The organism is Adhaeribacter arboris (genome assembly GCF_003023845.1).
Lineage (GTDB): Bacteria > Bacteroidota > Bacteroidia > Cytophagales > Hymenobacteraceae > Adhaeribacter > Adhaeribacter arboris.
Genome location: NZ_PYFT01000001.1, coordinates 4,892,772 through 4,950,442 on the forward strand (window position 1 = coordinate 4,892,772; position 57,671 = coordinate 4,950,442).

Here is a 57,671-nt window from a genome sequence, read left to right on the forward strand (position 1 = left end):
CAACAGGCTTGGGATAGAGCCGGAGGCAAACACGGTAATAAAGGAGTGGAAGCTGCTGCTACTGCCATTCATATGCTTGGTATTAGTGCTTAAAAAATAAAGGCTATATCTTAAAATACAAGTTTCAATAGCTTATACTTTTTGATTTGATATAGCCTTTATTTTTATTTAGAAGCCGCTGCTTTAGGCTTATAAATAGCCCCGGTAGCAAAATCAACTGCTAAGCTTGGCCAGAAGATCAAAAGATCAGCAATGAAAGCACCTATGCGTAATTCACGCTGTGGTTCGCCTGCTGCAGGCCTGGTTTTCTGATACTCTGTAACCTTACCGCCAAAAAGCGTCGCGCAGGAAGAAAGCATGCCGCAGGCTACCAGAATGAATAAAGCTTGTCTCAATTTTTTCATAAAAATAAGTGTATGTTATCTAAATTGTTACGTACAAATTTATCTTAAAATTATACATACGCAAGTTTAGGTATATTATATTTCAAATGTTTTGAAAAACCTTTAGTAAGATACAGTAAAGGATAAAAGAAAAAAACCGCTATTGAGTAAAAGACCACAGGAATGTGATTGCTGATATACTGAAATCAACCGTTAGTATTTAGTAGCGTTTGCGTTGCGGCACCGTTTTATTACGACTTATATTTACTTGTAAGCCAAGAGAAGGTATAAAGGTCATCCCGGAGAATTTATGTGATTGGCCGCCTATAACTTTATACGTTCCATAATTTTGATAATATATAGTAAGAGCTGGCAACAGGTAAACATATCGGAATCCAATCTTGCCGTTTATAAAAGCCCCATACGAAGCAAAATTATTGCGTTCTTGTACTGCTTCTACTTTAGCTATTCTATCGCTATATTTTGTAAATAAATTTCCGGGATTAAAACCGTACTTTATAAAAGTATGATTATAAACAACTCCCCACGAAATATTGCCGATCTCCTCTTCGGGCCCAAATGATTTGCTGAATATCAACGGAATTACTAAATCTCTGCGCTTCGCATAGAAGTCCAGCACGGGCTCCAATTTATTTAAGAATGCACGACCCGGTAGATTTGCTTTTTGCCCAGTGTATTGCAAACCAATACTACCATACAAGGTACCCTCACCAGGGTTTTCGGGTGTTCCAATCGGGCCTAAAAATTGGTACATAGCATCAAAAACGTGGGCTCCGGAAGCAAATTTATACCCAACATCTACGCGCGGTGCAAGTCCATAGCGGACATAAAAATCAAAGGTAGGCCCGACCGGATCTAAAGCATATGCTGTTAAACCTTTGGCAAAAGTATCTACTTGCTCATCATAATAAACAGAATCTTTTTTGGTAATAGCATCTACGGCGGACTTGGTTATATCATCTAACTGACTAATGGGCTCGGTGGCAATGTTGCCCCCAAAGTTTATCCCGGCTTTAAACTGACCCGTAGCAGTTACTTTGCCTGAGTTAATGATAGCTCGCGGAGCAGTGCAGCCGGTAATTAGTAGAAAAGAAAGCAGAAAAATAAATAGGAAACTACGTTGCATAATATAAGAAAATATAAATGTTAACCTGATTCAGGCAAAATTATCAAAGAGTATAATGGATAACTAAAATTAATCTAAAACCAGGCCAAGCTTGTGTAAAAAATACCTGCTTCCTAATAAAAAGGATAGCAAGGCGGTGAACAATAAAAAGCAAAATTAGAAGTTAAATTTAGGTAAATGCTGTTAAATTAGATATTTACTCGTACTTTTGCGGCGCAATTAATAACGCCTGATAGAAGGTAACTTAGGTTCTTTCTATAACGGAAAGAAATTAAACTAATCTGCTTTGCTTTCTGTTACATCAAAAATAAAAGTCAGAAGATTTGATTTAACTGATTTAGATTGTCATTTTAATAAGAATTAATTCATTATTTTAAAGTATATGTCAGAAGAACCACTTCGCTATTCCAGAGAAGAATTAAACGAGTTTGAGCAAATTATCCGGGAAAAACTAACTAATGCTAAAAGAGAGGTTGCCTTTATAAAAGAAACCTTGAGCAGACGCAACGATAGTGGTACTGATAATACCGCTTCTTCGGCCAAAGTGCTTGAGGATGGTGCGGATACTGCTGAAAAAGAGAGCTTAAACCAATTAGCTTCTCGGCAATTAAAATTTATACAGCAGTTAGAAAATGCATTAATCCGGATTAAGAATGGCAGTTATGGAGTTTGTATTGCTTCCGGAAAGTTAATCCCGAAAGAGCGTTTGCGCGCCGTACCCCATACCCAGCATTCAATTGAAGCTAAGTTACAACGCAGAGATTAATTAGTTTTTGGAATTTTTACAAAATTATATCCAGGCAATTATCTTTTGTGCTTCGGCGCCGGTGGCAATTGAGGAACTGCAAAAGTGCCTTTCAGAAACGTTGCAACAAGAAATATCCATTAGCGATGTTTTAGAAAGTATAGAAGCAATGAACCAGCGTTTTGCTGAAGCTTCTTTTGCTTTTCAGATTTATGCTATTGGCGGCGGCTATCAATTTTTGACTAAACCGGATTACCAAGAGGTAATTGGGGCATTTTTAAAACAAAAGTCAAAGCGGAAGCTTTCTATGTCTGCCCTGGAAACTTTGGCTATAATAGCGTATAAACAACCTATTTCTAAGTCGGGGATTGAACAAATTCGCGGGGTAAGCTGCGATTATGCCATTCAGAAGCTTTTGGAAAAAGAATTAATTCAGATTAAAGGCAAAGCAGATACTATAGGGCGGCCAATTATTTATGGTACCACCCAAAAGTTCATGGAATATTTTGGTATTAACCATTTGAAAGATCTCCCCCAACTTAAGGATTTCGTATCCGAAGAAAATATTATTGGCGGCATTTCTGAAAATTAAACTTCTTATTATTCGTACAAGCAATAATGGCCGGTTAAGTTTCCTTATAACTTAACCGGCTTTCTCCTTATTTAAATAAAGTAATTACAGTAGCGATACTGCAAAAGGATATAACCATGGCAACTGAATCTAATTCAACCGGATCTGGTAAATTTAACTCTCGTAATAAGTTTACAAAACGCCCGTCCAGCGACTCCGATAATAATTCTTGGTCGAAAAATAAACCAGCTAAATTTAAAGACGAAGGCAAAAAAATATTTAACCGTTCGAGTCGCTTCGATCGGGACAGACCTTATGCTGGTGGAAACCGCGCAAATAACCAAAACCAAGAATCTGGTAATTCCCGGGGAGGCCGGGATAATCAGGAAAAGTCTGATTTTCGCCCAAGCCGGGATAACAAAAGGTTTGGAGGCTTTCCATCCAATAATAAATTTAAAAAACCAAGACCTTTTACGAGCAAAAATTCTTTCTCGAAAGAAGGCGATATAGCATCTAACCGTTACTCCCGTTCTAACGAAAGTGGGGAGAGTAACCGGGAAGGCGATTACAGGCCCGCGCGGCCATATAATCCGAATCGTAATTTTAATACTGAAAATCGTTATCAGAAATCTCCGTTTGGTGATGTACCCAAAGGTAAGCCCGGCGAACGTAATCGTTCTTTTAGACCCGAAAAAGAAGCTTACCGTCAAAAGTTGCAATCGGAGGGTAATAGCCAGGATGATCGGTTTGGTAACGGCCATAGGCCTTATAACCGGAATAGGGAAGAAGATGGCTCTGCTCAGACGCCATTTAAACGGTTTAACCAGGGAACGGCTAACAGCGAGCGCAAACCATTCGATCGTGATCGGAATGCCGATCGGAAACCGTATGGCAGAAGCAGGGAAGAAACCGGCGACCGTAAATCCTTTGGTCGTAATCGTGACGAAGAGGCGGGCGAACGTAAGTCTTTTAACCGAAGCCGGGATAATGATAACCAGGAACGCGCACCTTTTCAACGTTCGCGTGAAGAAAATCAGTCTGGCAGGAAAGAATTTGTAAAAAAATCATTTAACAGAAGAGATTCGGAAAGCGGAGGACAAAGACCTGCCCGGCGGAACAGCGAGGAACGATCAAACGAAGCACCTGATTATGATTTGCGTCGTTTTAGCCATCGCGAATCGAATAAAAGTGGGGAGGAGAGTCGGACGGATAACGGTATTCGCCTGAACCGATATATTGCTAATGCCGGTGTTTGCTCTCGTCGGGAGGCCGATACGTTAATTTCATCTGGCGAGATTAAAGTGAATGGCGAAGTAGTTACGGAAATGGGCTACATGGTAAAACCGGAAGATACCGTACAATACGGTAAAAAAAGGCTCAACCGCGAGAAAATGGTTTATGTATTATTAAATAAGCCAAAAGATTTTATCACCACCACCGATGATCCGGAAGGCCGCAAAACAGTAATGAACTTGGTTGCAAATGCCTCTAAAGAACGAATTTTTCCGGTTGGCCGCTTGGACCGCAATACTACTGGCTTGTTATTATTTACTAACGATGGAGAATTAGCTCAAAAATTAACGCATCCGTCGCACGAAAATTCAAAAATTTATCAGGTAGAATTAGATAAGCCTCTAACCAGAGAAGATTTTGAAAAGGTGGAGGCTGGTTTAGAGTTGGAGGATGGCAAAGCTGTTGTAGATGAACTGGCTTTAATTGGCGATACTGGTAAATTCGTAGGAATAAAAATTCATATTGGAAAGAACCGGATTGTACGTCGGATTTTTGAACACTTGGGTTATGAAGTAGTTTCCTTGGATCGCGTACAATATGCGGGGCTCACTAAAAAGGATTTACCACGGGGCAAATGGCGCTTTTTAAACGAGAAAGAAGTTATCCGCTTAAAATATTTCATGTAGAGCAGGCAACCAGTTAGCCCAAAGTTCTATCTATATAAATAAGAGGAATTAAACCGGTTAGTTGGGATAACACAAAGCGTAAATGCAGCAAGGTAGTTTCACGTGATTCAGATAGCAGTTGATATTGGAAATACCCGGATCAAATATGGTGTTTTCGATGAAAAGGGCTTGGTAAAAGCCGATCAGGTGCAGAGTTTGCAGGAATTAACAGATGTAGTAGTGCATGGCCAGGTGCAGCACGCTATAATTTCATCGGTGCGCTACTTAGAACAAGTGCTTTTTTCTGTTCCGGGTAAGATTGTATGGTTATCGCCGACTGTACCAGTACCCATAACAAATAATTATGGTACTCCAGAAACCTTAGGTATGGACCGGCTAGCAGCGGTAATAGGAGCCAACTTTCTTTACCCAAATCAGGATTGCTTAATAATAGATGCGGGTACCTGCATTACTTTTGATTTTATTGATCGCCACGCAAGCTATTACGGAGGTAGTATTTCGCCGGGATTAGACATGAAGTTTAAAGCCTTACATACTTTTACCGGTAAGTTGCCGTTAGTGGAGCAGGCTGAAAAATTTAAGGTTCCTCTTGTAGGACGTAATACCATAGAATGCTTAAAGAGCGGAGTATTAAATGGTTCCTTGGCAGAAGTAACGGGGATAATAACAGATTATAAACAACAATCGCCCGATTTAATTATAATAGTATGCGGTGGGGATGCACCGTTTTTTGAAAAGAACATAAAAGCCCCCATCTTTGTCGTACCCGATTTAGTTTTAATTGGGCTTAACCGAATTTTGAATTACAATGTATAAAGTTTACCGGTTTTTAAGTGGGTTTGCTTTTTTGGCGAGTGTAGCAACCGCCCAAGCACAAAATCTGGGCAATTCTCCTTATTCGGCTACTGGCGTTGGAGATATTAACGAAAGCACTGGTTCGGTGCGTAGTTTTGGTATGGGCAATGTAGGCGTAGGTACTCCGGCCAGCGCGTATATTAATAGCTCTAACCCGGCTTTGTTGTATTATAATAACCGGGTTACGTTTGAAATGGGAATTGGCGGACAAGCCAAGCAATTATCGGATGAGGTCGGAAAACAACGTGATGCGGATGGATCGCTAAATTATTTAGGTTTGGCCTTGCCTTTATCAAAACGTTGGAGTACTGCGATTGGCCTGCGACCTTTCTCTACGGTAAACTACGAATATGTTTCGGAAGGTGCGGTGAATGGCGATCCTTCTACTAAAATTGTAAATAGCTATACGGGTAACGGTAATTTATCTGAGGTGTTTTTTGGTCATGGAATACGAGTGGCAAAACGACTTAATATAGGCGTTTCGGCCTCTTATTTATTTGGTGCCGTGGAGCGGGAATCTACTGCTCAACTCGTAAACGAATCAGATGTTAGCCTAAGTGCGGAGCGGTTGGTTATTAGCGAACGCTCCAACTACAATGGGCTATTGTTTAAAGGGGCCTTAGCTTATCGGCAACCACTTAGCAAAAAATGGAGCCTGAATGTAGGTACGGTATATACTTTAGGTAATGATCTAACCACTAAAAGAAGAACGGTACAGGAACGTCGTCTGGCGAGCGATTTGGTATTAAGTCGTAATTACCTGGGAGATAGTATCACCACAACTACTCACCTGCCCCAGGGAATTCAGTTTGGTTTGAGCGTAGATAATGGACAATCATTAGTGGTGGGAGCAGATTTTAGTGCGCAGAAATGGTCCGATTATAAAAGTGGCTTAAGTACAGAGAAACTGGCGGATAGTTACCGGGTAGCGGTTGGAGCAGAATATATCCCGAACCCAGCTTCTATTAATTCTTATTTTCAGCGGATAGGTTATCGGGCTGGCTTTGGTATAGGTAAAACGCCGCTCGAGCTTAACGGCAAACAAGTAAACGATGTATCGCTGCATTGGGGCTTTACTTTGCCCATTGGTGGGTCACCCCGGCCACCCGAGTATACCCAATCTTTGCTTAATCTAGGTTTTGCTATAGGTCGTCGCAGCAATGGCGAAAGCAGCACTTTACAGGAAAAATACTTTCGTATACAATTAGGCTTCTCGTTAAACAGCAACTGGTTTATTAAGCCAAAAATTGATTAATAAGCAATAACCTTAAGTTAATTAAGTCTTCTAGTTACATGAATCACTTAGAGAAACTGTTAGGCTTATTATTTGCCCTGAATTTACTGGCTGCGTGTAATGCTGGAATAGAAAATCCGGTGCCAAAAATAAAATATACGGGGCCAACCATGCAGTCAGGAAATATTACAACTTTATACAGCGATTCCGCCCGGCTTAAAATAAAGCTAAACGCTAAAATGCAATGGCAATTTGAAAATGGCGATGCCGAATATCCGGAGGGCATAAATCTTACCTTCTACGACAGAAATCAGCAAGTGAGCAGTACCTTACGGGCTAACTATGCTAAATACGATAAACAGCACGATTCTTATTTTGCACGAGGTAATGTAGTGGTAAATAGCATTGAGAAGGGCGAAACCATGAAAACGGAAGAGTTACATTGGAATAAAGTTAAACGCCAGATTTATACCGATAAGTTTGTTACCGTACAGACTAAAACCGATATTATTCAGGGCAACGGATTGGTTTCAGACGATGGGTTTATCCATTGGAAAATATTAAATCCAACCGGTAGTATTATCGTAGAACAACCACAATGAGGCTTTCCGGAACTATTTATTTTTCTATTGCGGTAGTAGCTATGATTATCGGAATACACCGCACCATCGTGGAAAATAATCTGGCTGGCAACTACTGGATTTTTATGATTGCTTTGATTTGCTTGTTTTTGTACCGTTATCAGAAGAAATCAGATCAATCCGGTAAAGAATAACTTAAGAAAGCTACCTTTATTTTAACTACTTCATTCGTAACCTAATCTATTCTGCTTTTCATCCGTACTTGGTAATTATTGATTTGCAAAACTGCATGGAGCCATTAACAGCCGTTTTACTTATTCTTCTTTTGCTGTTGTTATGGGGTTTGTTTTCAGGCATTGAAATAGCCTATATTACGGCCAGCCGTTTGCAATTAGAATTACAAGAAAAGCGGAATTCTGTTTCTGGACGCATTATTGCTCATTTTCTCAAAAGACCATCCAAGCTTACGGCTACTTTACTCATTGGTCAAACTTTAACTTTAATTCTTTTTGGAATCACGCTGGCGTTTACGCTGCATCAGTCTTTGGAACCATACTGGCCAGTATTCCCATTTGCAAAAGTTTCACTAGTTCTGGCAGAAATTATAGTGGCGGCGCTAGTGGCTTTACTGATGGCAGAGTTTTTACCTCGTAGCTTGTTTCTGATAAATGCGAATCAAATGCTGAAGGTATTTGCCTTACCTATGCTAGTATTGTATTACGCCTTATACCCCATTGTTTTTGTCATTATTAGCATCACTCGTTTTATAGTAGTAAAAATATTAAGCTTAGAGTTTTCGGATCAGCAACCAGTTTTTGGCTTAACTGATGTCGAACATTATATAAAAAGACGGCTGTATCAGCCCGAAGAACAAAGTATTACTCCGGAAGTAGATACTAAAATTTTTCATAATGCCTTAGAATTCCGGACGACAAAAGTAAAAGAATGTATGGTGCATCGTACTCAGATTGAGGCAGTTGGTATTACCGATAGTATTGCCGATTTAAGACGGGCATTTGTGGAAACCGGGCATTCTAAAATTTTAATTTATAATCAATCCATCGATAATATTATTGGTTATTGTCATCAATTAGCCCTTTTTAAAAAACCAGCAGATATTGCTTCTATTTTAACGCCTATCACCATTGTGCCCGAAAGTATGTTGGCCAGCGAGTTATTCGTAAAGTTTGTGGCCGACCACCGCAGTATGGCTTTAGTAGTAGATGAGTTTGGAGGAACCTCCGGCATTGTAACGGTGGAAGATTTAATTGAAGAAATTTTTGGCGAGATAAACGACGAATACGACCTGGAAACCGAAGCATTACTGGAGCAATACTTGCCCGACGAAAATAGTTATCTTTTCAGTGCGCGACACGAAATTGACTATTTGAACGAGAAGTATGCTTTAAACCTCCCGGAAGGAGATTACGAAACTTTAGGCGGCTTTATTTTATCTGTACACGAAGATATTCCAGAGGCTAACGAAGTAATTTCCGTGGTGCCTTATGTAATTACTGTTCTATCTATGGCAGATAATAGAATTAACACCGTAAAACTGACTCTTCCAACTTCTCCTGATCCAATATCGGATGCCGCCGAAACCACTGTGTAATTCCGGAATTGTTACTATAACAACAGCTTACATTTAATTTTTGCTAAAATCCTAGTCCAGAAATAGTTTTTACAGCGAATTAATTAGGCTTCATTGTTGTTACGGAAGCAGAAAATTATTCTTGTATGTTGCTCAGCTAAAATACCGGGCAACGGCAAGAGATTAAGAATTTGAAAAGGTTAATTTTGAATTTAATCTATATTCTGGTTATTTTGCAATTCTTTTGTATCATTTAAATTTTATATGTCTTTAATTAATAAGATCAGAGAAAAATCGGGGGTAGCGGTTGGTTTAATTGCCCTGGCTATGGTGGTATTCATGGTGTTAGGCGACCTTTTAGGTCCGCAATCCCGCTTGTTCGGCAACAACAATGTTGTTGGGGAAATTGCTGGTAAAGAAATTACCATCGAAGAGTTCGACCAAGTACTGGAAGGTATCAAAAACAACTATGCCTCCCAAACCGGTAAGCAGCCCAACGAAAACGAAATGACTTCGCTGCGGGAACAAGCCTGGAACCAGTTAATTGTAAAAGTAGCTTACCAGAAAGAACTAGAGCGCTTAGGTATTTCGGTTTCAGACGATGAACTGATTGATATGGTACAGGGGAATAATATTCATCCGGCCATTAAGCAAGCTTTCACTAATCCGCAAACCCAACAGTTCGATCGTTCTTTGGTAAAAAATTATTTAAAAGAACAATTACCGAAAGCAGCTCCGGAGCAGCGTGCTGCCTGGGACAATTTTGAAAGTAACTTAGGTCCGGAGCGATCTCTTACTAAATACAATAACTTAATTCGGTTATCTAATTACGTAACAACGGTAGAGGCGAAAAGAGCTTTAGAAGAACAAAATAATAAAGTTAATATAAAGTATTTGTTAGTTCCGTTCTCTTCTATCAACGACTCCAGCATTAAAGTTACCGATGATCAGCTGAAAGCTTACTTTGATAAAAATAAAGACAAATACAAAGTAGAAGAAGGTCGTTCTGTAGAGTACATAACCATTCCGGTTCAGCCATCTAAAGAAGATAGCGTGGCATCAAAAGAAGAATTTGACCAAGTGGTAAAGCAATTTGCTACTGTTGACAATGATTCGCTTTTTGTAAGTGCCAATTCCGATGTTCCTTTTAATGGGCAGTATGTAAACCCTGGATCTGTACCGGAAAAGTTAAAAAATGCCAATTTACAGAAAGGTGCTATTTTCGGGCCGTATCTGGAAAATGGCATGTACACCATATACAAAGTTACCGGCGTAAAAGAGAATGGACCTGCTTCGGCTCGGGCAAGCCATATTTTAATTCGTTGGGATAACGAAACACCAGTTGCCAAAGCTGCCGCTAAAACTAAAGCGCAAGGTGTATTAAATCAAATTAAAGGGGGAGCTGATTTCGCTATGATGGCCCGTCAGTTTGGTACGGATGGTACGGCTTCTGTTGGCGGTGATTTAGGTTATTTCTCGACTGGCGCCATGGTAGCACCTTTTGAAAAAGCAGTATTTAATGCTAAATCAGTTGGATTAATACCCGAATTAGTAGAAACGCAATTTGGATACCATATCATAAAAGTAACGGCTCCTAAAACAAATCTTTCTTACCAGATTGCTACCGTACAACGGGCAGTTGCTCCTAGCGAAACTACCCGCGATGCAGCTTTCAAGAAAGCAGATCAGCTGCAAGGCGAAAGCAAGAATGCCGAAGCTTTCCGCAAGAATATTGCTAAAGATAAATCTTTAGTAAAAACCGAAGCTAAGTCGATTAAAGTAGGCGATCGGGCGGTGAACACGTTATCTAACGCCCGGGAACTGGTAAGATGGGCTTTTAACGATAAGACAGATGTTGGTTCCGTATCGCCGGTTTTTGAAATAGACGATCAATTTGTAGTAGCTGTTCTAACAGGTAAAAATGAAAAAGGCTATGCCGTTATAAATGATGTTAAAGAAGAATTAACGGCTGCCGTACGCAATGAATTAAAGAGCAAGCAAATTATAGATAAGCTAAAAGGCATGAATGGTAGCTTAGAGCAAATTGCGGCTAAGTATGGTGCCGGAGCCAATGTTCAATCAGCCAATGATGTAACTTTTGCTGCTGGTAATATAGATGGTTTAGGAATAGAGCCAGTAGCAGTAGGGCAGGCTTTCGGATTAAAACCAGGTAAGCGTTCTGCACCCATTGAAGGACAAAGCGGGGTGATAGTTCTGGAAGTAACTGGTATGAATAAAGCTCCTGGTACTCAGGATATAGCCGCTTCCCGGAAACAATTAGAAGCAACTCGCAGCGCGCGTATTGAAGGAGGTACTTATCAATATATCCGCGAACAAGCTAATATTAAAGATGAGCGGGTTAAATTCTTCTAATTCGAGTAGATAATATTTTTTTAATAAACAAAAAGAGCTGCTGATAAAAGGCAGCTCTTTTTGTTTTTATACTTATTACATAAAATCAGGGAATTTGCGTTATATTAATTATTGAATCTGGCAAATTATCTGTTAAACTTTGTGCCCTTACTGCTGGTTTTAAAGTATTTACAAGACAAACATTGAACAATAAAAACAGAGTAAATTTTCGGGTAAAGTATATTAATTATAGTTACCTTATCTTAATATAACTCTTTCTTGCTATCAAATTCTTACAGGCTACTTTGAAATCTATATTTATGTTAGTATATGCCCGAATTTTCCGCTTCTTTTTACTTATTAGCCTGATAATTGGGCTTAATACTTTTTCATCTCAGGCCCAGAGTGCTGCGGAGGAAGAAGCTTTAGCGAAAACTTATTTACAGAAGCAAGAATATGATAAAGCAAGTTCTATTTATAACAAGCTTGCTTCTAATAACCAACAATTCGTTACTATTTATCCGGATTATCTTAAAACCCTTATGGCACTTAAAAACTATAAGGAGGCCGAAAAATTAGTAAAAAAAGCTATTAAAAAGAATCCGGAAATACCTGCTTTTACCATTGATTTAGGGGTAGTACAATTAGCTAGCGGCGATAAAAAAGCGGCCGATAAAACTTTTGATAAGACAATTGATCAGGCTAAACCAAATACTATTTTGCCGGTAGCTCAAGCCTTTGAGCAAAATCGGCTGTATGATTATGCCGAAAAAACTTATTTACAAGGACGTAAACTCAGCAAGAAAGAAACCGATTATACGGGTCAGTTAATGCAATTGTACGCTTACCAGCGCCAATCAGAAAAATTAATCGCCGAAATATTAAATATTGTCAGAGAAAATCCGGAACAGTTGCTGTTAGCCCAAAATATGCTGCAGAACAGCTTACGCGAAGAAAAAGAGTTTGAAGCTTTAGAGAAAATTTTGTTAACCAATGTGCAGCAAAACCCGGATAAGAACGTGTATAGCGAATTGCTAATTTGGGTGTATACGCAACGGAAAGACTTTTTCAGCGCTCTGGTACAGGCCAAATCGTTGGATAAGCGTACCAAAGGTGGCGGCGAAAAAGTTATGGAATTAGGCGCTATTAGTCTAAAAAATAAAGATTACGAAAGTGCCATTGAAGCGTACAGCTACGTAATTAAAGAATACCGCAATAGTCCATATTATGGGTACGCGCGTGAACGCCTGATTAAAGCCCGCGAAGAACAAGTACGCAATACCTTCCCGGTAGACTTAGCTAAAATTCGAACACTTATTGCCGAATACCAGAGCTTATTAGATGAGATAGGAAAAAACGGCCGTACCGCAGAAGTAATGAAAAATATGGCATCGTTACATGCCTTTTATTTAGATGAGAAAGATAAAGCCATTGCCCTTTTGCAGGAAGTGATAAATACTCCCCGGGTCAATCAGGATTTAGTGGCCGAAGCAAAAATTAGTTTGGGAGATATTTATTTGTTACGCGGGGAACCTTGGGAGGCGACTTTGCTTTATTCGCAAGTCGAAAAATCGCACAAAGAAACGCCCATTGGTCATGAGGCCAAGCTGCGGAACGCTAAATTAAATTATTATAAAGGCGATTTTCAGTTAGCGCAGGAACACTTAGATATTTTAAAATTGGCCACTAGCCGCGAAATTGCCAACGATGCCATGGATTTAAGCCTGCTGATAACCGATAATACAGGTTTAGATTCTTCTACAGCCGCTTTAAAAGAATATGCTGCTACGGAGTTATTAATTTTTCAAAACAAATTACCCGAGGCCCAGCAACAGTTAGATAATATATTACGAAAATATCCGCAACACAGTCTTACGGATGATATTTTCTTCCTGAAGGCTAAAGTGCATCTGAAAACCGGTAATTACCAGGATGCCATCCAAGATTTGACTAAAATTACGGACAATCCGCAATATGATGTGCTCAGCGACGATGCTTTTTTTCTGCTGGCGACCATTTACGAAGAACAGGTAAAAGATCCGGAAAAAGCAAAGCAGCTTTATAATGATCTGATTGTAAAATATCCGGGTAGTATTTTTACGGTTGATGCCCGCAAACGCTTCCGTAAGTTGCGGGGTGATACGGTAAATTAGATGTAAGTTTTGACTTATTGCAAAGATGTAAGAACTCTGTTTTTTACGGTTTAACTTGCTCTAGCCTTGCAAAGCCGTAATGGCGGCAAAATCTTGTTTAAGCTTCGGGTACAAACCTTCGTATATAGCATATAATTGTTGGTAAACGGCGTGCTGCTCCGGGTTAGGCAAGTAAGTTCGGGCAATGGGTACTAGCTTATCTATGGTTTCGAAATCCGAAATCATTCCTAACGCCTGCATACCTAAAATAACGGCTCCTAAGGCCGAACTTTCCACACTTTCGGTTACGCGAATTTCGTGATTAAAAATGTCCGCCAGCATTTGCACCCAAATGTCACCTTTCGCGAATCCTCCATTAGCGTAAATTACGTCTATTGGACCGGTAACTTGTATTAAAGCATTAGCAACGCTATATATGCCAAATAGAATGCCTTCGAGTAAGGCACGGAGTAAGTGTTCCCGGGTATGGCTTAAGTTTAAGCCAAAGAAAACGCCCCGGGCATTCGCATCCCAAATGGGGGCCCGTTCCCCGAGCAGGTAAGGTAAAAATAATAACCCATTGGCTCCGGCTGGTATAATAGCGGCCTTTTGCAAAAGAAGTTCATAAACATCCATCGCCAGATCTTTTGCTAACTGGGTTTCGGGCATACCAAACTGGTCGCGAAACCAGCTCAGTAAAATAGCTCCATTACTCACCGGTCCGCCCAGCACATAATGTTCGGGAGTTAAAATATAACTAAATATTCGTTCCTGGGAATCGGTAGCGGGCTCAGAAGAAATAACCCGAATGGCTCCGCTGGTACCAATAGTAAGGGCGGCATTACCCGGCCGGATGGCACCACTGCCCAGGTTAGCTAAACAGCCATCGCCACCGCCCAGAATAAATGGAACCTGCGGATCAACCCCTAAATAGCTAGCTTGCTCAGCAGATAAACCACGGATAATATGGGTACAAGGTAAAGGAGTAGCTAAATGCTCGGGGGTAATACCGGCTGATTGTAGGGCGGGTGGATACCACTGCAAAGTAAAAATATCAAATAATCCCGTGGCCGAAGCAATGGAATAATCAATAACGTACTGCCCAAATAACCGGTAAAATACATATTCTTTGATGGAGATAAACTTATGCGCCTGCTTTACTAATTCGGGTTGCTCGGCTTGCAGCCATACCAATTTGCATAAAGGCGACATGGAATGAATGGGCGTACCTGTCCGGCGATAGATATTATGGCCGGCAGCACTGTTCTTTATTTGGTCGGCATATTCTTTACTACGGGTATCGGCCCAGGTAATGCTGTTGGTCAGTAAGTTCCCATTTTCATCTAAAGCAATTAAACTGTGCATGGCACTACTGAAACTAATGCCGGCTAAGCCAGCTAATGTAAAGCCAGTGGTTCGGGCCGCCGCGGTAACGGCGCTAATAGAATCTAACACCGCTTGAAATACTTCATCGGGGTTTTGTTCGCTGTAAGAAGGCTGCGGAGTAAGCAAAGGATATTCCACCGATTTTTCAGCTAGTACGTGGCCTTGCAAATTAAAGCCAACGGCTTTTGTGCTGGTAGTACCAATATCAACCCCGATCATGTAGTGCATAAGTCCGGTTTATTCAGAATAAGTAATAAGTTTTATTCACTGAGACTATAAGTTTACAAAAAATGTATCTTATTTATATGAATTTTCCTGTTAGTGTAGCTTTATTGCCGTAATAAAATAGTTTAAAGAGCCTCCGCCAAATGATTCTTTATCCCTTCTAGAAGAGTTAGAGACATTCAGCCCCATCCAGATAATTTCTGCAAGTACGTCTATTATCGACCTATATAAAACTGTATAATGTGTTTTAGCTTAAAATATTTTCCGGAAGATGAGGCTTTATAATAAAATCTAATTAGGAGCTGGCCATTTCTATTGCTCTACTCTCAACTTGGTGGAAATTAAATCAATACTGATAATTACCTTAATTGCTGCCAATAGTAAGAGTAAATACTTAGGCGAAACTACCCGTCGGCAACTTAAAACTTGATACAGGCTATTGCTTTGCTCCCATAATACTAGTATGTTACTAAGATAAATCTTAGCGCTTATGAAATCACGGGTACGCGGATTACTTTCCGCCATGATGTTTTTACAGTTTTTTATTTGGGGAGCTTGGTATGTTACCATGGGGACCTATTTGGCCAATGCCTTGCAAGCAGATGGAGTGGATATTGGCGATGCGTACAGCGCCATGTCTATTGCTACTATAATTTCGCCGTTTTTTGTGGGCATGATTGCCGACCGTTATTTTGCGGCACAACGCGTATTCGGGTTATTACATTTAGTAGGGGCGGGGGTACTGTATTACCTTACTACTATCCAAGATCCGGACATCTTTTATTGGTTTATTTTACTTTACTCTTTAATGTATGCCCCCACTTTAGCCTTAGCCAATGCCATCTCTTTTAACCAAATGGCCGAACCTGGTAAACAGTTTGCTTCCGTGCGGGTATGGGGCACCGTGGGCTGGATTGCTACCGGTTGGCTCATCGACCAGGTTTTTCATATATCTCCCACCGACTTAGGATTTACTTTCGAGATGGCCGCTATAGCCTCCGTGGTGCTGGCTATTTTAAGCATCTTTTTACCTAACACTCCACCTAAAGCAAAAAACGCGACCGTGCGTACTTCCGAAATTATTGGTTCCGAGGCGTTTGTTTTATTAAAAGACCGGTCTTTCCTTATTTTCTTTATTTCATCTATTTTAATTTGTATTCCACTGTCGTTCTACTACAGCCAAACCAATCAGTTTTTAGTAGAATCCGGAATGCAAAATGCTACCCGTAACATGACCTTCGGCCAGATTTCGGAAGCCCTGTTTATTTTAGCTATTCCGTTTTTCTTCCGGCGTTTCGGGGTAAAATACATGATTATGATTGGTATGCTTACCTGGGCAGTACGCTTTTTACTATTTGGGTTTGGTGGCCCAGATCAGATGTGGATGTTATTTGTCGGCATTATACTGCACGGCGTTTGTTTCGATTTCTTTTTTGTAACCGGTCAGATTTACACCGACCACAAAGCGGGCGAAAAAATTAAAAGCTCAGCCCAAGGTATGATTACCATGGCTACTTATGGCATTGGTATGTGGATCGGTACTAAACTTTCGGGTTACGTAGCTAAAAATTATACGATCTCGCCAACGGAACACCACTGGCAGGAAATCTGGCTGGTACCCGCCGCGATTGCAGCGGGAGTTTTAATTTTATTTGCTCTTTTATTCCGGGAGAAGCAGTTAGATCGTAAGCAAGTAGCGGCCGCTGTGCATTAAATAATAATTGCTTGGATTATTACTTCGAGCTTTTTAAATCAAAATTTGCGGGGCTGTTTAATAGCGAAGTTTAATGCCAACTATTAGCTCTCAAAAGAATAACTAATACCTGGTGGCGAAATCAAACGCGTCCTGAAACATAAAGAGTCCAGCAAAATTGTGCGGCAGATAATAGCGGTGAATAAGCTTTCTAAAACATTTGTGATAATTAATTTACTTTTAGGAAAAAATCTCTATTAACCAAGCAGTTAAAAAGATTTAAATTCTAATAAAGCATGTATTAAAATGACTTTTAAAGAAATCTATGACCGAATAATTCCTTTGTGGGGAGATAGAATAGATTTTTCTGATGGATACATAATCCAACCGGAGCGCAAGTATAAAAATCTAAGAAGTGTAACGGATTCAGAAGACTACTTTTACTCCCCAAAGCTGAGTAATCTTTGGAACTCCATCGAAGAAAATATTGAAGAGAAGGATACTTACGGTGAATTAATGGTCTGGACCATTTATCAGGTGTTTCATAAGTATGCCCGGGAAAGATTTGAACAAGATATATTTTCTTTTTCACCGGAAGAGATTGAAAATAAGATTATCGAAGAACACTACTTTAAAAATTTAAATGAAGAAGGGTGGGAAGATGAATTATTACAGTATCAACGAGGGGTGGAATAAGCCTGTTCGAAATAGCGGCATAGTATAAATTTCTTAAAGCTAACATAATTTGTTAGTACATATTAAAATTACAAACCTACTCTACATCTAAAAAACTATGCAAACTATTCGTTGGGGAATTATTGGCTGCGGCGACGTAACCGAAGTAAAAAGCGGGCCGGCTTTCCGGAAAATACCTAATTCGCAGCTCGTAGCGGTAATGCGCCGCGATGGCGCTAAAGCCCAGGATTATGCCCGGCGGCACGGTGTGCCTAAGTGGTACGATAATGCGCAAGCCTTAATTAACGACCCCGAAGTAGATGCAGTTTACATTGCTACTCCTCCCGATTCTCACCACGATTATACCTTACAAGTGGCAGCGACAGGTAAACCCGTTTACGTGGAAAAACCAATGGCGCGCACTTACGCGGAATGCCAGGAAATGATTACCGCTTGCGAAGAAGCTCAGGTTCCGCTTTTTGTAGCTTTTTACCGGCGCTGTTTACCTTCTTTCTTAAAAGTGAAAGAATTAGTTGATACTGGTGCTATTGGTGAAGTTCGGTTTGTGAATATTAATCTATATCACCCAATCCAAAGCAATTTAGAAACAAATAATTTGCCCTGGCGCGTACAACCCGACATTGCTGGCGGCGGCTTATTCTTTGATTTAGCGCCGCACCAATTGGATATTTTAGATTACATTTTAGGCCCCATTGCTTCTGCTTCGGGGCAAACTGCTAACCAAGCTGGCTTGTATCCGGCCGAAGATATTGTAACCGCACAATTTCGTTTTCAATCTGGCGTACTGGGTAGCGGTACCTGGTGTTTTACCGTGGCGGAGACCCAACGTACCGACCAAATGGAAATTATTGGTAGTAAGGGCAAAATTACGTTTGCTGCCTTTGATAAAGTAGCAATTCAACTGGAAACGGGCGATGGAAAAAAGCAATTTAACTTGCCGCCACCCGTACACATTCAGCAACCATTTATTCAAACCATTGTAGAAGAATTAACTGGTCAGGGAGAATGCCCCAGCACGGGTGTAACGGCTGCTCGTACCGCTTGGATAATGGATCAGATTGTAGGTAAGAGACATTAGTAGCAAGATATTAGATACTTGACTTTTACATAGTTGATTTAATGAAAAACTCTTTTCTACAGTAACAAAAGACGCATACGGATGCATCTTTTTTATCATGCTTCGTCCCGTTTGTCTAGCCGCTTATCAATTATAAAATAGTAAACTATCAAACTTAACCCACCGAGCATGACCCCAAGCGGCACCCCAACTGGATAACGGAATGGAATTAAATCGCCCAGGGTCATACCCAATACTACCGAGAAAATAACCATCCCGTATTTAAGGGCGGTTCGACGAGGCCGGAAAAAGTTAGGGTCAAGGCCCCGTTCTACTAAAGCTAACCGTTCACGGGTACGGGAAGTAAAGTACAGGTAACAAATGCCGAAAATGGTGCCGAAGAACAGAATAGCCACTATCACTATCAGCACTGGTCCAAAAAAGTTTTGCATATTGTTTAATGTTTCAGGTTTATGCTGCTTGGACGCCGGTATTTACTGAGTAGTTACAGTTTTTAGGAAAACAAACGCAATATTTTAGAAGAATCTTAACTCTTATTTATAGAGCTATGGTTTTTGTAAAGTACAAGTGGCCTGATGGTAATCTTCATCAAGGTTAATTAAGTGCCTAATTCTCAAATCTAACCATAACTGTATTTATCGGGTTAAGAAGTAAATTCTTTAGGATTACTCTTGATAAAAGGGTTTAAAAGTGTCAAATTCCTTCTTACTTCTTGTAACCACCTATTATGTAGCAGCGTCTAATCCGGCACATGGAAAAGCAGACCGACCTTTATTATGTACAGCAAGTGCTACGCGGTCAACCAGTAGCGTATACGGCCTTGGTTGATAAGTATAAAAGTCTGGCTACTGCGCTTGCTTTTAAAATTACGGGTAATAAGCAAGATGCCGAAGAAGTGACGCAAGATGCTTTTGTGAAAGCTTACCGGGCTTTGCCGGGTTTTAAAGGCAATGCCAAATTTTCGACCTGGTTGTACCGGATTGTGTATAACACCGCCCTTTCTAAAACCCGCCGGAAAATATCTTTCGCGGTTTCGCTGGAAGATGCCGAACTCACCGAAACCGAGTTAGAACAAGTAGGATTACAGTTACTAAACCTGCAAACAGCCGAACAAACCAAATACATCGACTTAGCTTTGGCGCAACTGCCGCCCGATGAAAATTTACTTTTGACCTTGTTTTACCTGCACGAAAATTCCGTGGAAGAAATCAGAGATATTACCGGCTTATCGAAAGCGAATATTAAAGTAAAATTATTCCGAGCTCGGCAAAAAATGTACCTGTACCTGCAAGAAGTATTAAAGCACGAATGGAAGGAAATAATAAGATGAAAAAGGAAACAGAAGTGCCACGCGATCTGCTAACCCAACAACTTTTAACGAAAGCTACTCCTATAACCGACTTAAAAGTAGATTTTACCGCCCAGGTTCTGGCGCAAATTGAAGCGAAAACCCAAGCGCAACGTGCCAAAATTTACGAACCTCTTTTGCCTAACCGGATTTGGCGCTGGATTGGCATAGGATTGAGCAGTATGGTTTTACTGGTACTGGGTTTTGGTATACTAACTTTCGGCCTAAAGTCAAATTTAGATTTAATGTCGAACTTTACAATTAACTTACAAGATGCGTTTGCCACGAGCCAGCTGAACTACTTGCCCGAGTTATTACTAGCCGGTGTAATTTGTTTTTGCTGGTTGTTTCTGGATTATCTTTGTGGTCAGCTCCGGAAGAACTAGGAAGAAAGGCGTGCATTTTTGTCTTATGGTTCTGGTTAACTTTTATTTCACTAAATATAAATGATAGATAAAAATACTGGTCAACTTACTTTTGGTACCGGCAAGACAGTTTTTCCAATAACAACTCTAAGTGAATTAAAAGCTATTAACCTAAGTGCAGTGCATGAAGAAGGTGTTTTGGGAAATGAATGGATTCATTATACTGTCAAAAATGTATTAATAGCTGGTAAATTCTTCTATTTAACATTTTTTTTTCATGAAGAGATTCTAGATTCTGTCTCTTTTATATTTAACGATTGTGAAATTGATTTAACTAGCAATTGGGATTGCTGGAGCGAAAAAAGAGAAAAAGAAAATGCCGTATTGTATAACAATTGGTTAGATAAAGAAATCGGAACTAGCAGAAATTTCTTATGGGGTACCGTATGGGCAAGCTATGACCCTAAGAGTGGTGGAAGTTCGATAGGTATAAGTTACAAATAATAAAAAACAGCTCCTATTAACGGCTATACTGCTCTTTTATTTTTTAAAATTTCACCACGTATTAAAAAGAAAAGCAACAAAAATAGCCAGCTCCCTTTTACCGGAACTGGCTGTTGCTAAATCCAAAATCCCAAATGATGGTTACTACTTCTGTAATACCATTACATCATTCATCATAAAAGTAGTACCGGCGGCAGCTTCAATGTTATATACTTTTTGAACTCCGCCAGCGTATTCGGTTTTATGTAATACCGTGAAAGGTTCGTATTTGCCGGTTTTACTGTTGTAGCACAATACTTCTTCGCCTAAGTTAACTTCCCCCATTTTGCGGTTGCCTTCGCGGGTTTGCATCGGGTGGTTAGGGGTGGCTTCCAGCACTTTGCTGCTTAAGTTTACCTCTTTCCCTGCTTGGCTCGTTTTTTCAGTGACACTAGCTACTAATAACCGGGTGATAGCATAGTTTTTAGCTTCGTGCGAAACCAACTCTTTTACGCGTACCGTAGTAGCTAATTTCGTAGCCGGATCAATGGTTAATACCTGGTCGCCGGGTTGCACTTCTTTCAGTAGCTTTTGCCGGCCATTGGCCATGGCTACCAACTGGTCGCCGGGGAAGCAGATATCATTGCCATAAGTTGCCGATTCGGCTTTTAAGTCTTTGCCTTGGTTTAAAGCTTTATACTGCTGGAAGGATAATTCTTTCGACAGCACATAAGAGAGCTTCAGCACAAAGTTTTTTTCTTCTTTATCTATGGCGTGAATGTCTTCGAAATAGCTTTCCCAAACTTTGCCATCGGTGGTAAAATTAGGCAGTACGGCTTTATATTGTTTGCCTTTTTCGTTGGTGTAAAATATCATCGTACCCAATTCCTGCATGCCCTCTTTGCTTACGAGTCTATACAGGTCCATGCGTTTTTTTAATCCATCATCGCCGGTAATAAAATAAGGTTTCCGGCCTTCGTAACGATCCAGAATATAAGCGTTCTCAATTTTTACATAGGTATCGTTATCGAGGTCTTTTACCGCAAAGGTTTTAGCTTTTTGATATTCGGCTAAAGTTAAAGGGCGGGAAGTTCCGGTGCTTTGCTGAGCCTGCGCCAGGTGCATGGAGCCAATAAATAGGAACGATAAGAAAATTCTGCGCATAGTAGTACAATTAAAATGAGTTTTTAAAGATTATTTATCGTTCCGGAAACAACTAGTGAGTTTAATTTTTTATAAAATTCTCCCGGAAAGACATTATTTGTTTTTGTTTTGATTTAGTTCGTTTTATCACTTATCACAGCTAGAATTGTAGCCGGTATACTTTAATCGGAGGAGTATTAGCTGCATTCAGAAAGAACCTTTTAAACCGGTCCCTTCTGAACAACAAGCCATTAAAATAGAAAACAGGTACAGTCTAAACCTAAGAAACTTGCCGGAAAGCCTCGGCGAATGCCTGCATCTCGTCCATGCGGCCAATACTTACGCGGCACCAGTCCTGATTATTAAATTTCCAGAAGCGTACGCCTACGCCGCGTTTCATTAATTCAGCCGTAAATTTTTCGCCTTCCATTTTTATTGGAAACATCACAAAGTTGCTCGAAGAAGGAATGTATTCGTAGCCTTCTTTCTTCAACACATCGTACAGGAAGTTTTTAGAAGCCAGGGTTTTCTTTAAAGCATCTTGCAAGAAAGCTTTATCTTGATAAGCTGCTAAAGCCGCTTGTACCGAAGGAGCGGAGATACTCATACCACCGGCGGCATACTTACTTAATTCTTTTATTACGTCGGGTTGCGCAATAATATACCCTACCCGCAGACCAGCAAAGCCGTAAAGTTTAGAGAAGGTACGGGCAATAATTACGTTTTGTCCTTTTTTCACGCACTCCATCATCGAAGCAGCTTTAGGGTCCGGTAAATAATCAATGTAGGCTTCGTCTATAAACACAGGTACTTTCTTCGATACTCTTTCGCAGAAAGCCGCTAATTTAGCGGTATCTACTACGGTGCCGGTGGGGTTATTCGGGTTACAGATGTACATTAAAGAAGTACTGCCATCCACCTTTTTTTCCATAGCGTCCAGGTCTAGCTTATACTCCGAAGTAAGCGGCACTTTGTTCCAGGTAGTATTAAAATCGGAGGCATCGCGGGGTAAGCTGGCGTAGGTCGGGTCACCGGAAACAATATTGGAACCTTCTTTTTTGCTGTAATACATGGCGGCGGCCAACAACAAAGGCCCGGAACCGGCATCCATTAAGATATTTTCCAGCTTAACACCTTCGTAGTCCGCAATCTTCTGCGCCAGTTCCCGGGTATATTTCATGGGGTATTGGTAGCTGGTGTTCAGGGCATCCATGGCCGCTTTTTTAGCCTTTTCCGAAGGTCCAAAAGGATTTTCATTGGCATTTAGCCGAGCTTTGAGTTCGGCCGGAGCCCCCAGAATAATACTTTCTTCCGTAACTTTCTTCTCGAGGGTACGGGCAGCGGGCTTAGCCACCAGCTGGTTTAGTGAGCCGGAAAAGAAGGTAAATCCTCCGGCTAAAAAAGCACTGGACTTAAGCCAGTTACGTCTGTTCATTGATTTTTCCATGAGAGTAAAAGTGCGTATAAGGGTAGTTTAAAAGTGAAAGTTTGTTTTTGATGGAAAGAAGATTATTAACCGTTGTTACTGGTAACCGGGTATTTTACTCTTTGCTCGGCAACGCGGGAATGTACCGCCGCTACTGCGCTCCTCGCCGATTCAAAGGCTCCGGCCATCCAGGCGGTTAAATAAGTGGTGTGCTCGCCGGCAAAATATACGTTCTGGTCTGGTTTCAGCAGGGCGGGGTAAAGAGTTTTGCGGGCTTCGCTGTTGTAAACGGCCCAACCGCCCATGTTGTACTTAGTCTTATGCCAGCTCACCGAAAACGAAGTTTCAAACTCTTGTTTGTACTGCGGATGAATTAAGCTGCCTTTTTCTAAAGCTAGTTTTTCCCGGTCGGCCATGGATAAGTCGCCTACCGTTTTGGCTTTTTCGTTGAAGTTGTAATAACCAATAAGTATCCCTTTTTTACTTAAGTAATCGTAAGAAGGATAAAAAATCTGGGTAAGCTCGTTGTTGGTGTGGGTAATGCCCCCGTAAATTTGCTCGTCTTCTTCCCAGAAACGGCGTTTAAACTGCAACCCCATTTTACCGGTCTGGATATACGGCACAAAATCAATGGCCCGGCTTACTTCCGAAGCAAAATTATGATTAACGTTGCTCAGTATTGGCAAAGGCAAGGTGCAGATGCAGATATCACCTTTCATTTCGTGCTCGCCTTGCTTATCTTTATACGTTATTTTTACACCGTCCGGAACATTTAAAATAGATTTTACTTCTGTACCTAATTTTAACGAACTAATAACTTTCTTTTCCAGAGCCTTGGCAATGTTATCCATACCGCCTACTGCCTGGAACATCGTCATTTGTAGTTCATAGGTGTATTCGGCTACATTATAAAAGTCCGGATCTAACAATCCTGATTGAATGATATCGGCTAATTTGTGCGGATCGGCTATTTTTCCGGATTTCTCGCCGGCACCCGGCGATTCAATATACCCGCGGCGGGCCGATGCTTTATATAACTTATCAATGTCCAAACCCCCTTCGGCGCGCAGGTATTCAATTACTTTGGCAGCATCTTCTTTATTTAAAGCTAAATCTAATTTTTCCTGGTCCAGCGCTTTGGCGAGTAATTCGCTCATATAACCGCGCATGTCGTTGTGAATTTCGCGGGCGCGTACCTTTTTATTAGATAAAGGGCCTTTGCCTTCGCTGAAGTAATAAGTGCCTTCGTTTACATTATTGTATACCTCTAGGGGTACTCCTAATTCTTTGCAATAATGCATGGTAAGTTGGTGGTGGTGCGGAATCCGGGAAGGACCGGCATTATAATACAAACCCGCATCAAAATTAGCGGTAAGCATTGGCCCATCTCCCTCCTGGTTAGTGGAGCCTTTTCGGATGCTCCAACAACGACCGCCGGAACGATTGCGGGCTTCTAAAATAGTAGTGCGGTAACCTAATTTATTTAACTCGTAAGCGGATGCCATGCCAGCTAAACCACCACCCAAAATTACTACGTGTTTGCCTTTACCATCACCGGATAAGTTAAACGCATGAGCCGGAGCACTGGGTAGTAAACCTAAAGCCATCATGGCCGGATAAGCGCTCCCGGCAAGTAAAGCACTTTTACTTAAAAAAGCTCTTCGGGATAGATGTCTCAAATTATTTCTATTTAAAATTTAACAATTTTATATGCATAAAGGTAAAAATATTACAGTATATTGCCTTATAAATTGAGTGTATTTTTAATAATACCTTAAAATTTACACTTGTTTCAAAATAATAGCAGTGTTTTTAATAAAATAAGCTTAAAATTTGAAGGGTATCTAATAATAAAAGCAATTTTACTTAATAAACTATAAAATTTGAATAGGCCTATTTGGGGTAAACTCTTTAAAAATCTGTTTTATATTATTTTTCTTCTGTTATCGTTAAATTTTAATCTCTTTTATCTATGAAAAAGTGTTTTTGCTTCTCCTGTTTAGCCGTAATACTATCTACTTCCGTAAGTTTCGGGCAGAATACCTCTCACCAGAACCAGCCTTTAAAAAAAATTATTAAAACCGAGCAGGCGCCTCAGCCCATAGGACCTTACAGCCAAGGCGTATTAGTTGATGGGTTTTTATTTGTTGCCGGCCAGGTGGGAGTTAATCCGCAAACCCGGCAGTTAACTGCCACGAGTTTTGAGGCAGAAATCACTCAGGTATTGGAAAATTTGCAGGCTATATTAAAAGGAGCCGGCATGGATTTCCGGAACGTGGTGAAGGCCACTATTTACTTAAAAGATTTAACCCATTTTGCAAAGGTAAATGAGGTTTACGGCAAATATTTTACGGTAGAGCCTCCGGCCCGCGAAACCGTGCAGGTATCTAACTTACCCAGCAATGCCAACGTGGAGATTTCGGTTATTGCGGCGATGCATTAGAAATTAGTCCATGGTCGATAGACGATAGTCGATAAGCCATATGTGATTATGGCGAGCATATTTGTTAATTTTAGATTAATCAAACTGGCACCAGTGACGCTGCGCTTAACACTGGCGCTAGTTGAGTGCTAGTTGAGTTAATTGATAATTTTGAAATAAAGACCGGCCTGCTTTACTTCGTTAACATTAGAGTTAAGAAGTGAAACAGGCCGGTCTTTTAAATTTTATCAAGGCAAGCACCGATAAATATGTTGCTGTAATTTATTTGCTATTGGTGCGGTTGGCGGCGGTTACGTTTCCTTTGGCAATGGCGTGAATCGTATTTACCAGGCGGTCTAAATCTTTTAAAGGCGTGTACAAGTGCGGGGTAATCCGTACGCCGCTAATATTTTCCCACACGGTAGCCGAGGTATGAATGCGAGACCGTTTAAATAATTCAGTGGCAACTTCGCCGGGAGCCAGCCCTTTAATCGCAAAAGTGGCAATAGCGCCGGAAAATTCGGGTTTAAGCGAAGTAATGGTAGAAAAACCCGGAATGCTCAAGCATTTTTCTACCCAGTAATTTTTTAAATAATGCAACCGTTTTTGTTTGCGCTCAATGCCAATGGTATTATGAAAATTAATGGCGTGCCCAATGGCCATTTCGGTAGGAAAGGAGCGGGTACCCAGCCTTTCAAACTTGCGGATATCGGGGCTTTGCGGATCTTCGGGAGCGAACATAGGCCAAACATCTTTAATGCGGGCTTGCTTAACGTAGAGCATGCCCGTGCCAAAGGGGCAGCAAAGCCATTTGTGCAGGCTGGTGCCGTAGTAATCGCCTTCTAAATCCGGAATTTTGTAGTTGATATGCGCAAAAGAATGGGCCCCATCAATTACTACTTGAATGGCTGGATTGTGTTTTTTAGCCGCCCGGCTGATAAGTGCCGCTGGCATAATTTGTCCCGACCAGTTAATCATGTGGGTAATCATTACGGCTTTGGTCTGAGAAGAAAACGCCTCTTTGTATTGGCGCACAATTAGCTGGTTATCTTCAATGGGCAAATCCAGGTTGATAAATTTAAGAACAATACCCTCGCGTTTTTCTCTTTGCTTCCAGGCGTTGATTACGTTTGGGTAGTCTTGCTTAGTGAGAACTACTTCATCGCCGCGCTGCAGGTTGATGCCAAAAATGATGGTTTCCAGTGCTTCGCTGGCATTGCGGTTAATAGCCAATTCTTCGGGAGAGCAGCCAGCTAAGTCGGCTAATTTCATCCGCACCGATTCGCGGGCTTCGTCTAAAGTACGCCACATATAATAACTAGGCGCTTCGTTGCTTAACCGGTTATATTGATCCAGCGCATTTTGTACCACGATGGGTTGGGGACTTACCCCGCCATTGTTCAGGTTAATTACATTAGGCGAAGCCGAATAAGCCTGCTGAATATAGCCCCAAAAATCTTCGTCTTTGGTTACGTCTTCGGTAGCAGTTACAGCGGGAATGTGTAAACCTGTTTCCTTTTGCCAGGCCGCCAAAGCGGGGCTTACCGTTAGCACACCAGCAAAACTGCCTATTGTTTTAACAAAATTCCTGCGGGAGTTAAGGTTTTCTGGCATGTTAAGGAAAAGGTTATAAGTTGTAAGTTATACGTTTTAGGTTTTAAAAAGAAGATGGACAAGTATTTATGGCCTTAATATTTATAATTCTGTCTTGTTTGGTTGTGACAATTAAAATGAAAAACTAAGTCTTTAGGTCTGATAGCCGAAAGGTGATTATTTCTTGTAGCGTAATAGAGTTTAACTTCTTTCATTAATTCGCTTTTGTAGATCATCCCTAACCTCCTTCGAAGGGGGCTTTTCTCCTCCTCATTTTTAATATTAAGCTGATTCTTTAGAATGGCTCTTTATAAGTAAAGTGAGGAAAAAATTAAAGTTATCCCAAATAGAAATTAGAAAACTGGCATTACGGATTTGATAGCTCTTTTTGTTGAATGATTTTACTAAGAAAAATGAATTCAAGTTTGGCTCTTGAGCACCTGCTAGGCTTTCGGTGCCGAGGAACGAGGCATTCCGACGTAGCAGGAAAGGAAGGATAGCCCGTGCGAAAGAGCCAAATGAGGCACGCCGGCCACGAGGCAAACGGGTTACTTTTCTAGCCGCATCAGCGCCGTTACCTTTAGTCTTGAAAAGACTCAACAGATAACCGGATATTAATATCCAAAGCTAAATAAAATCTAAGGAAAACTCACTTAACTCCGCATTCCTACTAAAGCTTCATTTATAGCCGCAATTACCGTTTTAGTTTGTTCCGGATTAGGAGTCGTGTTCCAATTATTCCGAATGGCATTACCGCCCAGCACTAAACCGTCTTTGCGGGGGATAATATACCCGTGCGGGGTGCTTAACCGGTAATTAATTTCGGGCTGCGGAATTAAAAAAGATAACTGACCTGATATCGGCATTAATTGTTCGTCGTTAAACAAAGCTTTGGCACCTAAGCCGGTACAATTCACCACGCCATCTTCCCATAAAGCATCTAGGTCTTCTAAAGTTTTAAATTCTTTTATCTGAACTTTACCGCCAAAATTTAAAAAATCGGTGGTAAGGTGGTGCAGGTACGACGGGATATTAAAAACCATGTTGGGCTGGTTCACCACATTTTTAGATTTAAACGGGTGCTCGCGCCGGGATAACTCTTTCGGTTCGGGCAGTAATCCGTCTATATGCAGTTTAGGAGTTTCGGAAGGAGCTCGGCCATTAATAATGTAATGATCCATCCAGGTAACTAAATCGCCATAGCCCAATAAGTTTTGATACGTTTGAAACGAATAGGAACAGGCTTGTTCCCACATGGTCTTAAACTCCGGGGTAATGTATTCCTCTTCGCAAAGTAAATGCGACGGCGACCAGGTGCCGGTAGCCATGCTGGAAGTAATTTTAGGAAACATTTCTTTGGCGTAGATGGTAACGGTTTTACCCATTTGCTGGAGCAAACGAGCCGTAGTTAGACCAACAATACCGCAACCTATTACCGCAATTTCCTGGTGGCCCGTAGCAGCGGCACGCGTAGCCGCAATTTGCCCGGTTCCCCACGACAACGAAAAACCACTGCCACCGTGGCCATAATTATGCACAATCGTTTTCTGGCCCAGCATTTCCACATCTAACCGTGGGCCGGAGAGCCGGTACGGACGAAGCCCAACTGTTTCTTTAATAATCCGGTCGGGAGAAAGCTTAACCCGGGGTAAACGACGAGCACCTAAAGAAGTAGAGCTGCCTCGGTAAAGATTATTGCCCGGAGAGCAGGAGCTAACGCCCATGGCAAACGCTAGCCCTAATGAAGCTCCGGATTTTAAAAGAAAAGATCGCCGATCCATTTGGTTTAATTTTTTAAATAGGCTACTTTTTTATTTGACCTGCACGCGGCCGGTTTTAGTAAAGGCTTGTCCTTTGTAGTTGCCCGACCATTCCAGCACCACTGAATTGCCTACGGCCGGAGCAGTTATACCTAAGTCAGCCCAGGTTTTATTTAAGGTAACCGTACCGGCTGCATCAGTAGTTAATTCGGCCAAAGTATTGTTATTTAATAGTACCTTAATGGGCAGGTTAGAAACCGGTAGGGTATCAATGCCTACCGAATGATCCAGAATGCCGCTTTTATTTAGCTCGGCAATGGTAGTGGTAACCATTACGGGTTCCGTGGCTAAAAAACTGTTGCCGGTAACCGTAACCAATACCGGCGATACCACTCGGTCTACTACTAATTCGTCTTCTTTTTCGCAGCTCATTAAAAAGAAACTGAACCCGAACAAAACCGCGAATAATTTATTTATAGCATTTATTTTCATAATTCTTAAAATTTAAAGTTTTAACTAGTGTTTAGTCCATAGTCGACAGTCGATAGTCCATAGTTGCAATTTTTTAAGTCAGGGTGTTTTATGCGAAGTAACCCGCTATTCTAAAATTGCCGGAGCATTAGTACTTTTCTGTTACTCTGCCCACCACATTTTGGTCTTTTTGTCGTCGGAACCGCCATTTAAGGAAATACCGGCATCTAATTGGGTTTTATTTAAGGAATACTCGGTAGAGGGATATTGCAAGCGGGTAGGTAATACACCATCGTTTAAGAAAATAGCTCTTGGATCAGGCGCTGGTAAAGCGGGGTAACCAGTGCGGCGGAATTCAGTCCAAGCCTCAATTCCTTGACCAAATAAGGCAATCCATTTTTGAGTAAGTATATTTTCTTTGGTAGCGGGGCCGGCATTAGCTAAATAATCAGCGGGCATGGTTAAACCGTATTGGCCGAAAGAGGCCGCAATGGCTTGCTCGTAATAGCTTTGGGCATCGCCGGCTATATCACCATCCAGCGCCGCTTCGGCTAAGGTAAAGAGAAGCTCCGAATAACTCATGATAACGCTGGGCGTAGTGGTTTGTAAAAAGTAAGTGCCAATTTTAGCACTGGAAGCTAAATAAGTAGTGGCAATGGCATCGGGTAAGCCGTTCGGAATGCCCATGTACTGGTTGTTTACCGGCTGTCCGTAAATTGCTAAGCGCGGGTCGTTGAGGGCTTGCAGTTTATCTACTAAAGTTTTGCTTAAATTCCAGTCGGTGCGGCTTTCCTGGACCATTACCTGGTTCCACTCGTTGTTGCTGGGTAAACCATTGGCATTTTTCAGGACGGCATAATCGGAGTTGCTGGTGAATACGGGATATTTAACGGGATCCGCCAGAATCTCCGCCATAATTGCCTGTGATTCGGCTGGTTTTTTAGCGGCTTGCCGGTTAGCTAGTTTTAAGCGCAAAGAATTTGCAAATTTCTTCCACATCTCAATATTGCCACCGAACATAATATCGCCGGAAATAGCCGGACCACCTACGGTTAACTTCTCGTTGGCTAGTTTTAAGTCGTTCAGTAAACCGGCGTAAACTTCTTCCTGCGAATCGTATTTAGGCGTGTAAATAGGAGTAGTGGCCGTTCCCTGTAAGGCTTCGGTGTAAGGAATAGCGCCGTAAATATCCGTTAACAGCGAGAACACCCAGGAGCGCATCACCAAACCTACTCCCTCATAATTAGTGTTGGGCGCGGTACCTTCCGGCCCGGATTGAACTATAATTCGTTGAAAATTTAGCAGTGCATCGTTGTAAAAGCCTTTCCAGTTATTGGTGTAATAAGCCGGGCTCATGTTGTAGTTGTCCCCTTCGTCGGAATAAATGTTCCGGGCCAAATATTGTACCCACAACATGCCGCCATCCAGGTTAATACGTTCGAACCGAGCCCGGTGACCCCAGTAACGATCGACGCTCGACTCGATGCCGTTAGGCAACAGTACGGCTGAACTTACCTCCGAAGGCTTGTTCGGGCTAACATTCATTTCTTCGAAGTTTTTGGTGCAGGCACTGGCTAAAAAAGCTCCGGCTACCAAATAAGTCGCGATTTTTATTTTAGAAGATATTTTCATGGTAATAAAGTCTGTTTTTGGAAAGTAAAGAAATACAAGTAGCTGGCTCTCCTCATCCCCAGGCTTTCCCTGGTGAGAGAAAGCCCGAATGAAAGTTTTGCAAGGATGAGGATTACACGAGAGAGACTTATAAGAGAAATTTTTAAAATTTAAGGTCCAGGTTAACTCCAAAGCTCCGGCTGTTAGGTAACTGACCGTAAGTGAAACCTTGGGCATTACCACCCTGCGAGTCTATTTCCGGGTCGATGTGCGGCGTATTTTTGAACAGGATAGCCATGTTGCGGCCTACCAGCGATATCCGGACAGATTGCGCTTTGATTTTACCGGTTAAGAAGGCTGGTAACTGATAACCTAAGCTTACTTCCCGTAATTTCACGTAACTGGCATCGAAGATTGCCGATTCATGGTAGGTACGCGGGTTGTTATAGCTATAGAAAAGCTTGGCATCGGCAATTACATCGTTAGGAACGTAAACCGGCGCATCGGCGGTGCCTATGTTTTTTACCCCTTTACCAATTACCCCTTCTTCCCGACCAACGGCAGTTTCCGCATATTGTCCGGTCCAGCGGGCTGTTCCGGTTCCTTCGTCAAAAATATCACCTCCCTTTCTGATGTCAATTAAAGCGCTTAGCGATAATCCTTTGTAAGTAAAGGTGTTCGAGATACCGCCAATCCAGTCGGGTTGAATATTGCCTAATACTTTCTGACCGGGTGCTACCAAAGGAGTTCCCAGTACTTTATCGTACACAATCTGGCCATCGGGCGAGCGTAAAAACGCCGTGCCGTAGAAAGTGCCGTAAGGCTGACCTACCCGCGCTTCGGAGGAAAGCCCCCGGGTGGTGTACAAGGTATACGTGGTTAAGCCTTCGGCTAATTCTACTACTTGGCTGCGGTTGCGCGCATAGTTAAGCGCTATTTCCCACTGGAAGCCATTGGCTAATTGCACCGGCGTACCGGTCAGCATTATTTCTACGCCTTTATTCGTAACTTCCCCGGCATTTAAAAAGCGGCGGTTGTAGCCCGTAGCTTTCGAGATTTCTACCCCCAGAATCTGATCTTTGGTGCTTTTGGTGTAATAAGTGGCATCTAAACCAATTCTTCCGGCCAGAAATCGAATATCAGCGCCCACTTCCTGACCCGTGGTAATTTCGGGTTTTAGCGCGGCATTATTAATATCGGTACTTTCGCCGAAGCTAGGAATAGCTCCGTTCCAGGGCGATTTAGCATCGTAAACTTGATAAAGTTGATACGGGTCCGCATCGTTACCAACCTGGGCCCAACTGGCTCTTACTTTGGCAAAAGATAAGACCTTGTTGCTGATGCCTAATAAATCGGTAACTACCGCACTCAAGGAAACCGATGGATAGAAGAAAGAATTCTGATTTATCGGCAAGGTGCTGGACCAGTCATTCCGGCCGGTAACATCCAAAAACAAGGAGTTCCGGAAACCAAACTGAGCCGCCGCAAAAAGGCTTTGCACGTTAAATTCCTGAATTTCGCTTTGGTTGGTATTAGGACTGGCATTATTGTTTAAGGTGTATAACCTATCGATTACTAATTGCTCTACTTGAGCAAAGTTGCGCTTGTAATAATTGTTGCGGTAAATACCACCGGCTTGGCCGCTAAAAGAAAAGTCCGGTCCAAAATCCTGCTTGTAGGTCAGCATTATATCGTGGTTCGTTTCCTGGCTGCGCAGTATTTCTTCGTTATATTGGCCGGCCCGGAAGTTACCATTCGAAATCCGTTCGAAGCGGGTTACATTTATCCGGGTATCACTCCAGAAATCGGTACCGCTTCGTACCATTAAGCTTAATTTATCATTAAAATCATAGGATAGCGACATATTGCCCCGTAAGCGGTCTTTGTCGTTGGCGTTGGTTAAAAATTCCTGTTCGTAAAAAGGATTGGTAAAAAAAGTATGTTGCCAGTTGGGCGGTAAATTATCCCCCGGTTTCTGAATGCTTACTCCCACGTAATCGCGCCAGTTTTTTAGCTGATCCCAGGATACCGAACGGTGCGACCAGATAAATTCCTGACCCGATTGGTACGAGCGGTTATCAGAACCAGATTTAATGTATTCGGCACTTACGTTCGCTTTTAATTTGGGAGTAAGATTATAAGAAGAGCTTAAGTTAACGTTGTTACGTTTAAAATCGTTATTAAACATAATACCCGTTTGGTCCATACGCCCCACTGACAGCCGGAAGCTACCTTTATCGTTGCCCCCGACCAGAGCAATGGAGTTAAAGAAAGTATGACCAGTTTCCCAGTATTCATCCCAATTGTTTGGCTGAGGGGTTAAAGGTGCTACACCGGTACCTGTCCACCATTGCCGTACCAAACGGCCATCCATGGGGGCGCCCCAGCTTTCGTCGGTTCCTTCGGTACCATTAAGGGGAGCGTTAGGCCCGTAAGCTGCCCGGTATTGCTCTATTTCCAGAGGGTCCGTTATTGCTCCGCTGCGGCCATTATTATACCAGGTACGGTAACCGTTACCGCCCCCGTAGGTGTTTTGGAAATTTGGCTTTACCAATGGTCTTTCAAAAGTAGCACTGGAACTAATCTCTACCCCAATACCTTTGGTACCAGAGCCATTTTTAGTGGTGATTAATATAACGCCGTTGGCGGCGCGGGAGCCGTAAAGAGCCGCTGCATTCGGTCCTTTCAAAACCGAAATAGACGCAATGTTATCCGGGTTTACTTCAGAAATACCTCCGCCATAACGGCTTTCGTTTTTCGTCCGCAATCCAGTAACCGGGTCTACTCCCAAGGTATTAGCCTGTTGAATAGGTACTCCATCTACGACTATCAACGGCTGATTATTCCGGCTCACCGAACCCATTCCTCGGATAACAATATTAGAACTACTGCCCGGACCACCGTTGCTATTTACTTGTACCCCGGCTACCCGGCCTGATAAATTGTTTACCACGTTAGAAGTTTTAACTTCAGCCAGTTTACTGCCGCTTACTTCTTGTATGGTATAACCTAAAGCTTTTTTCTCTCTTTCAATACCAAAAGCGGTAACTACTACCTCGCCTAGTTGTTTCGCGTCGGTGGTCATGCTCACGTTCAGACTGGTTTTTCCGGCTACCGCTAATTCCTGCGTGGCATAACCGATAAAAGAAAAAACCAAAGTACTGGTCGGAGGGCATTCTAACGTATAAACCCCGTCGGCATTGGTAACGGTACCTTGCGAAGTGCCTTTTACGAGTACGGTTACTCCTGGCAATGGAATGTCTGCTTCGGAAACCTTGCCCGAAACTTTTATCTGTTGCGCCAGGGTGGGCGAAATGGCCAGCAGCACAAGAGCGTATAAGAGTAATAATCGTTTCATAAATTTTTTAATTTTGATAAGGTGTTGTTTTTGTGTAGACAAGTAATAGACAGACAGCTATTTAATTATTTAAATAACGTGGCTTCCCTTTCCGGCGAAAGGACTTAAAACGTAGATCAGAATTCTGGTACTATTGCTAAATCACAGGCAATAGTTGTCTGGCTCCGGGCAAAAAGCGCCTGAGAATAGCAATTAACCAAGAATATAGAGTGCGAAAGAGCAAGTAGAATCAATCCATATTCTGGAATTGATTAAAACAGCAAAAAGCTCTTGCAAGCAGTACCAATAATTAGGGTTGGTATTGTTTTTAGGTGATAAATTAGTTGAGGTACAAAATTGATTTAGAAATGCTTTGGATTTCTATTTAAAAAATAGAAATCCAAACCTAATTAGCCAAGCAATTATTTAAATGGCGCATTCAATTTTTATTTTTCATCCATCTTTCCTGCCGCCAGGCACGAAGAATATTAAGTTGTACTTGTCCCTTCATCATGCAATTATTAGAGTAAACCTTCTTTAGAGTAATAAAAATGAACTACTTTTTTACTGTGATAAACTAAGCTGCATTGTCGTTGGCCAAGCGATAATGCTTCATAATCCTTACGCTTGTTAAAGAATCAATTATTTTATTGGTAATTGTGTATTTGATACCCTGCATAATTACAAATAATTAATTAAATTAGAAATAATATTAAAAAATTTACAAATTGTATAAAGAACATCATTAAAATTTAAAATGTACCAATAATATTTAACCAGATTCTAAATATTACTGCACGATGTAATCCAACTATTAGAAATAATCTAATAAAATTGAAGCTATCGTTTTTGCTTTATTTATATTTAACCTATTAAAATGAAGACATAAAATCATAAGTAGAGTGTTTTTATGTTAAAATGACTTAAACTTTAAAGGGTAATAAGTGAAGTAAAGGTTTTCTTAGTAAAATATGCTTAAAATATTAACCAGATATATATACCATCGATTCTTCTTTTTTTCTTAATTCTATCTTACCAGTTTGTCATGTGAGCTTAAATTAAGGTTTACTTAAACTTAACTTAATAGTAATAGTGCGCTAACATCTGCGGACTACCTTTAGCGTATTAACAAGCAAGAGTTAGATTATGCTTCCGAAGGAATATTTACCTGTTGCTTACTTCTTTTTCCAAGCACCCTGGATATTAACCCTCCGGTTTTGTACGTTGTGTTCCATTTAAATTCTTTTATATGAAAGCATTCGCCGTTTTATTCCGGAAACTAGTGGATACCGTAGTATTGTATCAACTGCACTCTTTTTATTCAGCGCTAAAATCCGACCATGCCGAAGGGTCAAGTTTGTAGCAATTATCTCACCTGTAACCCGTTGCGGTATTAGTAATGAGAGTTAAAAAACGTCCCGTAGAGGTAGTGGTTATCTCAGATGTGCATTTAGGTACATACGGTTGCCACGCCAAAGAACTGCTCCGCTATTTAAAAAGCATTAAGCCCAAAAAGATTATTCTTAACGGCGACATAATTGATATCTGGCAGTTCAGTAAAAGTTATTGGCCCAAGGCCCACATGCAGGTAGTAAAGTACCTTTCGGGCTTAATTGCCAAAGGCGTAAAGGTACAATACATAACCGGCAACCACGACGAAATGCTGCGCAAGTTTGTGGGTTTTAAGCTGAGCTCGTTTAGTATTCAGAATAAACTCTTGCTGGAACTGGATGGCCGCCGGGCCTGGATTTTCCACGGCGATGTGTTTGATGTTACCATGCAGCATTCTAAATGGCTGGCCAAGCTGGGAGCTGTAGGTTACGACTTACTTATCTTAATTAATCGTTTCGTTAACTTCTTTTCGGTAAAATTTAACGGTAATAAAATATCGTTTTCAAAAAGTGTAAAAAACCGGGTAAAAAGTGCGGTGGCCTTTATTAATAATTTTGAACAGACCTGTGCCGATATTGCCATTGATAACGGCTACGACTACGTGATTTGCGGGCACATTCACCAACCGGAAATAAAAAACATTACTACCCAGCACGGCTCCGTTACTTACCTGAATTCTGGCGACTGGATCGAAAATTTAACGGCGCTGGAATATTACCAGGGTGAGTGGCATCTGTACCGTTACCACGAGGATCTTACCATTACCCACCAGGAAGAGTTGCCGGATACAACCTCAGAAATTTTAAACGATCAGGAACTGATGCAAAATCTAATGCAGGAATTTAAATTGCGGAGCACTTGAAGATTTTATACGCGGTACAAGGTACGGGTAACGGTCACCTGAGCCGGGCCTTAGATATTATTCCTATTTTAAAACAGCGAGCCGAAGTAGATATTTTAGTAAGCGGTTGCCAGGCCGATGTTTCCTTACCTTATGCCGTGCAACATCAGTTTAAGGGTTTAAGCTTTATTTTTGGCAAGAAAGGCGGGGTGGATTTTGTTAAAACGTTTAGTAAGCTCAACTCCCGGGCTTTTTACCAGGAAATGCGGCAGCTTGCCATTGAATCGTACGACTTGGTATTAAATGATTTTGAGCCGATTTCGGCCTGGGCCTGTTATTTTAAAAAGAAAACCTGCATTGCCTTAAGCCATCAGAGTGCCGTTCTGGCTCCGCAAGCCCCGCGACCCAAAAAGGAAGATGCTTTCGGCAAGTTTGTTCTTAAAAATTATGCGCCGGCTACCCACCACTATGGTTTTCATTTCAACCGTTTCGGCGAGAATATTTTTACCCCCGTTATCCGATCTCAAATTCGCGAGCTTATTCCGGAGAACCAAGGCCATATAACCGTTTACCTACCCGCCTACGACGATTGGCAATTAATAGAGAAACTAAAAAGCTTTAAAGAAGTGAATTGGCAGGTATTCTCGAAGCACAACAAAATGCCTTTCCGGCACAAACACATTCAGGTAAATCCCATAAATAACGTGGCTTTCGTGCAGAGTTTAGCTACCTGTGCGGGGGTGTTATGCGGCGCCGGTTTCGAAACACCCGCCGAAGCTTTGTACCTGGGCAAAAAAGTACTGGCTATCCCTATGAAAGGCCAATATGAACAGCAGTGTAATGCGGCCGCTTTAAAAGTAATGGGCGTACCCGTTATTCCGTCGCTTAAAACCAAGCATTTACCTGTTGTTGAAGAATGGCTCGAGAATGGGGCAGTTATTCCGGTAAACTATCCCAACGAAACCGAACAGATTATTGATAAGATTTTACAGAAACATGCTGCTGGTACTTACCCGGAAAACTTTCCGATACAAACACCCAAAACCGATGTTCCTGTAGACTTTAAAGTATAAATCTGAGTAATGTAAAGCCACGGATGAATATTGAAAGAATTCAAATAATTTTATGCTGGCGCGAGGCTCTTGCCTAGTGGCTACTATCCGGTAGGCCTCTGACCGGGCAAACGAATATACTTGAATTTAAAATCTTAGCTATTTACACTAGTGCAAGAGGCCAGACGATGGTCATCACGAACGGGGACGCGCGCAATAGCAAAAATAAAAAACGTAAACGCCGGAAGCTAACTGCCAGCGTTTTGAGTAAATAACAGCATGCAACTACATTTTTCAGAAAATATTACTTCGGCTGTTGCCGGAACACCTGAACAAGCATTAAATAAGGCCGACTTCGGCGAAACGTTTAAATGGGGTGTTTCTACCGCGGCTCACCAAATAGAAGGCGCTCACACCACCGATGGAAAAGGTCCTTCTATCTGGGATACTTTCTCCGGCATAAAAGGCAAGATTCAGTCGGGGCACCACGCCAACCATTCCTGCGATTTTTATAATCGTTACGGCGAAGATATTTGCTTGATGGATCAGATGAACATTCCGAATTTTCGGTTTTCACTGGCCTGGCCGCGTATTTTCCCGCAGGGTTTTGGTCAGGTAAATCAATTAGGAATTGATTATTACAACCGCTTAATTGATGGCTGCCTGGAACGGAACATTGAACCCTGGGTAACGTTGTACCATTGGGATTTACCGCAAGAATTAGAGCGTCGCGGTGGCTGGACCAACCGCGACATGGTAGCCTGGTTTCAGGAGTATGCTCACCTGTGCGCTCAAAAATTTGGCGACCGGGTAAAATACTGGATGGTTCTGAATGAACCCATGGTTTTTGTGGGAGCGGGTTATTTTCTGGGCGTACACGCGCCGGGCCGGCGCGGCATTAAATCCTTTTTAGCAGCGACGCACCACGCCGCCTTGTGCCAGGCCGAAGGGGGGCGTATTTTGAAAGCTGACTTGCCGCACGCCGAAATTGGTACTACTTTTTCTTGCTCGCACCTGGAACCGTATCGTCCGCAACTAATCCGCGACCACGGCGCTACCCGCCGCGTAGATGCTATTTTAAATCGCTTATTCCTGGAGCCGGCTCTAGGTTTAGGTTACCCGGTAGCCGATGTGCGTCCCCTGCGCCGCATTGAAGAATTTATGCAGTCCAACGACGAAGCTTTACTGCCTTTTGCTTTTGATTTTATTGGCGTACAAAATTATACCCGCGAAATGGTAAAGTATGCCCTGTTTACTCCTTTTATTCAGGCGGCTCTGGTGCCGCCCAAAAAGCGCGGAGTAGCCTCTACCGTCATGAACTGGGAAGTATACCCGCCTGCTATCTACCACATCCTGCATAAATTTAACAGCTACCCGCAGATCAAAAAACTAATTGTTACGGAAAATGGCGCGGCTTTCCCGGACCAGGTAATAAATGGCCAGGTAAACGATACGCAGCGCCTGCACTATATTCAGGAATATTTAAAACAAGTATTAAAAGCCAAGCAAGAAGGGGTAAAAGTAGACGGTTACTTTGTTTGGTCGTTCACCGATAATTTTGAATGGGCCGAAGGCTATCATCCGCGGTTCGGGCTGGTTTACGTGGATTACGAAACCCAGCAGCGCATTGTAAAAGCTTCGGGCAAGTGGTACACAGAGTTTTTAAACCCCACTGCCTGCGGCACCTTCCCTAAAAACAAGGGAAAGGCTGGCTTCACTTTATAGTTTAGGAATGATTTCTTTTGAAATTATTAACTTATTCTTATCCCATCTTATTAAAGTGTCTAGTACTTTTTCAGAAGCTAGAAGGTAATGGATACTCAAACTAGCATCGTTGAAGCCGGTTAACTAACCATACTTTTTAAAATATCGGGTTAAGTAAGTATTGAATACTGTTCCGGGTAAGTATCTTTGGCGGCGCAAATGGATTTAAATGAGCCAAACAACCTTAACCAAGGCAGAAATTTTCATTATATACTTCGTCCTTGGCCTAATTATTTTCGGTATTGTGCTGTCGCGTACCGATCCGTACTGGTTTGAATTTACCTATGCCGTAGAAGATGGCTTTATCGAATGGATGACTATCTTGCCTTTATTGGCAGCTATGATTATATCTCTGAAAAGGCTTTTCCGGTTGTATCGCTACCGCCATTGGTTGTTTTCTTTCACTTTATTGGGAATTGCCGCTTTTTCTTTTTTTGCCGCCGGCGAAGAGTTAAGTTGGGGGCAGCGCCTCTTTCACCTGGAAAGTTCTTCTTTTTTTCAAAAGAATAATTCGCAGCACGAAACCAATATTCATAATTTAATAGTAGGCGGTCAGAGTATTAATTTGTTGATTTTTTCCCGGCTTCTGATTTTGGGGGCGGCCTTATATTTGTTCGGGTTACCAATTATCTACCAACGTTCAACTGCTATCTTTTCCTTCGTCAATCAGGCGGGTATACCCGTTGCCCGCGGATACCAGATAGTCACTTTTTTACTTGTCTTTATTCTTATTTCTCTTTGCCCTTTAGGTAAGCGGGCCGAATTGCTCGAATTCGGCGGTTGTTATTTATTCTTTCTGATTGTTCAGTTCCCTAAGAACAGAAATATTTACGCACTATCGCATTAACTGTGTATTCCCGTAAAATAATATTTTTTCCATTCCATTAAATTTATTTTAGCTTTGCACCGGTTTTGCCAACCGGTAAAAGCTATTTCTAAAAAGATAACTAATTAGTAAACAATATGGCTTATTTATTTACTTCGGAATCTGTTTCGGAAGGACATCCTGATAAAGTTGCCGATCAAATTTCCGATGCGTTGCTCGACGAATTCTTAAAACAAGACCCGCAGTCGAAAGTAGCCTGTGAAACTTTGGTAACTACTGGTTTAGTGGTGCTAAGCGGCGAGGTGAAAACCCGGGCGTACGTAGATGTGCAAAAAGTAGCCCGCGATGTTATTAAAAGTATAGGTTACACTAAATCTGAATATAAGTTTGATTCCGAAGCTTGTGGCGTTATTTCGGCGATTCACGAACAATCCGGCGATATAAACCAAGGCGTAGAACGGGCCAACCCGGAAGACCAGGGAGCCGGTGACCAAGGAATGATGTTTGGGTATGCTACCAACGAAACCGATACCTATATGCCATTGGCGTTGGAGCTATCGCATTTACTGCTGAAAGAGTTGTCGGCCATCCGGAAAGAAGGTAAACAAATGACGTACTTGCGGCCGGATGCGAAATCGCAGGTAACCATTAAATACAGCGATAACCACACGCCGGAAAAAATTGACACTATTGTTATTTCTACGCAGCACGACGATTTTGCCGATGAAGCTGAAATGCTGAAAACTATTAAAAAGGATGTGCTGACTATTTTGATTCCCCGGGTGAAATCTGTTTTACCTTCCCGTACCGCCAATTTGTTCGTGGAAGATATAACGTACCATATTAATCCTACGGGCAAATTTGTAATTGGTGGGCCACACGGCGATACCGGCTTAACTGGTCGCAAAATTATAGTGGATACCTACGGGGGCAAAGGAGCTCATGGGGGCGGCGCTTTCTCCGGTAAAGATTCGTCCAAAGTAGACCGCTCGGCAGCTTATGCTACCCGGCATATTGCGAAAAATTTAGTGGCAGCAGGCGTAGCCGATCAGGTATTGGTGCAGGTAGCGTATGCTATTGGCGTTGCCGAGCCGGTTGGCGTATACGTAACTACTTACGGCACTACTAAAGTAAAAGACGCACAGAGTAATGTTATGAGCGACGGCGAAATATCTGAAAAAGTGAGTCAGATATTTGATATGCGGCCTTATGGGATTGTAAAACGCTTTGGCTTGCAGAACCCTATTTTCTCCGAAACCGCCGCTTACGGCCACATGGGCCGGCCGGCGGGTACGAAGAGAGTAGAAGTGCAAGTAGAGGGTAAAACCGAAGTACGCGAGTACGAAACATTTACCTGGGAAAAACTAGATCACGTGGATCAAATAAAAGCGGCTTTTGGCTTATAATTGCTAAAATCAGATAAAAAAGAAAGGCCGGTTCATGAACCGGCCTTTCTTTTTTATCTGATTTTACGTTTAATGAGTTGTTATTTTATCTTTATACTTTTTTAACTGCCGGGTCATCGAGTCCAGCGCTTTATCGGTAGCCGTTTCAAAAGAATCGGCTTCTTCTTTGGTAAACAAGGTGCTGCCCGGTACAAATAATTTTATCTCTACAATCTTATTCGCTATCTGGTTGTTATTACCTAACTTCAGAAAAACTTCGCCTTCAATGATGCGGTCATAGAATGTTTCTAATTTATTAACTTTCTGCTGAATAAAGTCTTGCAGTTGCGTGCGCGCATCAAAATTGACAGCATTGATTTGTAATTTCATAGTCGATAAATAGTTAAAGTGAAACTTAAGCTTTAGGATGAGCTTTGTCGAAAATTGATTTCAGTTTTTCGATGCTAGTATGGGTGTACACCTGCGTAGCAGCTAAACTGGCATGACCTAATAAATCTTTAATGGCATTTAAATCAGCTCCTTTATTTAACAAATGCGTTGCAAACGAATGACGCAACACATGTGGATGAGTATGGCGGGAGGTAGTAATCATGCCAATATACTTTTTTACGGTTCTGTACACAAATTTCGGATAAAGCGGCAATAGTTTATTTGTAACGAGCAGCCTGTTGGTAGGGTTATCCGGGAACTCAATTTTTTTCTTTTCCAGGTAGGCATTCAGGCAGGTGAGTAAGGAGTCGTTCAGCGGTATTAACCGTTCTTTGTTGCCTTTTCCCAGCACTTTTACGGTACGACCGGGCAAGTTTATATCGGAATGAGAAATGCCAATTAATTCGGCTAAACGCATACCCGTGCCGTACAGAAATTCCAGAATTAATTTATCGCGAAAGCCCGCAAAAGAATCTTCAAAAGAAAAAGAATCTAATAAGGTGTTAAGAGCTTCTTCCGGAACAAAGGCTGGTAGCTTCTTTGCCGTTTTAGGAGGTTTAATGCGTAATGTAGGATTTTTATCGATGCGCTCTTCACGGAGTAAGAATTTGTAATAAGAACGCAGGCAAGCAATTTTACGGTTTATAGTCCGGGAGTCCAAATCTCTCTGAACTAAGCTTACTAGCCAGGAACGGATAATATGAAAGTCTGCCTCAGCCGCATCCGTAATCTGGTAAGTAGTTTGCAGATAATCCGTAAACTGACCTAAATCTGTTTTATAAGAAAGCAACGTATGCGGACTGTACCGCTTCTCGTACTGCAGGTATTTAAAAAATAATTCCATAAATTAATACTAAGTTAGCCTAAACTAACGGTAGTACTAATTTATGGAACAAATATATGGGATACGAATGTATTAGTAGTTTTCGTCAACAAAAAGTTGTTGCTTGTATACTGCTCTCTCTTTTTGTCTTTTTTTACTAACCGAAGGTTTTTCGAAATAGGTTCTGGCCCGTAATTCTTTTAATACCCCGGTTTTCTCAAATTTCTTTTTAAATCTCTTCAGAGCTCTGTCTACTGATTCGTTATCTTTTACGTTTACAATGATCATGTTTTATATTACTGATTTTAAAGGATGACAAATTTAGATACAACATTACTGAAAATCAAGAAAAAGGTTTAATTTTTAATGCAAGTTTACTATTTATACCGTATTTCTTTATGGTTGGCACAAACCAATGGAGGAACAGACAGTAAAAGAAGAAATCAGAATAGAATTAAAACCTTAAAGCTTAAATCCTTTTGTTATAGAATGCAGCTTTCTTAGGTGTAACTTTTGAGTTAATCGGTTCCTAACAAGCAAGTACGTATTAAAACTGCTTAGATTATTCTGTAATAATACCAGCTTGAAACTTATAAGCCGTGTTGGGAAAAGTAATAGTAGCTGTTTGTCTTTAGAGCTGGTTCTCGGCTCCATACTGCGGTGCTAATGCGGTTTCAAGAGTAACCACCTCGTAGCGGGTAGACCTCGTTTGGCGCTTCCAGACGGGTTTAAACTTCCTTTCCTCGTGCCTCACCATGCCTCGTTCCTCGGCACCTTAGAAGGCCCTCCCTAGCCAAACGGCTGTCAACTTTTCTTAGTTACGGCCTATTTAGCATCTAATAAAGTCGACTAAATACGGCTTATTTATTTCAAATTGGTATTAGCTAAGCCTCACTTTATAGTTTTACTGTTATTTACCGCAACACTTCCCGGGAAATAACCAGCTTTTGAATTTCGGAAGTACCTTCGCCAATCGTACATAGTTTGGCATCGCGGTAATATTTCTCAGCGGGGTAATCTTTGGTAAATCCGTAACCGCCAAATATCTGAACGGCTTCGTTCGCAATTTGAACGCAAATTTCTGAAGCATAATACTTCGCCATCGCTGATTCTTTGGTCACATTTTCGCCCCGGTCTTTCAAATCAGCGGCCCGATACATCAGCAGGGAAGCGGCCGAAATTTGAGTGGCCATATCGGCTAGTTTAAAAGAAATCGCCTGAAAACCGGTAAGTGGCTGGTTAAATTGCTGACGTTCCTGAGCGTAATTAAAAGCTGCTTCGTACGCTCCTTGCGCAATACCTAAACTAAGAGCAGCAATAGATATTCGGCCACCATCCAGCACTTTCATGGATTGAATAAATCCATCACCCACTTGGCCCAATATAGTATCTTTATGTACCCGGCAATCGGTTAAAATGAGTTCGGTCGTTTCGGAGGCGCGCATGCCTAATTTGTTTTCTTTACGACCATGGGTAAAGCCTTCGTGTGGTTTGGGGATGACAAAAGCCGTCATGCCATGAGAATCGCCGGCCGCACCGGTCCGGGCAATTACTACGGCAATATTGCTCGATTTACCGTGCGTAATAAAATTTTTCGTGCCATTCAGAATATAATAATCACCATCTTGTACGGCTACCGTGCGCATATTGCCGGCATCAGAGCCAGTATTGGGTTCGGTTAAGCCCCAGGCCCCAATCCACTCGCCACTAGCTAATTTAGGTAACCATTTTTGTTTTTGTTCTTCGTTGCCAAACTGCAGAATATGACCCGTACACAAAGAGTTATGGGCCGCTACCGATAAGCCAATAGAGCCATCTATTTTAGAAATTTCTGAAATGGCGGTAACGTATTCTTTGTAGCCAAAACCAGAACCTCCGTATGCTTCTGGCACCAAAACCCCCATTAATCCTAACTCTCCCAGTTTTTTAAATACTTCTACCGGAAATTCCTGGCTTTCGTCCCAATTCATTAGAAAGGGTTTGATATTTTTCGCCCCGAATTCTTGAATCATTTGGGCGATAAATTGTTGATTTTCAGTTAGAGTTACCTGCATTGCGTATTATGACTTATTTCCGTATTAGCTATTTGTTGAGTTAGTAAAGCTTGTTATTACCTTTCGTATATTTTGGTTTTAAAAACGTACTTAACCAGAAAATACTATTCACCCTCGATACTACCGGAACTATAACCTTTTTGAAACCTTATATAATTTAACTTACTTTGTGCGATTTAGGTTAAATAAAATAAGTTTTAGTCCGTTACTAGTAACGAAAAAGTACAGCTTTCATTATCTATAAATTAATGCAAATCAACCTTCGGTTTCGGTTTAATCTTTACATGGTTTTTGCCTGTGTCTTTTCTTTTTCTTCGTGCCGCACCTACAATCAAAACATTATGTTTAAAACCAGCGGCGACATTAATATGGAAAAGCTGAAGCAATCTTTAGCTACCGTAGAAAGGAACTATATTATTCAACCGAACGATTATATAGATGTACGAGTGTACACAAATAGAGGAGAACGGATTTTTGACCCCAACGGTGAACTGCCTTTTGGCGCGCCGGGTGTTTCGAATAACCAGGGAGGTGCTACCCGGAGTTCCTCTCGTACCCAGCGCAGTACTCAAGGAAGTCAAAGTTATTATAATACGGAGTTTTTGGTGCAGCACGACGGAACAGTAAAGCTGCCCATGGTAGACTATGTAAAAGTTACTGGCCTTACCTTGTTGCAAACAGATTCTTTGTTACAAACTTTATACGCCAAGTATTATGTAGAGCCGTTTGTATCTACGCACGTTACCAATAATCGTATTTTTGTTTTAGGAGCGAATGGGGGTAATGTAATTCAGATGACGAATGATAACATGAATCTTTTTGAAGCGCTGGCTCAATCGGGCGGAGTAACCCGCGAAGGGAAAGCACATAACATACGCATTATACGAGATTACCTAGATCATGATCCTATTGTACAGGTAGTGGATTTAAGCACTATTGATGGGATGAGAAAAGCCACTCTTTACGTAGAACCAAACGATGTTATTTACATTGAACCGAACCAACGGCTTTTTTTTGAATTACTCCGCGATATAACTCCTGTGATAAACACTTTTGTGGGTGTGGTTTCTACTTACCTATTAATCAAAAACTTATAAAATCTGAGACTAACAGAGTAATAAAAAATTAATGACCAACAAAGAAAGCATTGTGCTGGAGGAATTAGAAAATAACTATGCTGCTGCTGTAGAAGTAGAGGAGGATAGTGGCGGCAGCGATATTGATTTTATCATGCTGCTTAGCATTATCCGGAAAAGCTTAATCTGGGTAAGTTTGCTAATTGTACTAGGTTTAATTGGGGCATTTTTATTTTTGCGTTATACCAAACCCTTGTTTAAATCTTCCTCTACTTTAAAAATCGACGAGCAATCAGAAGCCGGACGTTTAGGATTAGGAGGAACTATTGAAAATCAGCAAACTTTATCTAACCTATCCGGCGAAATTGAAATTATTAAATCCAACTTTACCTTCGAAAGGCTGCAACAAAAACTGCCGCTGGATATAAATTATTACTCTATCGGAAATGTTTTAAACGAAGAGTTGTACAAAAATTCTCCCTTTAAAATTACTTATCAGCTAACCAACGAGGCTTATTACGACAGAAGATACAATGTAACGTTGCTCGACGCTACCCGCTTTAATTTGTCTTATTTGGAGGGAGATCAGGAAATAACCGAAGAACACACCATTGGTAAACCCGTAGAAAAGCCTGGTTTTTCGTTCACTTTAACGCTGCGGGTGCCTTTAAGTGCCGATGTTATTGCCCAAAAATATTATTTTATTGTTAACAGCAATGCGGCTATCCGGCAATATTTAACCTCTAACGTGGCGGTTAATATTGTTAACCTAGATGCCAGTACCGTTGAAATTTCTTTTACCGACCACAATCCATTTAAGGCGCACGAAATTGTAAACTCCATCGATTCGGTTTATTTAGAGCAAAAAATTGCTTTAAAAGATTTGGCAACTCGCCAAACGCTTTCCTTTCTCGATGAACAATTAAAAGAAACCAACGAAAATTTAGGTAATTCCGAAATTCAGATGGAAAACTTCGTGAAAGAAAATAAAACCTATGATGTGCGGGCAGATGTCAGTAAAAGCATAACCAAGCTGGAGGAATTGAATAAGGAAAGGATTAATTTGCACTTGCAAATTTCTTTATTAAACGAAGTAGATCAGCTGCTAAATAAGAGTTCTAATTTAGATCAGATGATTCCGTCGTTAAAAGAGTTAGACGATGCGCAACTTTTAAAGCAAATCGCTCAGCTAAGCGACCTGCAACTCGACCGTAATTTAATGGTGCAGTCGTATAAAACTACTACTAAAGCGTACCAATTGCTGGAAGAAGAAATTAAGTTTGTCGAGCAATCGGTACGTAAGTTATTAGCCCAGAATATTGTATTGCTACAGAAAGAAGTAGCGCTTGTTAATTCGAACATCCGCCATATTCAGCAGGAATTACTGCAAATGCCCGGTAAAGAAACCAAACGCGCCCGCTTGCAACGGCTCTTTGACCTGCACGAGAAATTTTACCTGATGTTAATGGATAAGAAGGTAGAATTTGGCATTGCCCGGGCTGGTACCGTACCGGATTTTCAAATTCTGGCACCTGCTTCCCGTCCAGGCGCACCTATTTATCCGAATAAATTGTTAGTGTATGGTATAGGTTTAGCGGGTGGTTTATTTTTAGGTTTGGGGTTAATAGCGGCCCGTTACTTATTGCATAATACTATAACCAGTTTGCCCGAATTAGAACGGAGCTCTCAGGCCGCTATATTAGGGGTCATACCTCGTTATAGAAAAGAAAAGTTACCTATTTCTAAACTAATTATAGATAAAAACCCGCGCTCGGCAATAAGTGAATCTATTCGCTCCATTAGAACCAATCTGGAGTTTATCAGTTCTTCCAAAAGTAAGCGCTTAATTTCCATTACTTCAACGGTAAGCGGGGAAGGTAAAACGTTTGTGGCGGTTAACCTAGGGGGTATTATTTCGCAATCCAATCAACGTGTCATTATTCTGGACATGGACTTGCGCAAGCCTAAAGTACACCTGGCGTTTGATGCCGAAAATACCAAAGGTATCAGTACTATTTTGATTGACCGGCACAGTGTAGCCGAATGTATCCGGCATACTGCCATGCCTAACCTGGATTTTATTTCAGCGGGCCCTACTCCGCCCAATCCTTCGGAATTAATTCTGAATACTAGTTTCGATGAGATGATTGAAGAACTGTATCATTCGTACGATGTTATAGTGGTAGATACTCCACCGGTAGGGCTTGTAACGGATGGTATTTTGGTGATGCGTAAAGCAGATATTCCTATCTATATTATTCGGGCTGGTTTTTCAAAAAAAACTTTTTTGAAGAACATGAATAAAATTATGCGCCTTAACAATTTTACTAAAATGTGCACGATTCTGAATGATGCCGATGGATTAGGCGCTTATGGCTACGGGTATGGTTATAGCTACGGCTATGGTTATGGCTATGGTTATACTAATTCTTACTACGAAGAAGAAAAACCGGATTCCTTTTTTACCAGATTCAAAAAGAAGTTTACCTAGGTTATGGCTTCTTTTTTTAAGAATTTATTTAAAAGCGATGCTCCACCAAAAGCCACTAATTTTTTAGAGTTTCTGGGGGCTGATATGCACGCGCACGTACTGCCCAGCTTAGATGATGGAGCAGATTCCATGACGCAGGCCTTAGCCATGGTTCAGGAAATGAAACAGCTAGGCTACCGCAAACTTATTCTAACGCCCCACATTATGGGCGACTTCTACAAAAATACCCCGGATGGAATTAGGGCAAAGCTAGCCGAATTAATTCAGGCGCTACAGCAACAAGAAATTGCAATAGAACTGGCATGTGCGGCCGAGTATTACCTGGATGAGTGGTTTGTGCAAAAGCTGGACGACAAGGAGCCTTTGTTAACTTTCGGCGATAATTATGTGCTCTTCGAAACTTCGTTCATAAACGAACCTATGCGGTTCCAGGATATAATTTTCAAAATAAAGAGCAACGGTTACACCCCCGTCTTAGCCCATCCGGAGCGCTATTCCTACTTATACAACCGCTGGAATAGCTTGGCAGAATGGCACGAAAACCATGTTTTATTTCAAGTAAATTTAAATTCGTTGGTGGGATATTACGGACCCGAGGCCAAACGAAGGGCGGAAAAACTGCTGCAAAATAAAATGATCGATTTTGTAGGAACCGATGCGCACAGCGAAAAACATATCCGCGTTTTGCAAAAATTAGCGGGCTCATCCACTTTTGAAAAGCTAAGGCAATTACCTTTGCGTAATCAAGCTTTATAATTTCATTCTAATTAATTTTTTACATGGTGTTTGTTACGGGTAGTAAGGGTTTGATTGGTTCTTATCTGCTCAGGCAACTATTAGCCGAAGGCCACCAGGTAAAAGCCCTAATCCGTACCGCACTTACCCCAGAAGAACTTCAGCATCCAAATCTAAAGTATATTACAGGCGATATTCTGGATGTAAGCGTATTGCAGCAGGCGATCGCAGATAACGATTACGTTTTCCATTGTGCTGGTTTGGTATCGTATGCCCCACAGGACGCTGGTTTGTTAAAGCAAATAAACGTGGAAGGTACGGCCAATATCGTAAATACTTGTTTGGCCCGGCAAAACGTAAAATTATGCCATGTGAGTTCAGTGGCTGCTATTGGTCAACAGAAAAATACGACTATCCTCGACGAAAATGCTAAGTGGGACCCACAGGCCGATGTTTCAGTATATGCCAGCTCTAAATATTTTGGGGAACTGGAAGTATGGCGGGGTATAGCCGAAGGTTTAAAAGCTATTATTGTTAACCCATCGGTCGTGCTTGGCCCCGCCGACTGGACCCGCAGCAGCACCCAGCTTTTTAAATACGTATTTAATCAAAACTCTTTTTATACCGGTGGCTACCTTAATTTTGTGGATGTCCGGGATGTCGTGAGCAGTATGCTGGCTTTAACTTTTTCGGATGTTACCGGCGAGCGGTTTATTCTGAATGCGGGTCAGGTTTTATATAAGGATTTCTTTACTAAAATAGCTCTTTACTTAAATCGTAAAGCTCCCGGAGTTAAAGTGCCGAGCGCATTAACGGAAATACTATGGCGCCTGGAAAGTTTACGCTCTTTTTTTACCGGAAAGCGGCCGCTAATTACTAAAGATACCGCGCGAATAACAAAAAGAAACTATTTATATACCAGCGAAAAATTAAAAAAACAACTACCTTTTTCCTTTAAAACCTTAGAAGAAACCTTAAATTGGAGTTGTCGGGAGTTAAGGCTGAAATACCGGTTACCCGTATAATATCTTAACTATTCTTAAACTAATTAAGTGTGTAAATTGTCGTATAAGATGCATTCTAATGCAGGTAAACCTATACTAGTAAATGAACGAAAATTCTGAAGAAAGAAACGAAGAGTTGGGTATAATAAAAAAATTTGAAGCCATGGTTTCTCGTAACGAAACCGTGTTCTTCGATTTGTCTGATTTTGAATTTATTATTGATCATTATACCACCAGCTTTAATTATAAAAAAGCCTTGCAAGCTTGTGAAGCCGCTTTAAATCAATACCCGTTTTCCACGGAATTATTAATAGATAAATCGCAGTTGTTGGCCATGTCGGGCAATTTTGCCGAAGCCATTGACATGATTGATCAGGTAGCTCTTTTAGATCCGGATAATGCGGATGTGCTGGTAACCCGGGGAGTTATTCATACCCAGAAAGGGGAGTACCAAGCCGCAGTCGACTATTTTAAGCAGGTAGTTGAACTTCATCCGGACCGCGACGATGTGTTTTTTAATATTGGTTTAACGTACCAAACCTGGGGGAAATTTAAAGCCGCCGCTAAATATTATAAAAAGTGCCTCGAAATAAATCCAGACAATGAAATGGCCATACAAGAAATTTTGTATTGCCTGGATATTGTTGGTAGTCTGGAAAGTTGCCTGCCTTTTTTGCAGGAATTTATTGATAAGGATCCGTATTCGCACACTGCCTGGTTTAATATGGGTTTGCTGCAATACAAGCTCGCCGAATACGATAAAGCCTTAGCCGCTTTTGAATACGCGACCATTATTAAACCCGAGTTTACCGAAGCGTTTGAGCATTTAGGTAATACCTATGTAGGTTTGGGCGAGTTTGCGAAAGCCATTGAAGCCTTTACGGCTGCGGCTAACCTAAATCCGCAATCGGCCGAAACCATGTGCAACATTGGAGAATGCTACGAAAAGCTGCGCCAATGGGACTTATCGCGCCGGTATTATCAAAAAGCCATTGACTTAAATCCAGAAATGGACGAAGCTTGGTTTGGCATAGGAATTATTTTAAATGCCCAGGATAAGTGGTTTGAAGCCTTACATTTTTTTAGAAAAGCAGCCACCTTGTACCCCGATAGTGCCGATTATTGGATTGCTTTAGCGGCCGCTGAGTTTAATGTGGGCAATATTGTTTCCAGTTTGGAGTGTTACGAGAAAGCCAGCATTTTATCGCCGGCTAATAAAGACATTTGGTTAAACTGGTCTATTATTTTATACGATCAAGGGAACTTTGAAGGTGCTATCGACCTCATACATAATGCGCTGGAATTACAGCCAGATGCCGCAGAACTACATTATCGCTTGTGCGCCTACCTACTTTCGGCAGGAAAATATAAAGAAGCATATAATTATTTAGAAAATGCATTAATTTTGGACTTCGATAAGCACTATTTGCTTTTTGAGTACTTCCCTGAGTTAGAATCGCAACGCGCTCTGGCCAGGTTAATTGATCAATATCGCAAATAAAAAATTAGATTGTCGAAGTATTGAATTGCTAAATTGTTGCGTGATTAGATGGCTGAATGGTTTCTTTTTAAGAAGAATTTAACAACGGTTTTGCAGGAGCATATTTGCTTATCCAGTACTTTTATGGTAGACAAACAATTTTACTACTTAGTGCTCAGGCAATCTAACCATTCCACAAATCCAACCATTCAACTTTAATGAACTATCATCTTAGTCATTTGCCCGAGAGGGATGCTAAACCCCGCGAGAAAGGCTGTACCATGGCCATGGATAAAGGCCTGAGCATCCGGGAGGTAGAAGATTTTATCGAAGTAGCCAGCGAATACGTAGATCTGGTAAAATTGGGTTGGGCTACTTCGTACGTAGTGCCTAACTTAAAACGCAAGCTGGAAGTATACCGGTCGGCGGGTTTACCGGTTTATTTTGGCGGTACGCTCTTCGAAGCTTTTATTATCCGCAACCAGTTCGATGAGTATCGCCGGCTGCTCGATTCTTTTCAGATGGAAATTGCGGAAGTATCGGATGGTTCTATTGAATTAAACCACGAACAAAAGTGCGAATATATCCGGCTTTTATCGGAGCAGGTTACCGTTTTATCGGAGGTAGGCTCTAAAGATGATCAGAAAATTATTCCGCCTTATAAATGGATTAGTCTGATGCAAGCCGAATTAGATGCGGGTTCCTGGAAAGTAATCGGGGAGGCGCGTGAAGGAGGTACAGTAGGTTTATTCCGGTCGACGGGCGAAGTGCGTAGTGGTTTGGTGGAAGAAATTTTGACCAAAATTCCATTCGAGAAAATTATCTGGGAAGCTCCTCAAAAAGAGCAGCAGGTTTGGTTTATAAAATTATTGGGAGCCAACGTAAACCTAGGCAATATTGCGCCCAACGAAGTTGTCCCTTTAGAAACCATACGATTGGGAATTCGGGGCGATACGTTTATGGATTTCTTAAACTTAGAAGAAAATAAAAAGTAATTTTAATCAAAAAGAGTTACCTAATGGGTAACTCTTTTTGATTAGGTCTTCTTCTAAAAGAAATGTATGCCATAAAGCATATCTCAATGGCTATTTTCAGGCAAGTAGTAAAAATATACTTTCATTCTGTCTGCTCGCAACTATCTCTTAATTTATACATTTTGCTTAGCAAAACTAAAGTGCAGGTAGTTGCATCAATCATCCAAAATAAACTAACTCAAAACTTTCTCCTTACTTCGTTATAGTTTTTAATCCGCGTTGCCTTACTTTGTACTTATGGAACTGTTGCATAATTTTATTGACTTCTTTTTACATCTGGATGTTCATTTATCGGAGATTATTCGGGATTACGGGGTTTGGGCGTATCTTATTTTGTTTCTGATCATATTTGTGGAAACCGGTTTGGTAGTAATGCCTTTTTTGCCCGGTGATTCTCTCTTATTTGCTGCGGGAGCTTTTGCTGCCCCTCAAATTTTAGCTAATGGTGAGTCAATAGCCGGACCATTCAATATATTTTATTTAATAGTTTTGCTTTTTATTGCTGCTTTTCTGGGCGACATGCTAAATTTTCATATCGGTGATTACCTGGGACCAAAAGTATTCCGGCGCGATTATAAATTACTAAAACGAGAGCATTTGCTTAAAACGCAAAACTTTTACGAAAAACACGGTGCCAAAACTATTATTATTGCCCGGTTTATTCCAATTATTCGCACTTTTGCGCCTTTTATAGCCGGAGTGGGTACTATGAAGTACACACGTTTTATGGCGTACAATATTGTGGGTGGATTTTTATGGGTGGCTGGCTTCTTGCTGGCTGGTTATTTATTCGGAAATATTCCGGCCGTTAAAAAGAATTTTACTTTAGTAGTTTTTGCCATTATAGCAGTTTCCATTATCCCACCAGTATACGGATTTCTGAAACAGAAATTTGCTTCTCAAAAGGTTGCTTAAGAGAAAAACAGAAAAGATAACTAGTAATTTTTAACGGGCTCAAGGTAGCATTATAATCCATGAAAGAATACGGACTTATCGGCTTTCCCTTAAGCCATTCTTTTTCACAAAAATATTTTACCGAAAAGTTTCAGTCCGAAAATATTCAGGATAGCCGCTACAACTTGTTTGAGTTAACGGATATTCAGCAATTCCCAGCGCTTATCCGCAACCAGCCCCAGCTATGCGGGCTTAACGTTACCATTCCGTATAAGCAGGTAATTATTCCTTTTTTAGATGACTTGGAACCGGTGGCTGCCCAGATTGGAGCAGTTAATGTGATTAAATTTGCCAACGGAAAATTAAAAGGCTTTAATTCGGATTACCAGGGCTTTTTGCAGTCGCTGCAGAACTTTTGCCCGGATTATGCGCAAGCACAAGCTTTAGTGCTAGGCAATGGTGGGGCAGCTAAAGCGGTAATAGCCGCACTTGATTACTTAGGCATTGCGTACAAACTGGTTTCCCGTAATCCCACAAAAGAGCAGCTAAGTTACGAGCAGCTAACGACAAGCTTGCTCAAAGACTTTTCTCTTATTATAAATACCACTCCCTTGGGCACGTATCCTAATGTAGCTACCTATCCGCCGATTTTATACGAAGCTCTTTCCTCTGATCATTATCTATACGATTTGGTTTACAATCCGGCCGAAACGGTATTTCTGAGAAAAGGCCGAGAAGCGGGCACTAAAACCAAGAACGGTTACGAAATGCTTTGCTTGCAAGCAGAGGTTGCCTGGCAAATTTGGAATAGTTAAGTTAAAATAAATTCGGCTAATTCTAGCGCATTAAGTATTAATCAATTTTCCTGTTTAAGCTTAGCTTTAGGAGAAGAGTAACATAAAATGATTGCCCGGAAAGCAATGCTTTTTATGAAGTTAAATTCAAAACTTCTGGTCAGTAGCTATTATTGAAAGTAAAATCAAGCAGTATTTTTTATCATCCTTTTTTCGAGATAATATTTAACTATTTATAAAAATATTTCTGCCCGTGCAACCAATTACAGCCGCCCGGGGTCATGACATTGTTGCAGCCTTTAGGATCCTATTTAATTTGAAACTTTTTACGCGCCATTTATCGGAAGATGATGAATTGATCGCAGGGTGTATTGCCGGCAAACGGGATATGCAGCGGCGGTTATACAACAAATACGCCGCCCGAATGATGGCGGTGTGCTTGCGGTATGCTAAAACTAGTTTCGAAGCCGAAGATGTGCTGCAGGAAGGATTTGTAAAAGTATTCGGGAATATTCAAAATTTTAAACGTGATTGCCCGATAGAGTTTTGGATTCGGAGAATTATGGTGAATACTGCCTTAAAACAGCATCGTCAAAAAATGCACGTGAGCTCGGTAGCGGAAGTAGAACAAGTAGAAAAACACCCGGAAGAAGAATTTATATTTTCGAATTATGCCTTCGAAGAATTGCTGGATATGGTGCATCAATTAGCCCCGCGTTACCAGTTGGTTTTTAACCTCTACGCCATAGAGGGTTATTCTCATAAAGAAATTGCCGCCCAATTAGATATTTCGGAAGGTACTTCTAAATCTCAATATTCGCGGGCCCGGGCAATTTTAAAAGAAATGATTGAAACAAAAGAAAAAAAATACAATGAAAGAATCATCAGATAACTCGCGCCGGCCCCGAAAGCTGGAAGAGGTTTTTCGGGATGGTTTTGAATCGGCGGAGGTAAATCCACGGGCTAGTATCTGGCACCGGATTGAGCAAGATTTGGAAGTGAAACAGGCCGGTTATTACAAACGGCGCTTGGTTTGGTACCGTAGTGTGGCTGCCGCGAGTATTACTTTGCTGATACTGGCAGTAGGTTACTTCTGGTATGATACCCAAACTAGTCACCATTTGAAGGCTACTGGCGCTACCCTGGCGGTGGAAAATAATAAAGCAACCTCCCCAGCGGTAGAAACACAAACAAATAAAGTAACTCCCGCGAACGAACCACTAGTTGCCCCTAAAGTACATTTATCTGATCAAACGGCTAGCATTACAGCAACCGAAGCTCCCTTAATTTCAGCAAATGGGCTTTCAAAAAAAGCAGAATTAGCAACTATAACGCGAAGCAGAACCAAACTAAGTGGAAAATCAGGACCCCCAATAAATAATATGCCCAGCTTGGCTCGCGAACCTGGCTTAACTAATAACCAATTTAGTTTAACTGACCAAAAAAGTAATGTTAATAATAAAAATTCTGACCTGAGTACGGGTTCTTTGCGAAGTACCCTGGCTAGGAGTGGAGCTAAGCCGACTCCGTCACTAAGTATTCAAACTGATTCGGTGCGACTGGCGGTTACCGAAAAACCATCCCTATTTAAAAAAGATAGTGCAGCATTTATGCTGGCGGCAAACTCCAATGAGGCCAAAAAAACCGCTAATATAGCGCGTTGGGAACTAGGTGGGGGTACGGGTTCGCAGTATTTCGAACAGAATATTAAATTTGCAGATGCTGGTAGTAATTCATTTTCCCTGAGCCCATTGGGTAGTTATGCCAATGCGATCGTCAGTAAGAACCAGGGAGGGAATACGATAGAAGCTGCCAGCGAAGAGTTTAACCAAAATACCCGGTCAGCTTTCTCGTATCGGGCGGTAGTAGCCGCCACTTACCGCTTGAACGATAAATGGAGTATAGAAACCGGCTTGAGCTTTGCCGAGAACAAAGCCCAGACTACCACTTCTTACATTATTTATAAGCGGCCGGTAACTTTAAATAATATTCCGGGAGTAAATACGGGAAATTCTAATTTTAACAATATTGGTAGCCCAATAGCGCAAAATGTAACCATTCCGGTAACTATATTTTTAGCCAGGTTAACGGATAATTATCTGACCAACGCCAATGTTACGGTAGAAAAGGTAGCCCCTTTTACCATGTATTATCGCTATCGCCAAATGGGTTTACCAGTAAAACTGCGGTATCAGCAGGGGCGAGGGAAGTGGTTTAACTTTGTGCAAGCCGGGGGCGCTATAAATGTATTACTACAAACCAGCGTTTTATCCGATTCACCTAAAGTGCCGGCCGCCGAGTACGGCATTGGCCAGCCTTCACCTTTCCGTAAATGGTATCTTACTGCCCTTGGGTCAGTAGGCCGAGGTTTAAGGGTTACAGAGGCCTGGCAAATACAAGGAAGCTTAGATGTAGCCCGTAGCTTTTCGGCTTTAACTTTAAGCCCCGGTCAATTACCTGATGTAAATCAGAATAAACCTTTTTATGTGGGCTTTGGCATTAGTTCCAGTTATGTAATCGGTAAAAAAAATTAAAATAAATATTGGTTAAACAAAACCACTGATGTAGTTAATTAGTATATTAGTATAATAAAATATTTAAATCTACTTATGGTAATTTAGTTCTAACTTGCTGTTGGTAGATGTGGATCTAAATCAATATCATACTATGCAACTGCCATCTGAACCAAACAACTATTTTTCTGAATTATTTGACTTTTACGTGCCTACCGTAGGTTGGCTAGTCATTAGTTTCTTGTTGATATTTTCTGTATTATTTAGTTTACAGTAGAAATTTAAGCTGTCTTGTTCAATATGAAGCAACGACGTTTCTTATGGCTGGTAATTTGGGCATTGATTAGTTTTTCTTGCGAAAGAGAAAACGATACTAACGTAGTACAGCACGACATTTCCTTTTACACTCTCGAAGATCAAAGCGTGACGGGACTTGGATGTAAATTAAATTTAAATACTGCTCAGGAAAAAGAGAAAATTATATCTAACGATGAAATTCTTTCCTATCACGTTGCC

Annotated in this window: 50 protein-coding genes (2 of these 50 cut by a window edge); 34 read left to right on the plus strand and 16 right to left on the minus strand. The window is 41.3% G+C overall.

Translation table 11 applies throughout. From position 1 onward, the window contains the following. Positions 1-93, plus strand: the 3' end of a protein-coding gene (ribH, locus tag AHMF7605_RS19880) for a 6,7-dimethyl-8-ribityllumazine synthase (RefSeq protein ID WP_106931781.1). It extends 390 nt beyond the left edge of the window; 93 of the gene's 483 nt are visible here — the last part of the coding sequence; its start codon lies beyond the left edge, outside the window; the stop codon is at positions 91-93. Positions 94-164: 71 nt separating this feature from the next. Here the strand turns inward: ribH and AHMF7605_RS19885 are convergent, their stop codons facing one another. Both AHMF7605_RS19885 and AHMF7605_RS19890 read right to left on the minus strand, forming a co-directional pair. After that, positions 165-404, minus strand: a complete 240-nt coding sequence (locus AHMF7605_RS19885) for a hypothetical protein (RefSeq protein ID WP_199200272.1) — start codon at positions 402-404, stop codon at positions 165-167. Between the two features lie 199 nt (positions 405-603). Then, entirely contained in the window at positions 604-1,530 is a 927-nt protein-coding gene (locus AHMF7605_RS19890; protein WP_106931782.1) for a hypothetical protein, read from the minus strand. Between the two features lie 382 nt (positions 1,531-1,912). On the opposite strand from AHMF7605_RS19890, the gene AHMF7605_RS19895 reads away from it, so the two are divergent. From AHMF7605_RS19895 to AHMF7605_RS19935, 10 genes are all read left to right on the plus strand, one after another. Then, on the plus strand, positions 1,913-2,296 hold the full coding sequence (locus tag AHMF7605_RS19895) for a TraR/DksA family transcriptional regulator (protein WP_106931783.1): 384 nt from the start codon (positions 1,913-1,915) through the stop codon (positions 2,294-2,296). A gap of 7 nt (positions 2,297-2,303) precedes the next feature. Continuing rightward, positions 2,304-2,867: an SMC-Scp complex subunit ScpB gene (gene scpB / locus AHMF7605_RS19900; protein ID WP_106931784.1), complete on the plus strand. Its 564-nt coding sequence runs from the start codon at positions 2,304-2,306 to the stop codon at positions 2,865-2,867. 116 nt (positions 2,868-2,983) lie between these two features. After that, positions 2,984-4,765, plus strand: a complete 1,782-nt coding sequence (locus AHMF7605_RS19905) for a pseudouridine synthase (protein ID WP_106931785.1) — start codon at positions 2,984-2,986, stop codon at positions 4,763-4,765. Positions 4,766-4,867: 102 nt separating this feature from the next. Further along, positions 4,868-5,581, plus strand: a complete 714-nt coding sequence (locus tag AHMF7605_RS19910) for a type III pantothenate kinase (protein WP_106931786.1) — start codon at positions 4,868-4,870, stop codon at positions 5,579-5,581. After that, the gene (locus AHMF7605_RS19915; RefSeq protein ID WP_106931787.1) at positions 5,574-6,875 is read left to right on the plus strand and encodes a PorV/PorQ family protein; all 1,302 of its coding nucleotides are present in this window, start codon (positions 5,574-5,576) and stop codon (positions 6,873-6,875) included. The genes AHMF7605_RS19910 and AHMF7605_RS19915 overlap by 8 nt, the downstream gene beginning before the upstream one ends. A gap of 38 nt (positions 6,876-6,913) precedes the next feature. Next, positions 6,914-7,456, plus strand: a complete 543-nt coding sequence (gene lptC, locus AHMF7605_RS19920) for an LPS export ABC transporter periplasmic protein LptC (protein WP_106931788.1) — start codon at positions 6,914-6,916, stop codon at positions 7,454-7,456. Then, complete coding sequence (locus AHMF7605_RS29850; protein WP_158267569.1) at positions 7,453-7,629, plus strand: hypothetical protein; 177 nt, start codon at positions 7,453-7,455, stop codon at positions 7,627-7,629. Before lptC ends, AHMF7605_RS29850 begins: the two co-directional genes overlap by 4 nt. A gap of 95 nt (positions 7,630-7,724) precedes the next feature. Then, on the plus strand, positions 7,725-9,047 hold the full coding sequence (locus AHMF7605_RS19925; protein ID WP_106933544.1) for a hemolysin family protein: 1,323 nt from the start codon (positions 7,725-7,727) through the stop codon (positions 9,045-9,047). 243 nt (positions 9,048-9,290) lie between these two features. Then, positions 9,291-11,399, plus strand: a complete 2,109-nt coding sequence (locus AHMF7605_RS19930; protein WP_106931789.1) for a peptidylprolyl isomerase — start codon at positions 9,291-9,293, stop codon at positions 11,397-11,399. A gap of 299 nt (positions 11,400-11,698) precedes the next feature. Beyond that, positions 11,699-13,531, plus strand: a complete 1,833-nt coding sequence (locus tag AHMF7605_RS19935; RefSeq protein WP_106931790.1) for a tetratricopeptide repeat protein — start codon at positions 11,699-11,701, stop codon at positions 13,529-13,531. Between the two features lie 60 nt (positions 13,532-13,591). On the opposite strand, the gene AHMF7605_RS19940 is transcribed toward AHMF7605_RS19935, so the two are convergent. Further along, positions 13,592-15,124, minus strand: a complete 1,533-nt coding sequence (locus AHMF7605_RS19940) for a gluconokinase (protein ID WP_106931791.1) — start codon at positions 15,122-15,124, stop codon at positions 13,592-13,594. Between the two features lie 487 nt (positions 15,125-15,611). On the opposite strand from AHMF7605_RS19940, the gene AHMF7605_RS19945 reads away from it, so the two are divergent. From AHMF7605_RS19945 to AHMF7605_RS19955, 3 genes are all read left to right on the plus strand, one after another. Then, on the plus strand, positions 15,612-16,835 hold the full coding sequence (locus AHMF7605_RS19945; RefSeq protein WP_106931792.1) for a nucleoside permease: 1,224 nt from the start codon (positions 15,612-15,614) through the stop codon (positions 16,833-16,835). Positions 16,836-17,120: 285 nt separating this feature from the next. Next, complete coding sequence (locus AHMF7605_RS19950; RefSeq protein WP_106931793.1) at positions 17,121-17,510, plus strand: hypothetical protein; 390 nt, start codon at positions 17,121-17,123, stop codon at positions 17,508-17,510. 97 nt (positions 17,511-17,607) lie between these two features. After that, a complete protein-coding gene (locus AHMF7605_RS19955) occupies positions 17,608-18,588 on the plus strand; it encodes a Gfo/Idh/MocA family protein (RefSeq protein WP_106931794.1) in 981 nt (326 codons plus the stop codon). A 95-nt stretch (positions 18,589-18,683) separates the two neighbouring features. Here the strand turns inward: AHMF7605_RS19955 and AHMF7605_RS19960 are convergent, their stop codons facing one another. Further along, entirely contained in the window at positions 18,684-19,019 is a 336-nt protein-coding gene (locus AHMF7605_RS19960) for a DUF6249 domain-containing protein (RefSeq protein ID WP_106931795.1), read from the minus strand. A gap of 320 nt (positions 19,020-19,339) precedes the next feature. Between AHMF7605_RS19960 and AHMF7605_RS19965 the strand changes: the two genes are divergently transcribed. From AHMF7605_RS19965 to AHMF7605_RS19975, 3 genes are read left to right on the plus strand one after another with little or no spacing between them, the layout of a single operon-like run. Continuing rightward, complete coding sequence (locus AHMF7605_RS19965) at positions 19,340-19,918, plus strand: RNA polymerase sigma factor (RefSeq protein WP_106931796.1); 579 nt, start codon at positions 19,340-19,342, stop codon at positions 19,916-19,918. Next, a complete protein-coding gene (locus AHMF7605_RS19970) occupies positions 19,915-20,322 on the plus strand; it encodes a hypothetical protein (protein WP_106931797.1) in 408 nt (135 codons plus the stop codon). The genes AHMF7605_RS19965 and AHMF7605_RS19970 overlap by 4 nt, the downstream gene beginning before the upstream one ends. 60 nt (positions 20,323-20,382) lie before the next feature. After that, the gene (locus tag AHMF7605_RS19975) at positions 20,383-20,805 is read left to right on the plus strand and encodes a hypothetical protein (RefSeq protein WP_106931798.1); all 423 of its coding nucleotides are present in this window, start codon (positions 20,383-20,385) and stop codon (positions 20,803-20,805) included. A gap of 144 nt (positions 20,806-20,949) precedes the next feature. Here AHMF7605_RS19975 and AHMF7605_RS19980 read toward each other — a convergent pair whose 3' ends face one another. From AHMF7605_RS19980 to AHMF7605_RS19990, 3 genes are all read right to left on the minus strand, one after another. Then, positions 20,950-21,948 (minus strand): Hint domain-containing protein, encoded by a 999-nt coding sequence (locus AHMF7605_RS19980; protein ID WP_106931799.1) that lies wholly within the window; start codon positions 21,946-21,948, stop codon positions 20,950-20,952. 259 nt (positions 21,949-22,207) lie between these two features. Further along, a complete protein-coding gene (locus tag AHMF7605_RS19985; protein ID WP_106933545.1) occupies positions 22,208-23,362 on the minus strand; it encodes a pyridoxal phosphate-dependent aminotransferase in 1,155 nt (384 codons plus the stop codon). A gap of 77 nt (positions 23,363-23,439) precedes the next feature. Next, positions 23,440-25,032, minus strand: coding sequence for a flavin monoamine oxidase family protein (locus AHMF7605_RS19990; protein WP_317046552.1), 1,593 nt, complete (start codon positions 25,030-25,032; stop codon positions 23,440-23,442). Between the two features lie 293 nt (positions 25,033-25,325). Between AHMF7605_RS19990 and AHMF7605_RS19995 the strand changes: the two genes are divergently transcribed. Continuing rightward, entirely contained in the window at positions 25,326-25,796 is a 471-nt protein-coding gene (locus AHMF7605_RS19995; RefSeq protein ID WP_106931800.1) for a RidA family protein, read from the plus strand. A 261-nt stretch (positions 25,797-26,057) separates the two neighbouring features. Here AHMF7605_RS19995 and AHMF7605_RS20000 read toward each other — a convergent pair whose 3' ends face one another. The 5 genes from AHMF7605_RS20000 to AHMF7605_RS20025 form a co-directional block, all read right to left on the minus strand. Continuing rightward, complete coding sequence (locus tag AHMF7605_RS20000; RefSeq protein WP_106931801.1) at positions 26,058-27,389, minus strand: aminotransferase class V-fold PLP-dependent enzyme; 1,332 nt, start codon at positions 27,387-27,389, stop codon at positions 26,058-26,060. Positions 27,390-28,021: 632 nt separating this feature from the next. Next, positions 28,022-29,149, minus strand: a complete 1,128-nt coding sequence (locus tag AHMF7605_RS20010; protein WP_106931803.1) for an FAD-dependent oxidoreductase — start codon at positions 29,147-29,149, stop codon at positions 28,022-28,024. A 30-nt stretch (positions 29,150-29,179) separates the two neighbouring features. Beyond that, the gene (locus AHMF7605_RS20015; protein WP_233219195.1) at positions 29,180-29,620 is read right to left on the minus strand and encodes a hypothetical protein; all 441 of its coding nucleotides are present in this window, start codon (positions 29,618-29,620) and stop codon (positions 29,180-29,182) included. A gap of 141 nt (positions 29,621-29,761) precedes the next feature. After that, the gene (locus AHMF7605_RS20020) at positions 29,762-31,231 is read right to left on the minus strand and encodes a SusD/RagB family nutrient-binding outer membrane lipoprotein (protein WP_106931804.1); all 1,470 of its coding nucleotides are present in this window, start codon (positions 31,229-31,231) and stop codon (positions 29,762-29,764) included. Positions 31,232-31,373: 142 nt separating this feature from the next. Beyond that, positions 31,374-34,568, minus strand: a complete 3,195-nt coding sequence (locus AHMF7605_RS20025; RefSeq protein WP_106931805.1) for a SusC/RagA family TonB-linked outer membrane protein — start codon at positions 34,566-34,568, stop codon at positions 31,374-31,376. A 1,378-nt stretch (positions 34,569-35,946) separates the two neighbouring features. Between AHMF7605_RS20025 and AHMF7605_RS20030 the strand changes: the two genes are divergently transcribed. The 5 genes from AHMF7605_RS20030 (at position 35,947) to metK (ending at position 41,828) form a co-directional block, all read left to right on the plus strand. Then, on the plus strand, positions 35,947-36,801 hold the full coding sequence (locus AHMF7605_RS20030; protein ID WP_106931806.1) for a UDP-2,3-diacylglucosamine diphosphatase: 855 nt from the start codon (positions 35,947-35,949) through the stop codon (positions 36,799-36,801). Beyond that, positions 36,798-37,853, plus strand: a complete 1,056-nt coding sequence (locus tag AHMF7605_RS20035; RefSeq protein ID WP_106931807.1) for a glycosyltransferase family protein — start codon at positions 36,798-36,800, stop codon at positions 37,851-37,853. The genes AHMF7605_RS20030 and AHMF7605_RS20035 overlap by 4 nt, the downstream gene beginning before the upstream one ends. A 258-nt stretch (positions 37,854-38,111) precedes the next feature. Beyond that, a complete protein-coding gene (locus AHMF7605_RS20040) occupies positions 38,112-39,557 on the plus strand; it encodes a GH1 family beta-glucosidase (protein WP_106931808.1) in 1,446 nt (481 codons plus the stop codon). Positions 39,558-39,765: 208 nt separating this feature from the next. Further along, positions 39,766-40,443 (plus strand): hypothetical protein, encoded by a 678-nt coding sequence (locus AHMF7605_RS20045; protein WP_106931809.1) that lies wholly within the window; start codon positions 39,766-39,768, stop codon positions 40,441-40,443. Positions 40,444-40,559: 116 nt separating this feature from the next. Next, positions 40,560-41,828 (plus strand): methionine adenosyltransferase, encoded by a 1,269-nt coding sequence (gene metK / locus AHMF7605_RS20050; RefSeq protein WP_106931810.1) that lies wholly within the window; start codon positions 40,560-40,562, stop codon positions 41,826-41,828. Positions 41,829-41,897: 69 nt separating this feature from the next. On the opposite strand, the gene hpf is transcribed toward metK, so the two are convergent. From hpf to AHMF7605_RS20070, 4 genes are all read right to left on the minus strand, one after another. Continuing rightward, positions 41,898-42,197: a ribosome hibernation-promoting factor, HPF/YfiA family gene (gene hpf / locus AHMF7605_RS20055; protein ID WP_106931811.1), complete on the minus strand. Its 300-nt coding sequence runs from the start codon at positions 42,195-42,197 to the stop codon at positions 41,898-41,900. Between the two features lie 25 nt (positions 42,198-42,222). Continuing rightward, entirely contained in the window at positions 42,223-43,101 is an 879-nt protein-coding gene (locus tag AHMF7605_RS20060; RefSeq protein WP_106931812.1) for a tyrosine-type recombinase/integrase, read from the minus strand. Positions 43,102-43,173: 72 nt separating this feature from the next. Continuing rightward, the gene (gene rpsU / locus AHMF7605_RS20065) at positions 43,174-43,368 is read right to left on the minus strand and encodes a 30S ribosomal protein S21 (protein WP_106931813.1); all 195 of its coding nucleotides are present in this window, start codon (positions 43,366-43,368) and stop codon (positions 43,174-43,176) included. Between the two features lie 626 nt (positions 43,369-43,994). Further along, positions 43,995-45,134 carry an acyl-CoA dehydrogenase family protein gene (locus AHMF7605_RS20070; protein WP_106931814.1) on the minus strand — a complete coding sequence of 380 codons (1,140 nt, stop codon included), beginning with the start codon at positions 45,132-45,134 and terminating at the stop codon, positions 43,995-43,997. A gap of 248 nt (positions 45,135-45,382) precedes the next feature. Between AHMF7605_RS20070 and AHMF7605_RS20075 the strand changes: the two genes are divergently transcribed. The 11 genes from AHMF7605_RS20075 to AHMF7605_RS20125 all read left to right on the plus strand — a co-directional run. Beyond that, entirely contained in the window at positions 45,383-46,231 is an 849-nt protein-coding gene (locus AHMF7605_RS20075) for a polysaccharide biosynthesis/export family protein (RefSeq protein ID WP_106931815.1), read from the plus strand. A 31-nt stretch (positions 46,232-46,262) separates the two neighbouring features. Then, on the plus strand, positions 46,263-48,701 hold the full coding sequence (locus AHMF7605_RS20080) for a polysaccharide biosynthesis tyrosine autokinase (protein WP_106931816.1): 2,439 nt from the start codon (positions 46,263-46,265) through the stop codon (positions 48,699-48,701). Between the two features lie 3 nt (positions 48,702-48,704). Next, positions 48,705-49,457, plus strand: coding sequence for a tyrosine-protein phosphatase (locus tag AHMF7605_RS20085; RefSeq protein ID WP_106931817.1), 753 nt, complete (start codon positions 48,705-48,707; stop codon positions 49,455-49,457). 23 nt (positions 49,458-49,480) lie between these two features. After that, positions 49,481-50,461 (plus strand): NAD-dependent epimerase/dehydratase family protein, encoded by a 981-nt coding sequence (locus AHMF7605_RS20090; protein ID WP_106931818.1) that lies wholly within the window; start codon positions 49,481-49,483, stop codon positions 50,459-50,461. 82 nt (positions 50,462-50,543) lie between these two features. After that, positions 50,544-51,941 (plus strand): tetratricopeptide repeat protein, encoded by a 1,398-nt coding sequence (locus AHMF7605_RS20095; RefSeq protein WP_106931819.1) that lies wholly within the window; start codon positions 50,544-50,546, stop codon positions 51,939-51,941. Between the two features lie 197 nt (positions 51,942-52,138). Then, positions 52,139-52,915, plus strand: a complete 777-nt coding sequence (locus AHMF7605_RS20100) for a phosphosulfolactate synthase (RefSeq protein WP_106931820.1) — start codon at positions 52,139-52,141, stop codon at positions 52,913-52,915. Positions 52,916-53,191: 276 nt separating this feature from the next. Continuing rightward, positions 53,192-53,869, plus strand: a complete 678-nt coding sequence (locus AHMF7605_RS20105; RefSeq protein WP_106931821.1) for a DedA family protein — start codon at positions 53,192-53,194, stop codon at positions 53,867-53,869. Between the two features lie 59 nt (positions 53,870-53,928). Next, entirely contained in the window at positions 53,929-54,663 is a 735-nt protein-coding gene (locus AHMF7605_RS20110; RefSeq protein WP_106931822.1) for a shikimate dehydrogenase family protein, read from the plus strand. A gap of 295 nt (positions 54,664-54,958) precedes the next feature. Then, complete coding sequence (locus AHMF7605_RS20115) at positions 54,959-55,534, plus strand: RNA polymerase sigma factor (protein ID WP_106933548.1); 576 nt, start codon at positions 54,959-54,961, stop codon at positions 55,532-55,534. Continuing rightward, positions 55,515-57,176 (plus strand): hypothetical protein, encoded by a 1,662-nt coding sequence (locus AHMF7605_RS20120; protein WP_106931823.1) that lies wholly within the window; start codon positions 55,515-55,517, stop codon positions 57,174-57,176. Before AHMF7605_RS20115 ends, AHMF7605_RS20120 begins: the two co-directional genes overlap by 20 nt. A gap of 279 nt (positions 57,177-57,455) precedes the next feature. Beyond that, positions 57,456-57,671 carry the start of a hypothetical protein gene (locus AHMF7605_RS20125; protein ID WP_106931824.1) on the plus strand. Its footprint extends 291 nt past the window's final position, so only the first 216 of its 507 coding nucleotides appear in the window; its start codon is at positions 57,456-57,458; the stop codon falls past the right edge of the window.

Bases quoted from the DNA above. Each gene is read 5' to 3' on its own strand.
- AHMF7605_RS19885 (WP_199200272.1), bottom strand. From the start codon at position 404: ATGAAAAAATTGAGACAAGCTTTATTCATTCTGGTAGCCTGCGGCATG.
- AHMF7605_RS19890 (WP_106931782.1), bottom strand. From the start codon at position 1,530: ATGCAACGTAGTTTCCTATTTATTTTTCTGCTTTCTTTTCTACTAATT.
- AHMF7605_RS19895 (WP_106931783.1), top strand. From the start codon at position 1,913: ATGTCAGAAGAACCACTTCGCTATTCCAGAGAAGAATTAAACGAGTTT.
- AHMF7605_RS19905 (WP_106931785.1), top strand. From the start codon at position 2,984: ATGGCAACTGAATCTAATTCAACCGGATCTGGTAAATTTAACTCTCGT.
- AHMF7605_RS19915 (WP_106931787.1), top strand. From the start codon at position 5,574: ATGTATAAAGTTTACCGGTTTTTAAGTGGGTTTGCTTTTTTGGCGAGT.
- lptC (WP_106931788.1), top strand. From the start codon at position 6,914: ATGAATCACTTAGAGAAACTGTTAGGCTTATTATTTGCCCTGAATTTA.
- AHMF7605_RS29850 (WP_158267569.1), top strand. From the start codon at position 7,453: ATGAGGCTTTCCGGAACTATTTATTTTTCTATTGCGGTAGTAGCTATG.
- AHMF7605_RS19925 (WP_106933544.1), top strand. From the start codon at position 7,725: ATGGAGCCATTAACAGCCGTTTTACTTATTCTTCTTTTGCTGTTGTTA.
- AHMF7605_RS19930 (WP_106931789.1), top strand. From the start codon at position 9,291: ATGTCTTTAATTAATAAGATCAGAGAAAAATCGGGGGTAGCGGTTGGT.
- AHMF7605_RS19935 (WP_106931790.1), top strand. From the start codon at position 11,699: ATGTTAGTATATGCCCGAATTTTCCGCTTCTTTTTACTTATTAGCCTG.
- AHMF7605_RS19940 (WP_106931791.1), bottom strand. From the start codon at position 15,124: ATGCACTACATGATCGGGGTTGATATTGGTACTACCAGCACAAAAGCC.
- AHMF7605_RS19945 (WP_106931792.1), top strand. From the start codon at position 15,612: ATGAAATCACGGGTACGCGGATTACTTTCCGCCATGATGTTTTTACAG.
- AHMF7605_RS19950 (WP_106931793.1), top strand. From the start codon at position 17,121: ATGACTTTTAAAGAAATCTATGACCGAATAATTCCTTTGTGGGGAGAT.
- AHMF7605_RS19955 (WP_106931794.1), top strand. From the start codon at position 17,608: ATGCAAACTATTCGTTGGGGAATTATTGGCTGCGGCGACGTAACCGAA.
- AHMF7605_RS19960 (WP_106931795.1), bottom strand. From the start codon at position 19,019: ATGCAAAACTTTTTTGGACCAGTGCTGATAGTGATAGTGGCTATTCTG.
- AHMF7605_RS19965 (WP_106931796.1), top strand. From the start codon at position 19,340: ATGGAAAAGCAGACCGACCTTTATTATGTACAGCAAGTGCTACGCGGT.
- AHMF7605_RS19970 (WP_106931797.1), top strand. From the start codon at position 19,915: ATGAAAAAGGAAACAGAAGTGCCACGCGATCTGCTAACCCAACAACTT.
- AHMF7605_RS19975 (WP_106931798.1), top strand. From the start codon at position 20,383: ATGATAGATAAAAATACTGGTCAACTTACTTTTGGTACCGGCAAGACA.
- AHMF7605_RS19980 (WP_106931799.1), bottom strand. From the start codon at position 21,948: ATGCGCAGAATTTTCTTATCGTTCCTATTTATTGGCTCCATGCACCTG.
- AHMF7605_RS19985 (WP_106933545.1), bottom strand. From the start codon at position 23,362: ATGAACAGACGTAACTGGCTTAAGTCCAGTGCTTTTTTAGCCGGAGGA.
- AHMF7605_RS19995 (WP_106931800.1), top strand. From the start codon at position 25,326: ATGAAAAAGTGTTTTTGCTTCTCCTGTTTAGCCGTAATACTATCTACT.
- AHMF7605_RS20000 (WP_106931801.1), bottom strand. From the start codon at position 27,389: ATGCCAGAAAACCTTAACTCCCGCAGGAATTTTGTTAAAACAATAGGC.
- AHMF7605_RS20010 (WP_106931803.1), bottom strand. From the start codon at position 29,149: ATGGATCGGCGATCTTTTCTTTTAAAATCCGGAGCTTCATTAGGGCTA.
- AHMF7605_RS20015 (WP_233219195.1), bottom strand. From the start codon at position 29,620: ATGAAAATAAATGCTATAAATAAATTATTCGCGGTTTTGTTCGGGTTC.
- AHMF7605_RS20020 (WP_106931804.1), bottom strand. From the start codon at position 31,231: ATGAAAATATCTTCTAAAATAAAAATCGCGACTTATTTGGTAGCCGGA.
- AHMF7605_RS20025 (WP_106931805.1), bottom strand. From the start codon at position 34,568: ATGAAACGATTATTACTCTTATACGCTCTTGTGCTGCTGGCCATTTCG.
- AHMF7605_RS20030 (WP_106931806.1), top strand. From the start codon at position 35,947: ATGAGAGTTAAAAAACGTCCCGTAGAGGTAGTGGTTATCTCAGATGTG.
- AHMF7605_RS20040 (WP_106931808.1), top strand. From the start codon at position 38,112: ATGCAACTACATTTTTCAGAAAATATTACTTCGGCTGTTGCCGGAACA.
- AHMF7605_RS20045 (WP_106931809.1), top strand. From the start codon at position 39,766: ATGAGCCAAACAACCTTAACCAAGGCAGAAATTTTCATTATATACTTC.
- metK (WP_106931810.1), top strand. From the start codon at position 40,560: ATGGCTTATTTATTTACTTCGGAATCTGTTTCGGAAGGACATCCTGAT.
- hpf (WP_106931811.1), bottom strand. From the start codon at position 42,197: ATGAAATTACAAATCAATGCTGTCAATTTTGATGCGCGCACGCAACTG.
- AHMF7605_RS20060 (WP_106931812.1), bottom strand. From the start codon at position 43,101: ATGGAATTATTTTTTAAATACCTGCAGTACGAGAAGCGGTACAGTCCG.
- rpsU (WP_106931813.1), bottom strand. From the start codon at position 43,368: ATGATCATTGTAAACGTAAAAGATAACGAATCAGTAGACAGAGCTCTG.
- AHMF7605_RS20070 (WP_106931814.1), bottom strand. From the start codon at position 45,134: ATGCAGGTAACTCTAACTGAAAATCAACAATTTATCGCCCAAATGATT.
- AHMF7605_RS20075 (WP_106931815.1), top strand. From the start codon at position 45,383: ATGCAAATCAACCTTCGGTTTCGGTTTAATCTTTACATGGTTTTTGCC.
- AHMF7605_RS20080 (WP_106931816.1), top strand. From the start codon at position 46,263: ATGACCAACAAAGAAAGCATTGTGCTGGAGGAATTAGAAAATAACTAT.
- AHMF7605_RS20085 (WP_106931817.1), top strand. From the start codon at position 48,705: ATGGCTTCTTTTTTTAAGAATTTATTTAAAAGCGATGCTCCACCAAAA.
- AHMF7605_RS20090 (WP_106931818.1), top strand. From the start codon at position 49,481: ATGGTGTTTGTTACGGGTAGTAAGGGTTTGATTGGTTCTTATCTGCTC.
- AHMF7605_RS20095 (WP_106931819.1), top strand. From the start codon at position 50,544: ATGAACGAAAATTCTGAAGAAAGAAACGAAGAGTTGGGTATAATAAAA.
- AHMF7605_RS20100 (WP_106931820.1), top strand. From the start codon at position 52,139: ATGAACTATCATCTTAGTCATTTGCCCGAGAGGGATGCTAAACCCCGC.
- AHMF7605_RS20105 (WP_106931821.1), top strand. From the start codon at position 53,192: ATGGAACTGTTGCATAATTTTATTGACTTCTTTTTACATCTGGATGTT.
- AHMF7605_RS20110 (WP_106931822.1), top strand. From the start codon at position 53,929: ATGAAAGAATACGGACTTATCGGCTTTCCCTTAAGCCATTCTTTTTCA.
- AHMF7605_RS20120 (WP_106931823.1), top strand. From the start codon at position 55,515: ATGAAAGAATCATCAGATAACTCGCGCCGGCCCCGAAAGCTGGAAGAG.